At 64.5% G+C, this 57,671-nt stretch carries 49 protein-coding genes and 1 tRNA gene (2 of these 50 only partly in view); 27 read left to right on the top strand and 23 right to left on the bottom strand.

The genetic code is table 11. The features are described from left to right. Positions 1-282 carry the start of a diguanylate cyclase domain-containing protein gene (locus BLR25_RS08200; RefSeq protein WP_091936407.1) on the bottom strand. Its footprint begins 1,536 nt before the window's first position, so 282 of the gene's 1,818 nt are visible here — the first part of the coding sequence; its start codon is at positions 280-282; the stop codon falls past the left edge of the window. 222 nt (positions 283-504) lie between these two features. On the opposite strand from BLR25_RS08200, the gene rpsF reads away from it, so the two are divergent. The 5 genes from rpsF to dnaB all read left to right on the top strand — a co-directional run bounded on the left by rpsF (position 505) and on the right by dnaB (position 3,476). After that, complete coding sequence (gene rpsF, locus BLR25_RS08205; RefSeq protein ID WP_091936410.1) at positions 505-891, top strand: 30S ribosomal protein S6; 387 nt, start codon at positions 505-507, stop codon at positions 889-891. 14 nt (positions 892-905) lie between these two features. Continuing rightward, on the top strand, positions 906-1,235 hold the full coding sequence (priB, locus tag BLR25_RS08210) for a primosomal replication protein N (RefSeq protein WP_091936412.1): 330 nt from the start codon (positions 906-908) through the stop codon (positions 1,233-1,235). Further along, entirely contained in the window at positions 1,207-1,482 is a 276-nt protein-coding gene (rpsR, locus tag BLR25_RS08215; protein WP_091936415.1) for a 30S ribosomal protein S18, read from the top strand. Before priB ends, rpsR begins: the two co-directional genes overlap by 29 nt. Before the next feature lie 14 nt (positions 1,483-1,496). Next, the gene (rplI, locus tag BLR25_RS08220; RefSeq protein WP_091936417.1) at positions 1,497-1,946 is read left to right on the top strand and encodes a 50S ribosomal protein L9; all 450 of its coding nucleotides are present in this window, start codon (positions 1,497-1,499) and stop codon (positions 1,944-1,946) included. A gap of 120 nt (positions 1,947-2,066) precedes the next feature. Continuing rightward, positions 2,067-3,476: a replicative DNA helicase gene (gene dnaB, locus BLR25_RS08225; RefSeq protein WP_091936419.1), complete on the top strand. Its 1,410-nt coding sequence runs from the start codon at positions 2,067-2,069 to the stop codon at positions 3,474-3,476. A 58-nt stretch (positions 3,477-3,534) separates the two neighbouring features. On the opposite strand, the gene BLR25_RS08230 is transcribed toward dnaB, so the two are convergent. The 4 genes from BLR25_RS08230 to BLR25_RS08245 form a co-directional block, all read right to left on the bottom strand. Continuing rightward, positions 3,535-4,767, bottom strand: coding sequence for a transglutaminase-like domain-containing protein (locus BLR25_RS08230; RefSeq protein WP_143009804.1), 1,233 nt, complete (start codon positions 4,765-4,767; stop codon positions 3,535-3,537). Between the two features lie 100 nt (positions 4,768-4,867). Then, positions 4,868-6,298: a PhoH family protein gene (locus BLR25_RS08235; protein ID WP_091936424.1), complete on the bottom strand. Its 1,431-nt coding sequence runs from the start codon at positions 6,296-6,298 to the stop codon at positions 4,868-4,870. 36 nt (positions 6,299-6,334) lie between these two features. Beyond that, positions 6,335-6,790 (bottom strand): peroxiredoxin, encoded by a 456-nt coding sequence (locus BLR25_RS08240; RefSeq protein ID WP_091936426.1) that lies wholly within the window; start codon positions 6,788-6,790, stop codon positions 6,335-6,337. 13 nt (positions 6,791-6,803) lie between these two features. After that, positions 6,804-8,432 (bottom strand): methyl-accepting chemotaxis protein, encoded by a 1,629-nt coding sequence (locus BLR25_RS08245; RefSeq protein ID WP_091936428.1) that lies wholly within the window; start codon positions 8,430-8,432, stop codon positions 6,804-6,806. A 233-nt stretch (positions 8,433-8,665) separates the two neighbouring features. On the opposite strand from BLR25_RS08245, the gene upp reads away from it, so the two are divergent. The 6 genes from upp (at position 8,666) to yoaA (ending at position 15,179) form a co-directional block, all read left to right on the top strand. Next, the gene (gene upp / locus BLR25_RS08250; RefSeq protein ID WP_091936430.1) at positions 8,666-9,292 is read left to right on the top strand and encodes a uracil phosphoribosyltransferase; all 627 of its coding nucleotides are present in this window, start codon (positions 8,666-8,668) and stop codon (positions 9,290-9,292) included. Between the two features lie 12 nt (positions 9,293-9,304). Next, on the top strand, positions 9,305-10,561 hold the full coding sequence (locus tag BLR25_RS08255; RefSeq protein ID WP_091936433.1) for a uracil-xanthine permease family protein: 1,257 nt from the start codon (positions 9,305-9,307) through the stop codon (positions 10,559-10,561). 38 nt (positions 10,562-10,599) lie between these two features. Then, positions 10,600-11,400, top strand: coding sequence for an amino acid ABC transporter substrate-binding protein (locus tag BLR25_RS08260; protein ID WP_091936435.1), 801 nt, complete (start codon positions 10,600-10,602; stop codon positions 11,398-11,400). Between the two features lie 265 nt (positions 11,401-11,665). Further along, complete coding sequence (locus tag BLR25_RS08265; RefSeq protein ID WP_091936438.1) at positions 11,666-12,319, top strand: amino acid ABC transporter permease; 654 nt, start codon at positions 11,666-11,668, stop codon at positions 12,317-12,319. Continuing rightward, on the top strand, positions 12,300-13,094 hold the full coding sequence (locus BLR25_RS08270) for an amino acid ABC transporter ATP-binding protein (RefSeq protein WP_425438686.1): 795 nt from the start codon (positions 12,300-12,302) through the stop codon (positions 13,092-13,094). The genes BLR25_RS08265 and BLR25_RS08270 overlap by 20 nt, the downstream gene beginning before the upstream one ends. Positions 13,095-13,244: 150 nt before the next feature. Beyond that, a complete protein-coding gene (gene yoaA, locus BLR25_RS08275; protein WP_091936580.1) occupies positions 13,245-15,179 on the top strand; it encodes a DNA repair helicase YoaA in 1,935 nt (644 codons plus the stop codon). Between the two features lie 76 nt (positions 15,180-15,255). On the opposite strand, the gene BLR25_RS08280 is transcribed toward yoaA, so the two are convergent. Next, positions 15,256-16,560, bottom strand: coding sequence for a dicarboxylate/amino acid:cation symporter (locus tag BLR25_RS08280; RefSeq protein WP_091936440.1), 1,305 nt, complete (start codon positions 16,558-16,560; stop codon positions 15,256-15,258). Between the two features lie 277 nt (positions 16,561-16,837). Between BLR25_RS08280 and BLR25_RS08285 the strand changes: the two genes are divergently transcribed. Continuing rightward, positions 16,838-18,127 carry a hypothetical protein gene (locus BLR25_RS08285; protein WP_091936442.1) on the top strand — a complete coding sequence of 430 codons (1,290 nt, stop codon included), beginning with the start codon at positions 16,838-16,840 and terminating at the stop codon, positions 18,125-18,127. Positions 18,128-18,322: 195 nt separating this feature from the next. On the opposite strand, the gene BLR25_RS08290 is transcribed toward BLR25_RS08285, so the two are convergent. Further along, positions 18,323-18,583, bottom strand: a complete 261-nt coding sequence (locus BLR25_RS08290) for a hypothetical protein (RefSeq protein WP_143009805.1) — start codon at positions 18,581-18,583, stop codon at positions 18,323-18,325. Positions 18,584-19,155: 572 nt separating this feature from the next. On the opposite strand from BLR25_RS08290, the gene BLR25_RS08295 reads away from it, so the two are divergent. After that, positions 19,156-20,022 (top strand): alpha/beta hydrolase family protein, encoded by an 867-nt coding sequence (locus tag BLR25_RS08295; RefSeq protein ID WP_218122671.1) that lies wholly within the window; start codon positions 19,156-19,158, stop codon positions 20,020-20,022. A gap of 13 nt (positions 20,023-20,035) precedes the next feature. Here BLR25_RS08295 and BLR25_RS08300 read toward each other — a convergent pair whose 3' ends face one another. From BLR25_RS08300 to BLR25_RS08315, 4 genes are read right to left on the bottom strand one after another with little or no spacing between them, the layout of a single operon-like run. Beyond that, on the bottom strand, positions 20,036-20,839 hold the full coding sequence (locus BLR25_RS08300) for a histidinol-phosphatase HisJ family protein (RefSeq protein ID WP_091936446.1): 804 nt from the start codon (positions 20,837-20,839) through the stop codon (positions 20,036-20,038). A 17-nt stretch (positions 20,840-20,856) separates the two neighbouring features. Next, a complete protein-coding gene (locus tag BLR25_RS08305) occupies positions 20,857-21,906 on the bottom strand; it encodes an ABC transporter ATP-binding protein (RefSeq protein ID WP_091936448.1) in 1,050 nt (349 codons plus the stop codon). Positions 21,907-21,915: 9 nt separating this feature from the next. Beyond that, complete coding sequence (locus tag BLR25_RS08310) at positions 21,916-24,123, bottom strand: ABC transporter permease (RefSeq protein ID WP_091936450.1); 2,208 nt, start codon at positions 24,121-24,123, stop codon at positions 21,916-21,918. 7 nt (positions 24,124-24,130) lie between these two features. Further along, positions 24,131-25,153 (bottom strand): ABC transporter substrate-binding protein, encoded by a 1,023-nt coding sequence (locus tag BLR25_RS08315; RefSeq protein WP_091936452.1) that lies wholly within the window; start codon positions 25,151-25,153, stop codon positions 24,131-24,133. Between the two features lie 194 nt (positions 25,154-25,347). On the opposite strand from BLR25_RS08315, the gene clpB reads away from it, so the two are divergent. From clpB to BLR25_RS20945, 4 genes are all read left to right on the top strand, one after another. Continuing rightward, a complete protein-coding gene (clpB, locus tag BLR25_RS08320) occupies positions 25,348-27,933 on the top strand; it encodes an ATP-dependent chaperone ClpB (RefSeq protein WP_091936454.1) in 2,586 nt (861 codons plus the stop codon). 229 nt (positions 27,934-28,162) lie between these two features. Beyond that, complete coding sequence (ygfM, locus tag BLR25_RS08325) at positions 28,163-28,957, top strand: molybdopterin-dependent oxidoreductase FAD-binding subunit (RefSeq protein WP_091936456.1); 795 nt, start codon at positions 28,163-28,165, stop codon at positions 28,955-28,957. Between the two features lies 1 nt (position 28,958). Further along, positions 28,959-31,835: a molybdopterin-dependent oxidoreductase Mo/Fe-S-binding subunit gene (locus BLR25_RS08330; protein WP_091936458.1), complete on the top strand. Its 2,877-nt coding sequence runs from the start codon at positions 28,959-28,961 to the stop codon at positions 31,833-31,835. Positions 31,836-32,135: 300 nt separating this feature from the next. Continuing rightward, a complete protein-coding gene (locus BLR25_RS20945) occupies positions 32,136-32,402 on the top strand; it encodes a hypothetical protein (RefSeq protein ID WP_143009806.1) in 267 nt (88 codons plus the stop codon). A 114-nt stretch (positions 32,403-32,516) separates the two neighbouring features. On the opposite strand, the gene BLR25_RS08335 is transcribed toward BLR25_RS20945, so the two are convergent. Together BLR25_RS08335 and nhaR are read right to left on the bottom strand one after the other, a co-directional pair. Next, the gene (locus BLR25_RS08335; RefSeq protein WP_091936460.1) at positions 32,517-33,872 is read right to left on the bottom strand and encodes an SLC13 family permease; all 1,356 of its coding nucleotides are present in this window, start codon (positions 33,870-33,872) and stop codon (positions 32,517-32,519) included. 186 nt (positions 33,873-34,058) lie between these two features. After that, entirely contained in the window at positions 34,059-34,958 is a 900-nt protein-coding gene (nhaR, locus tag BLR25_RS08340) for a transcriptional activator NhaR (protein ID WP_091936462.1), read from the bottom strand. A gap of 149 nt (positions 34,959-35,107) precedes the next feature. Between nhaR and BLR25_RS08345 the strand changes: the two genes are divergently transcribed. The 6 genes from BLR25_RS08345 to BLR25_RS08370 all read left to right on the top strand — a co-directional run bounded on the left by BLR25_RS08345 (position 35,108) and on the right by BLR25_RS08370 (position 41,748). Continuing rightward, on the top strand, positions 35,108-35,977 hold the full coding sequence (locus BLR25_RS08345; protein ID WP_091936464.1) for a Tim44 domain-containing protein: 870 nt from the start codon (positions 35,108-35,110) through the stop codon (positions 35,975-35,977). 54 nt (positions 35,978-36,031) lie between these two features. Then, positions 36,032-36,463, top strand: coding sequence for a universal stress protein (locus BLR25_RS08350; RefSeq protein ID WP_091936466.1), 432 nt, complete (start codon positions 36,032-36,034; stop codon positions 36,461-36,463). A gap of 75 nt (positions 36,464-36,538) precedes the next feature. After that, complete coding sequence (locus BLR25_RS08355; protein ID WP_091936468.1) at positions 36,539-39,334, top strand: cation-translocating P-type ATPase; 2,796 nt, start codon at positions 36,539-36,541, stop codon at positions 39,332-39,334. 171 nt (positions 39,335-39,505) lie between these two features. Continuing rightward, on the top strand, positions 39,506-39,739 hold the full coding sequence (locus tag BLR25_RS08360; RefSeq protein ID WP_091936470.1) for a DUF3567 family protein: 234 nt from the start codon (positions 39,506-39,508) through the stop codon (positions 39,737-39,739). 13 nt (positions 39,740-39,752) lie between these two features. Next, on the top strand, positions 39,753-39,947 hold the full coding sequence (locus tag BLR25_RS08365) for a DUF3460 family protein (protein WP_091936472.1): 195 nt from the start codon (positions 39,753-39,755) through the stop codon (positions 39,945-39,947). Positions 39,948-40,119: 172 nt separating this feature from the next. After that, positions 40,120-41,748, top strand: a complete 1,629-nt coding sequence (locus BLR25_RS08370) for a methyl-accepting chemotaxis protein (protein ID WP_245715500.1) — start codon at positions 40,120-40,122, stop codon at positions 41,746-41,748. 6 nt (positions 41,749-41,754) lie between these two features. Here the strand turns inward: BLR25_RS08370 and BLR25_RS08375 are convergent, their stop codons facing one another. The 3 genes from BLR25_RS08375 to BLR25_RS08385 form a co-directional block, all read right to left on the bottom strand. Next, on the bottom strand, positions 41,755-44,358 hold the full coding sequence (locus tag BLR25_RS08375; RefSeq protein ID WP_091936477.1) for a bifunctional acetate--CoA ligase family protein/GNAT family N-acetyltransferase: 2,604 nt from the start codon (positions 44,356-44,358) through the stop codon (positions 41,755-41,757). A gap of 140 nt (positions 44,359-44,498) precedes the next feature. Continuing rightward, positions 44,499-45,566: a tRNA 2-selenouridine(34) synthase MnmH gene (gene mnmH / locus BLR25_RS08380; RefSeq protein WP_091936479.1), complete on the bottom strand. Its 1,068-nt coding sequence runs from the start codon at positions 45,564-45,566 to the stop codon at positions 44,499-44,501. A 4-nt stretch (positions 45,567-45,570) separates the two neighbouring features. Continuing rightward, complete coding sequence (locus BLR25_RS08385; RefSeq protein ID WP_091936481.1) at positions 45,571-46,197, bottom strand: arylesterase; 627 nt, start codon at positions 46,195-46,197, stop codon at positions 45,571-45,573. On the opposite strand from BLR25_RS08385, the gene BLR25_RS08390 reads away from it, so the two are divergent. Then, a complete protein-coding gene (locus BLR25_RS08390) occupies positions 46,196-46,897 on the top strand; it encodes an ABC transporter ATP-binding protein (protein ID WP_091936483.1) in 702 nt (233 codons plus the stop codon). The genes BLR25_RS08385 and BLR25_RS08390 overlap by 2 nt on opposite strands. A gap of 103 nt (positions 46,898-47,000) precedes the next feature. Next, positions 47,001-48,599: a flagellar assembly protein A gene (locus tag BLR25_RS08395; RefSeq protein ID WP_091936484.1), complete on the top strand. Its 1,599-nt coding sequence runs from the start codon at positions 47,001-47,003 to the stop codon at positions 48,597-48,599. A gap of 76 nt (positions 48,600-48,675) precedes the next feature. Here BLR25_RS08395 and hpnE read toward each other — a convergent pair whose 3' ends face one another. The 3 genes from hpnE to hpnC are packed head-to-tail and all read right to left on the bottom strand — an operon-like array spanning position 48,676 to position 51,661. Next, the gene (gene hpnE / locus BLR25_RS08400; RefSeq protein ID WP_091936486.1) at positions 48,676-50,004 is read right to left on the bottom strand and encodes a hydroxysqualene dehydroxylase HpnE; all 1,329 of its coding nucleotides are present in this window, start codon (positions 50,002-50,004) and stop codon (positions 48,676-48,678) included. Next, positions 49,989-50,822, bottom strand: coding sequence for a presqualene diphosphate synthase HpnD (hpnD, locus tag BLR25_RS08405; protein ID WP_091936488.1), 834 nt, complete (start codon positions 50,820-50,822; stop codon positions 49,989-49,991). Before hpnD ends, hpnE begins: the two co-directional genes overlap by 16 nt. Before the next feature lie 29 nt (positions 50,823-50,851). Then, entirely contained in the window at positions 50,852-51,661 is an 810-nt protein-coding gene (hpnC, locus tag BLR25_RS08410; RefSeq protein WP_091936489.1) for a squalene synthase HpnC, read from the bottom strand. Between the two features lie 109 nt (positions 51,662-51,770). Here hpnC and BLR25_RS08415 point away from each other — a divergent pair. Then, positions 51,771-51,855 (top strand) — tRNA-Leu (locus BLR25_RS08415). 76 nt (positions 51,856-51,931) lie between these two features. Here BLR25_RS08415 and BLR25_RS08420 read toward each other — a convergent pair. Genes BLR25_RS08420 through BLR25_RS08435 form a run of 4 tightly spaced genes read right to left on the bottom strand, consistent with a single transcriptional unit; the run spans position 51,932 to position 56,672 of the window. Next, positions 51,932-53,497, bottom strand: coding sequence for a DHA2 family efflux MFS transporter permease subunit (locus BLR25_RS08420; protein WP_091936491.1), 1,566 nt, complete (start codon positions 53,495-53,497; stop codon positions 51,932-51,934). A gap of 33 nt (positions 53,498-53,530) precedes the next feature. Further along, entirely contained in the window at positions 53,531-54,778 is a 1,248-nt protein-coding gene (locus BLR25_RS08425) for an HlyD/EmrA/EmrK family protein (protein WP_091936493.1), read from the bottom strand. A gap of 32 nt (positions 54,779-54,810) precedes the next feature. Continuing rightward, the gene (locus BLR25_RS08430) at positions 54,811-56,247 is read right to left on the bottom strand and encodes an efflux transporter outer membrane subunit (RefSeq protein ID WP_091936495.1); all 1,437 of its coding nucleotides are present in this window, start codon (positions 56,245-56,247) and stop codon (positions 54,811-54,813) included. Continuing rightward, a complete protein-coding gene (locus BLR25_RS08435) occupies positions 56,244-56,672 on the bottom strand; it encodes a MarR family winged helix-turn-helix transcriptional regulator (protein WP_176785806.1) in 429 nt (142 codons plus the stop codon). The genes BLR25_RS08430 and BLR25_RS08435 overlap by 4 nt, the downstream gene beginning before the upstream one ends. A gap of 475 nt (positions 56,673-57,147) precedes the next feature. Here BLR25_RS08435 and tig point away from each other — a divergent pair, with 475 nt between their 5' ends. Then, a protein-coding gene (gene tig, locus BLR25_RS08440; protein ID WP_091936499.1) for a trigger factor crosses the window boundary here: on the top strand, positions 57,148-57,671 show its 5' end (the start). The gene runs 805 nt beyond the window's last position; only the first 524 of its 1,329 coding nucleotides appear in the window; its start codon is at positions 57,148-57,150; the stop codon falls past the right edge of the window.

Raw genomic sequence — 57,671 nt, forward strand, 5'->3', positions numbered from 1 at the left:
CTGGACGGGCGTTCCGGTCTTCTTCGACCACAGCATCCAGCTGTCGACGAGGTAGCCCTGGAGCGTGCCCTGGCGGTCGCGGAAAATGTAAGGCGGATAGTTGTCGTCGAGGACGACGGTGATCTCGTTTGGCGTCGTCGGCGAAGCGGACGGTGCGTCGGCGGCGAGGGCGGCCGAGGCGATGACGAGGGCGGCAAAACAGAGACGTCGCAGCGCACGAGCCCAGCCGGCGGCCGGCGTTGGTTTTGCGGTGGCGTGGCGAGCGGGGCGGGACGGTCTCATGGTTGTGCGCGGGTAACGATGCGACGTTGCTTTTCCGGGCTGCAGCCTTGGACGGACCTGGCAATGGCGCCCGGGCCCGCGTTTTTTTCACTTCCGTTGACAAGACATTGCAAAGTGCTCGGAAGTTCATTGATTTTTGTGTCGTTTTTGGCGTATAATCCGCGCCTTTTCCACCTTGCTCCACCGTTGCATGGCGGGGGGCTTCAACCATGAGGAGTGTTCATGCGTCATTACGAGATTGTTTTTATTGTTCATCCGGACCAGAGTGAACAAGTGCCGGCGATGGTCGAGCGCTACAAGGCGCTGGTGACCTCGCGCAACGGTCAGATTCACCGCCTGGAAGACTGGGGCCGCCGTCAACTGGCCTACCCGATCCAGAAGCTGCACAAGGCACACTATGTGCTGATGAACATCGAGTGCGACGGTGAGACCCTGGCCGAGCTCGAGCACGGCTTCAAGTTCAACGACGCCATTCTGCGCCACCTGACCATCAAGATGAAGCGCGCCATCACGACGCCTTCGCCGATGATGAAGGAAGAGAAGTCGAAGTCGATGCTGCCGACCCAAGAAGGCGCGGCTGAGGCGACGACCGAGCAGGCAGCGGTCTGATTGTCGAGACTCAGCTGAATCGCGTCGAACTGACCGGAACCCTGATCGAGCGCCAGTCTGTCCGTTATACCCCGGCCGGTGTGCCAGTGACCGAATGCGTCATTCACCATGTGTCGGAGCAAACGGAAGCAGCAGTCCCGCGCAGGGTCGAGTGTGACATCCAGGCTGTTGGCCTGGGAGACGCCGCCAACTGGTTGCAGGCGGCAGCACCCGGAGCAGAAATTCGCGTGAAGGGCTTCCTGGCGGCGAAAAGCCAGAAGAGCCGGCAGCTGAGATTGCATGTAACGAATATTGAATTTGTTGAAGGAAACCAAAATGGCCAGATTCTTCAAGAAGAAGGATGACAAGAACGTCAAAAAGCGCGGCGGCGGTATGTTCAAGCGTCGCAAGTTCTGCCGCTTCTCGGCGGAAAAGATGGAATACATCGACTACAAGGATGTCGATCTGTTCAAGGAATACATCGCCGAAAACGCCAAGATCATGCCGGCTCGTCTGACCGGTACCAAGGCGGGTTATCAGCGCATGCTGTCGGTCGCGATCAAGCGCGCACGCTTCCTGGCGCTGCTGCCGTACACCGATAACCACCAATAAGCGAGGAGACGACGATGCAAATTATTCTGATGGAAAAGGTCGTCAATCTCGGCAACCTCGGCGACCTCGTCAAGGTCAAGGACGGCTACGCCCGTAACTTCCTGATCCCGCAAGGCAAGGCCAAGCGTGCGACGCCGGCGGCCAAGGCCGAGTTCGAAGCGCGCCGCGCCGATCTCGAGAAGGCTGCTGCCGACAAGCTGGTGGCAGCGCAGGAATTTGCCGCCAAGCTCGAAGGCGTCGATGTGACCGTTGCCCGCAAGGCCGGTGTCGATGGCCGTCTGTTCGGCTCGGTGACCAACTACGACGTCGCCGAAGCGCTGAAGACGGTCGGTTTCGAGGTCGAGAAGTCGTCGATCCGTATGCCGATGGGTCCGCTCAAGGCAGTCGGCGAGACTGTTCTCGAAGTCGCGCTGCACACTGACGTGCTTGCCAACATCAAGGTCCACGTCGTCGGCGAGCAGTAATCGTCGGCCTTTCCGGGCCTGACCGAAAGAGCCTTGCCTTTGGGCAAGGCTTTTTTTTGTCGACACGGCCCGGCAAGAGTAAACTCGCGCTCTTGTTGCCAAAAAAATCTGATTGCGTTTATGGCCAGACCACCTTTCAAAAAATATTCCGATAACGCGCCGCCCAGCGATCCGATGCTGGCGCAGATGCGCATTCCGCCGCATTCGCTCGAGGCCGAACAGTCGGTGATCGGCGGGCTGCTGCTCGATAATGCCGCTTTCGACAAGATCGCCGACCGCATCAGCGAGAGCGATTTCTATCGTGACGAGCACCGGCGGATCTTCCGTCAGATCCAGCGCATGCTGGAACGGGGCAAGCCGGTCGATGCCGTGACCGTGGCCGAGGGGCTCGATATTGCCGGAGAGGCCAGCGAGACCGGCGGCCTCGCTTATCTCGGCGAGCTCGCTTCAAACACGCCGTCGGCGGCGAACATCGTGCGCTATGCCGAAATCGTCCGCGATCGGGCGCTGCTGCGGCAGTTGGTGACGGCCGGCGACGAGATCGCCGACAGCGCCCTGAATCCGGTCGGGCGCGATCCGAAGCAGCTGCTCGACGAGGCCGAGGCCAAGGTCTTTGCCATCGCCGAGGGCGGTTTCCGTCACCAGTCCGGCTTCCAGCACATCAATCCGTTGCTGACCCAGGTCGTCGAGCGGATCCAGGAATTGCACGACCGCGACAACCCGTCCGAAATCACCGGTATTCCGACCGGGTATCACGATCTCGATGCGCGCACTTCAGGGCTGCAGCCGGGCGACCTTTTGATCGTCGCCGGCCGGCCGTCGATGGGCAAGACTTCGTTCGCGCTGAACATGGCCGAACACGTGGCGATCGAGGTCGGTCTGCCGGTGGCGGTGTTCTCGATGGAAATGGGCGGCGCCCAGTTGGCGATGCGTATGCTCTCGTCGGTCGGTCGGCTCGACGCGCACCGTGTGCGGACGGGGCGGCTCAACGACGACGAGTGGGCGCGGCTGTCGTTTGCGCTCGGCAAGATGCACGAGGCGCCGATGTACATCGACGAGACGCCGGCGCTGAATCCGATCGACCTGCGCGCGCGGGCACGCCGTCTGGCCCGCCAGTGCGGCAAGCTCGGCCTGATCGTCATCGACTACCTGCAGCTGATGTCCTCGGCCAACGGTAACGGCGAGAACCGGGCGACCGAAATTTCCGAGATCTCGCGTTCGCTGAAGGGCTTGGCCAAGGAGCTGGGGGTGCCGCTGATCGCGCTGTCGCAGCTCAACCGCTCGCTGGAACAGCGGCCGAACAAGCGGCCGGTGATGTCCGATTTGCGCGAATCCGGCGCTATCGAACAGGATGCCGACGTGATCATGTTCATCTATCGCGACGAAGTCTACCACCCCGATTCGCCAGACAAGGGGTCGGCCGAGATCATCATCGGCAAGCAGCGTAACGGTCCGATCGGCACTGTGCGGCTCGCCTTCCTCGGCGAGTACACGCGCTTCGAGAATTTCGCTGCGCAGGGGTCGTATTAAGCGCCTGTTTCGGTAGGGGGCGTGGGGCGCGTCGGCGGCCGGGCGGAAACGCCCGGCGTCAGGGCGTGTCGATGCGCGTCGCGGTGACGCTGTAGTTCATCCGGCTGGTGTCGAGGCTGCTGTAGCGGCCTTCGCCGGTTTCGACCACCGGCATGATCAGGTTGGGCAAGGTTTCGGCGGCGCCGCCGCGCAGCGTGACGTCCTGGGCGGCGTTGAAGCCGATCCAGTTCATTTCCCAGAAACCGAACAGCAGCTTCTTGAGCACGTTGAGCTTGGGGTCGAAGTTGCTCAGATTTTCTTCGCGAATCGCCTTGCGTACGTCGGCGGGGTCGACGCCGATCCAGCTGTAGCCGGGGATGTAGAGTTCGGCACGGCAGTGTTGCGCGGCGTTGAGCTCGCCGAGGATGCCGAGGCTGCCGAAAAGCCGCGAGGTGCCGTTGCGCAGCCCGAACACCGGTCGTGCCGGAATGCCGACCGAGCGGCAGAGCGCGACGAAGAGCTGAGCGATGTCGGCGCTGCGGCCGCTCAGATTGCCGCTTTCGAGCATCTGCGCGATGTTGGCGTTGCCAAGGCCGGTGCCGTTGCTGTCGAATTCGGTGCGCTCGACAACCCAGTCGTAGAGGGCCTTGCCCATCGCCAGCGGGTCGCGGATGCGGCCGATGGCGCGTTCGGCGGTGCGCCGGACGATACCGTCGATCGGGATCTGGCTGGTCGGCTGCAGGCAGCGGCGCAGAACTTCGGTGCGTTCGGCGATGGCGCCGCGTCGGGTGACGTCGAAGTGGCGGTCCTGGGTCGCGATCTGGCTCGAAAACTGGAGTCGCGGACTGTCGGTGCCTTCGGCCCATTCGGCGACGAAGACTTCCATTTCGGCGACCGGATCGCGGTAGATGCCGGCGCTGGTGAAATTGCCTTCCCAGGTGTGGCCGAGCGAGCGCTGCCACGGGGTGTCCTTGTACTGGGCGAGTGGCAGCCAGAGCTTGGCGGCGCCCTTGACGTGTCGAAGCCCGATCTGCGTCTGCAGGTCGACGGTGCGCCAGCGCGCCGGCGGTTCTTCCGGCAGGCTGATGACGTTATGCGGTTCGTGGATGGCGCTCGCTGCGCCGTTCTCTGGCGTGGCCGCGTGCCGGATGCCGGGCTTGGCGACGGTCTTGCCGGCGGGCTTCGCCCCCGGTTTCGTCGCGGGTTTGGCGGGCGGTTTCTTGGCCGGTGGCGGGTTCTTGACCGCCTGTGCGGCGGGCGAGGCCAACAGCGATAGCACTGCCGAGGCAGCCAGGAAATCCCGTCGTTTCAATCGATTCTCCGGAGCATGTCACAGGCCGAACGAACGCTATCGTTCCGGCGGGCAAAAACGACCGGGCCGCGTCCTGTGACACGGCCCGACAAGGCGCGGATTATAGCACTTCGGCGGCGTAGTCCGCCAAACGCGAGCGCTCGCCGCGCTGCAGCGTGACATGGCCGGAATGCGGCCAGCCCTTGAAGCGGTCGACGACGTAGGTGAGGCCCGAACTGCCTTCGGTCAGGTAGGGCGTGTCGATCTGCGCGATGTTGCCCATGCAGACGACCTTGGTGCCCGGACCGGCGCGCGTGATCAGCGTCTTCATCTGTTTTGGCGTCAGGTTCTGCGCCTCGTCGATGATCAGGAACTTGTTGAGGAAGGTGCGGCCGCGCATGAAATTCAGCGACTTGATCTTGATCCGGTTGCGGATCAGGTCGTGCGTCGCCGCGCGGCCCCATTCGCCGCCCTCGCTTTCCGTGTGGTTGAGCACATCGAGGTTGTCCTCGAGCGCGCCCATCCACGGCCCCATCTTTTCCTCTTCGGTACCGGGCAGGAAGCCGATATCCTCGCCGACCGGCACGGTCACGCGGGTCATGATGATTTCGGCGTAGCGTTTGCTTTCGAGCACCTGGGTGAGGCCGGCGGCGAGCGTCAGCAGGGTCTTGCCGGTGCCGGCCTGGCCGAGCAGCGTGACGAAGTCGATGTCGGGATTCATCAGCAGGTTGAGCGCGAAATTCTGCTCGCGGTTGCGCGCCGAAATGCCCCAGACGGCGTTCTTCGGGTGTGTGTAGTCGGTCAGCGTTTCGAACACCGCGGTCTTGCCGCTGACTTCGCGGACGATCGCGTAAAGCGGCTGCGCGCCTTCGAGGTAGAGAAACTCATTGACGAGCAGCTTCGGGACCAGCGGGCCCTTGATGCGATAGAGCGTACGACCTTCCTGCTTCCACGATTCGAGGCCCTGGCCGTGCTTGTCCCAGAAATCGGCCGGGAGTTCGCGCGTGCCGGTGTAGAGCAGGTCGGTGTCCTCGAGCACCTTGTCGTTGAAGTAGTCCTGTGCCGCGAGGCCCAGCGCCCGCGCCTTGATGCGCATGTTGATGTCCTTGGACACCAGGATGACGGCGCGGTTGGGATTGAGGCGCTGCAGGTGGAGGACGACGGCGAGGATCTGATTGTCCGACTTGGCCGTCGGCAGGCCGCTCGGCAGTTCATGGTTGATCGCTTCGGTCTGCAGCAGCAGGCGTCCGGTCGCGAGCCGGTTCGACAACTGAGTCAGCGGAATGCCGTTCTGGATGCCATCGTCCTGGCTGCTGACGATCTCGTCGAGCGTGCGCGAGACTTGCCGGGCGTTGCGCGAGACGTCGGACAGGCCCTTCTTGTTGTTGTCGAGTTCTTCGAGCGTCTTGATCGGCAGGTAAACATCGTGCTCTTCGAAGCGATAGACGCTGGTAGGGTCATGCAGGAGGACGTTGGTGTCGAGGACGAAGAGTTTGGTCGCCGCGCCTGCGCTCTTGCGGGATTTGCCGTGTTGGGCCACTTGTTTCACCATGAAAGAAGAGTCTCCGATCGTTAGAGTGGGCTGCCGTCAAAGGGTTCTGACAAAATCGAGCACTTCCTGCGCGTGGCCGGGCGCCTTGACGCCGCGCCACTCGCCCCGAAGTGCGCCGTTGGCATCGATGACGAAGGTGCTGCGCTCGATGCCGCGGACGAGCTTGCCGTAGAGTTTTTTCTCCTTGATGACGGCAAAGCGGGTGCACAGGGCTTCGTCGGCGTCGCTGAGCAGCGCGAAGGGCAGTTCCTGCTTGGCCTTGAAGTTCTCGTGCGACTTGATGCTGTCGCGCGAGACGCCGGCGATGATGCAGTTGGCCTCGGCGAAGGCGGCGGCGAGGTCGCGGAATTGCTGCGCTTCGGTCGTGCAGCCGGGCGTGCTGTCCTTCGGGTAGAAGTAGAGCACGATGATCTTGCCGCGCTGTTCGGACAGGCGGAAGGTCTCGCCCCCCGTGGCGGCGACGGCGAAATCGGGGATGGGTGCGGTGTTCATCGCGATGGGGCTCCTAAAGGTGGAAGCGGGAAACGGTCGTCTTGAGCGCGTTGGAGAGTTCGACGAGTTGCTGTACCGTTTGTGCGACCGATTCGACCGCGACGGAATTCTCTTCCGACATCTGGGCGATCGCTTCGACGTTGCGTGCAAGTTCGGTCGAACTGGTCTTCTGTTCGCGCAGCGCGTCGGAGATGCTCTCGATGGCGTGCCGGACGTTATCGGCGGAAGCGCGAATTTCGCCCATCGAGATGCTGGCATCCCTCGCCGTGGTGACGACGTCGGTGACGACGTGGCGGCTTGTCTGCATGCTGTCGACCGCTGCCGTTGCGCCTTCCTGGATGCGTCCGATAACCTCGCTGATCTCCTGGATCGAGGCGGTGGTGCGTTCGGCCAGTTTGCGTACTTCGTCGGCGACGACGGCGAAGCCGCGGCCCTGTTCGCCGGCGCGTGCGGCCTCGATGGCGGCGTTGAGCGCCAGCAGGTTGGTCTGGTCGGCGACTTCGCGGATGACGACGGTGATGCTGCCGATCTGCTGGACTTGCTCCGACAGCGTCTGCAACTGCTGTGCCGTGTGTTCGACGTGCTCGGCAACGTCGCTGATGCGTTGCGCTGCGGTTTCGACGCCGCTGCCGCTTTGCTCGGCCTGGTGCCCGGCGTCGAGCGCGCGTTGGCTGGCGTCGCCGGCACTGTTGCCGATGTGGTCGATGCTGACGGTCATCTCCTCGACCGCGGCCGCTGCCGAGGTGGTCGCGGATGATTGCTGTTCGGTGCTTGAGGCTACCTGCTTGGCCGAGGCCGAGAGTTGGTCGGCGCCATTGGCGACGCTTTCGGCGTTGGCGATGATCTCGCCGATGGTGATGGCGAGATCGTGGCGCATTTTTTCGAGCGAGCCTAACAGGTGCCCGATTTCGTCGTTGCTGGTCCGGTCGGCGGTCGCCCGCGCCCCCAGGTTGCCGTTGGCGATCTGCTCGGCGATGGTGTTCGCTTCAGCCAATCGGGTGTTCATGGAGCGCAGGATAGTGAAGCCGATGCCGCCCAGGATCACCGCGGCGCCGAGCAGGACGAGCAGGGCGGTCAGTGTCGAGGTGCTCTTGGCCGACTGCGCTTCGGCAGCTTCCTTGTTGCCGAGGTCGGTATTGAACTTGACGTGCATGTTGAGTGCGTCGGCAACTTTGCGCGGGGCGTCGCTGGCCTTCTTGACTTCCTCCATGGCCGCGTCGGTCCGGTATTCGCTCGACGCGGCCAGAATCGGTTCGTTGGCGCGTTTGTAGCCGGCCAGGGCGGCGCGGTCGGCCTCGAGCAGTTTGCGGTCCTCGTCGTTGGAGATCAGGGCTTCGTAGTCCTTCAGGGCTTTTTCCGTTTCGACGAAAGCGTCGTCGATTTTCTTCTGGATCTCGGCCTTGATGTCCGGGCTGTCGCTCTGCATGTGGCTCGACAGAATGTGGTACAGCACCTGCACGCGAATCTGGCTGAATCCGGCGATTGCCCGGTGGAGCGTTTCGACGCTGGGGACCGTGTTTTCGTTGCCGTAATTGGCTTTTTCGTAGACCTTGGAAGTCAATACGTAGCCGACGCCGGTGAGGACAGCAAGGCATACCATGGCCGCGGCGATCAGCGCGAGGATGCGTTGCGAGAGGGTCATGGAAGAACTCCCTGTTTATTGTTAGATGGCCGCCAATATAGCATTGGCGCATCTCGCCCGGGGCGGGCGCTTGGCCTATCCCGTCGAGGCGAGTGCCATGGGCGTCGTCATTGTCATTTTTTCGTCGGCTCTTTGCTTGCGGGGCGTCGCCCGGGTGGACTTTTTTCGTGCGTTTTTTCACGTTTTCCGCTAACCTTGGCAGGTTTGTCCTAATCGCGCCCGGAGGCCCCACCATGTCGGTGATCGAAGTCAATCATCCCCTCGTCAAACATAAGATCGGGCTTCTCCGTGAAGTCGATATCAGTACCAAGAAATTCCGCGAGCTCACCGCCGAACTCGCCCGTCTTCTGACCTACGAGGCTTGTCGCGACTTCGAACTCGAGGATTGCACGATCAAGGGCTGGGCTGGCGATGTCTGCATCCAGCAGATCAAGGGCAAGAAAGTGTCGGTGGTGCCGATCCTGCGCGCCGGCCTCGGCATGCTCGACGGCGTGCTCGACCTGATTCCAAGCGCCAAGGTCAGCGTCGTCGGCATCGCCCGCAACCATGAAACGCTGATGCCGGAACCCTATTTCGAGCGTTTCGTCGGCCAGCTCGACGAGCGCATGGCGCTGATCATCGACCCGATGCTGGCGACCGGCGGCTCGCTGATCGCCACCATCGACATGCTCAAGCGCAACGGCTGCAAGCAGGTCCGTGCGATCGTCCTGGTCGCCGCGCCGGAAGGCATCGATGCGCTCAAGGCCGCTCATCCCGATGTTGACGTTTATACCGCGGCGATCGACAGCCATCTCAACGAGGTCGGCTACATCATCCCGGGTCTCGGCGACGCCGGCGACAAGATTTTTGGCACGAAATAAGGAGCGGAATCCATGAATACAAGCACGGGCGCGGCGGACTTGCCGGCCACTGAACCGGTCTGGCGGACGGCGCTGTCGGGCGCGCAGATCCTGTTCGTCGCCTTTGGCGCGACAGTCCTGGTGCCGCTCCTGACCGGGCTCAATCCGAGCCTGGCGCTGCTCGGCGCCGGCATCGGCACGCTGGTCTTCCAGATCTGCACCCGTCGCGAAGTGCCGATCTATCTCGGCTCCAGCTTCGCCTTCATCGCGCCGGTGATCTATTCGGTTCAGACCTGGGGCATGCCGGCGACGCTTGGCGCGCTGGCCTCGGCGAGCTTCTTCTACTACGTCGCCGCCGCGCTCGTGAAGTGGCGCGGCGTCGGCTTCATCCATCACCTGCTGCCGCCGGTCGTCATCGGCCCGGTGGTCATGGTGATCGGTCTCGGTCTCGCCCAGGTGGCGGTGAGCATGGCTACCGGCAAGGCCGGCGACCAGCAGATCATGCCCTATGGCACGGCGCTGTCGGTGGCGACGGTGTCGCTGCTGGCGACGATGCTGACCGCCATCCGCGCGCGTCGCCTGCTCAAGCTGGTGCCGATCCTGATCGGCGTTGCTGTCGGTTACGCCTATTCGCTGTTCCTCGGCATCGTCGATTTTTCCAAGGTGATGAACGCCGCCTGGATCGCCATGCCGGAATTTGGCAAGCCCGAGTTCAACATGGCCGCCATCCTGTTCATGATCCCGGTCGCCATCGCACCGATCGTCGAGCATGTCGGCGGCATCCTGGCGATCGGTTCCGTGACCGGCAAGGACTTCACCGAAACGCCTGGCCTGCACCGGACGCTGCTGGGCGACGGTCTCGCCGTCAACATCGCCGGCCTCTTCGGCGGCCCGCCGGTAACGACCTACGGCGAGGTGACCGGTGCGGTCATGCTGACCAAGAACTTCAACCCGGTGGTGATGACCTGGGCGGCCGGCTTCGCCATCCTGATGGCCTTCGTCGGCAAGTTCGGCGCTTTCCTGCAGACGATTCCGATGCCGGTCATGGGCGGCATCATGGTGCTGCTGTTCGGTTCGATCGCCGGCATCGGCCTGAAAACGATCATGGACGGTCGCGTCGATCTTTCCAGCGCGCGCAATCTCTGTATCGTTTCAGTGACCCTGGTCGTCGGTATCGGCGGACTGGGCGTGACGATCGGCAATTTCTCGCTGCAGGGCATCAGCCTCTGTGGCGTCCTGGCGGTGCTGCTCAACCTGCTGCTGCCCCGCGAACCGGCCCCCGAGGCCTGATACTGAATCACGACAACAACGACTATCGAGGAGTGTTAATGAATAAGATTTCCCTGTTGATGGCGGCGCTGCTGAGCAGTGCCCTGCTGGTTGCCTGTGGCAAGTCGGAGGCGCCGCAGGCAGCGGCACCGGCCGCACCGGCGGCCCCGGCCAGCATCGTCGTCGGTCTCGACGATCACTTCCCGCCGATGGGCTTCCGCGACGACAAGAACGAGATCGTCGGCTTCGACATCGATCTCGCCAAGGAAGTCGCCAAGCGTCTCGGTATGCAGGTGAGCTTCAAGCCGATCGACTGGAGCGCGAAGGAAGCCGAACTCAACGGCAAGCGCATCGACGTGCTGTGGAACGGCCTGACGATCACCGAAGAGCGCAAGGCCAACATCCTGTTCACGACGCCGTATCTGGAAAACCACCAGATCATCGTCGTCACCGACAAGTCGCCGATCAAGGCCAAGGCCGAACTCGCCGGCAAGATCGTCGGCGTGCAGGACGGTAGCAGCGCCGTCGATGCGATCCAGAAGGACGAGAAGGCTGCCAAGTCGATCAAGGAACTCAAGAAGTTCTCCGACAACGTGACTGCGCTGATGGACCTGTCCACCGGCCGTCTCGATGCCATCGTCGTCGATGAGGTCGTCGGTCGCTACTACATCGCCAAGAAGCCGGGCGAGTACCGCGTCCTCGACGAGAACTTCGGCACCGAGGATTACGGCGTCGGCACGCGCAAGGATGACACCGCGCTGATGGGCAAGCTGCAGAAGGCGATGGACGACATGAAGGCCGATGGCACCGCCGCGACGATCTCGACGCGCTGGTTCGGCAAGGACATCGTCAAGAAGTAAGCGTCCGCTTCTTAGAGCCTATTTCGGTAGGGATCGTGTGCCGCGCCGGCGGCCCTCCGGGTTGCCGATACGGGCGGTGTCTGCGGCGTTGCTCTGCTTGCGCATGGAATAACCATGCGCTGCGCCTCGCGCCTTGCATCCATCCGCCCGTATCGACAACGCGGCTCGCGAGCCCTGCCGAAATAGGCTCTTAATCTCCAGCCTGGAAGGCAGTCAAAACGCCTCCCGGCCGGATTTGTTTTTGGCTCATGCGATTCGGAACCTCATGGATTACGTCCTGAACATCCTGCCGCCCCTGATCGAAGGCACCGGGGTGACGCTCCAGGTCTTCGTCATTACGCTCATGTTGTCGGTGCCGCTGGGGCTGGCGCTGGCGCTCCTGCGCCTGTCGCGCATCGCGCCCGTGCGCGCGGCGGTCGGCGGTTATATCTGGCTGATGCGCGGCACACCGCTGATGCTGCAGATGCTGTTCATCTATTTCGCGCTGCCCTTCGTGCCGGTGATCGGCGTGCGGCTGCCGGATTTCCCCGCAGCGATCGTCGCCTTCGTGCTCAATTACGCGGCCTATTTCGCGGAGATCTTCCGCGCCGGCATCCAGTCGATCGAGCGCGGCCAGTACGAGGGCGCGAAGGTGCTCGGCCTCTCGTATGCGCAGACGATGCGGCGCATCGTCCTGCCGCAGGTGATCAAGCGCATCTTGCCGCCCGTCAGCAACGAAACGATCACGCTGATCAAGGACACCTCGCTGATCTACGTGCTGGCGATGAACGATCTCTTGCGCGCGGCGCGCGGCATCGTCCAGCGCGACTTCACGACGAGTCCCTTCGTCGTCGCCGCGGCTTTCTACCTGATCATGACGCTGGTGTTGACCTACGGCTTCCAGCATCTGGAAAAAAAATATGCAGTCTATGACGAATGAGGCGACGCCGGCGCCGACGCCTATGTTGCGCGCCGTCGATCTGCACAAGCGCTTCGGCGCGATCGAAGTGCTCAAGGGCGTGTCGCTCGAGGTCGGCCGGGGCGAGGTGATCGCCATCATCGGGCCGTCCGGGTCGGGCAAGAGCACCTTCCTGCGCTGCCTGATCCATCTCGAAACGGTGCAGCGCGGTTGTATCGAGGTCGAAGGCAGGACGTTGGTCAGCACCGATACCGGCGGCGAGTGCCGCTATGTGGCCGACGCCGAGATCCGCACGATCTGCGGCGCCATGGGCATGGTCTTCCAGCATTTCAACCTGTTCCCGCACCTGACCGTCCTCGAAAATCTGATCGAGGCGCCGATGACGGTCAAGGGCCTGCGCCGCGAGGACGTCGTGCCGAAAGCCGAGGCGCTGCTCGCCAAGGTCGGCCTCGCCGACAAGCGCGACGCCTATCCCTCCCGCTTGTCGGGTGGGCAGAAGCAGCGCGTGGCGATCGCCCGCGCGCTGGCGATGGAACCCGACATCCTGCTCTTCGACGAACCGACTTCCGCACTCGATCCGGAACTCACCGGCGAAGTGCTGCGGACGATGCGCGAACTCGCCGACGAGCATATGACGATGATCGTCGTCACGCACGAAATGGCGTTCGCGCGCGAGGTAGCGAGCCGCGTCATCTTCATGGACGGCGGTCTCGTCGTCGAAGCGCGTCCGGCGCGCGAGCTGTTCGCGTCGCCCGAGCATCCGCGCACGCGGGCCTTCCTGGAGAATATGCTGTAGTGGTATCCGGCCGACCAAGCAACATGAACACCTGTCCTTGTCCTGCCGGCATTGATGCGCATCTTCGCGATCGCTGCGGTTCGTGCCGCGCCGGAAGAATTCATCCGGCATTTTCGTCGTGTTCAGCCATCGACGGGGCGGAGCGCTAGCATGCCGTCGCTTCAGGACGTCTTTTCGCCCGAAGGCCTGCTGGCAAGCAAGATTCCGGGCTATCGGCTGCGGCCGCAACAGCTCGAGATGGCCGAGCGCATCGCCGCGGCGATTGCCGGCAATTCGGTGCTCGTGGCCGAAGCCGGAACCGGTACCGGCAAGACCTTCGCCTATCTCGTCCCGGCACTGCTGTCCGGCGGCAAGGTGATCGTCTCGACCGGGACGAAGAACCTGCAGGACCAGCTGTTCTCGAAGGACATCCCGACCGTGCGCACGGCGCTCGGTTCACCGGTACAGGCTGCGCTGCTCAAGGGACGCGCCAATTACGTCTGTCATTACCACCTCGAACGCGCGCTCGCCGACGGACGCTTCCTGACGCGCGAGGATGCCGCCGACGCGCACCGCGTCGCGCGTTTTGCCCGCATCAGCAAGACCGGCGACAAGAGCGAATGCGCCGATGTCGCCGAGAATTCCGGCGTCTGGCCGCTGGTGACCTCGACGCGGGAGAACTGCCTCGGCCAGGAGTGCCCGTCGCACAAGGACTGCTTCGTGCTGGCCGCGCGGCGCGAGGCGCTGGCCGCCGATCTCGTCGTCGTCAATCATCACCTGTTCTTTGCCGATGTCATGTTGCGCGACGAAGGCACGGCCGAACTTTTGCCCGCCTGCAACACCGTGATCTTCGACGAAGCGCATCAACTGCCGGAGACCGCCAGCCTGTTTTTCGGCGACAACGTGTCGACTTCGCAGGTGCTCGATCTGGCGCGCGACGCGCGCCTTGAAGGCATCGCCTCGGCGAAGGATTGCCTCGACCTGCCCAAGCTCTGCGGCGTCGTCGAGAAGGCGGCCAAGGATTTGCGGCTGACGCTGCCGGTCGAGCCGGCCCGCTTCGCGCTGGCGCAGCTTCAGGAACGCGCCGGTTTCGACAACAACCTCGTCGGGCTGATCCGAGAACTCGACACGCTGGGGGCGCTGCTCGAAACGCAGGCAGCACGCTCGGAAGGCCTTGAATCGTGCTGGCGACGTGCCGGCGAACTCGTCGCCGCCTTGCGCCGCTGGCAGAACGGACGCGCCGACGACGGCGGCACCGATTACGTGCGCTGGGGCGAGACTTACACCCATTCGCTGCAACTCAATGCGACGCCGCTGATCGTTGCCGGCATCATGCAAAAGCAGATGAGCGGCCACCCGCGCGCCTGGATCTTCACTTCGGCGACGCTGGCGGTGCAGCAGAACTTCGATCACTACTGCGGCGAGATGGGGCTGGTCGGCGCCGAATCGGCGTCCTGGGAAAGTCCCTTCGACTACGCGCGTCAGGCCGTGCTCTACGCGCCGCTTGGCATGCCCGAGCCGAACACCTACGCCTACACCGAGGCGGTCGTTCATGCCGCCTTTCCGGTCGTGCAGGCGAGCGGCGGGCGCGCCTTCTTCCTATGCACCTCGCTGCGGGCAATGCGCCGCACACGCGAGTTGCTCGAAGAAGCCCTCGAACGCGCCGGTCTCGAATTCCCGCTGCTGATGCAGGGCGAAGGCAGCAAGAACGAACTGCTCGAACGCTTTCGCCGGCTCGGCAACGCGATCCTCGTCGGCAGCCAGAGTTTCTGGGAGGGCGTCGATGTGCGCGGCGAGGCGCTGTCGCTCGTCGTCATCGACAAGCTGCCCTTCGCGCCGCCGGACGATCCGGTGCTGTCGGCGCGCATCGAGCGGATGAAGCAGGATGGGCTGAATGCCTTCATGGATTACCAGCTGCCGCGTGCCGTCATCAACGTCAAGCAGGGCGCCGGGCGGCTGATCCGTGACGAGACCGATCGCGGCGTGCTGATGATCTGCGACCCCCGCCTGATTGGCAAGCATTATGGCAAACGCATCTGGCGCAGCCTGCCGCCGATGAAGCGGACGCGCGAGCTCGCGGAAGTCCTCGCTTTTTTCAAACCCTGAAAACACACCGGCCCGACCGCGCTGAACGGTCGGGCCGGTGAACGACTGCGGTACGTGACCGCAGTGGTCAAGAGGATCAGGCGCGTGCGGCGCTGGCGATGAGTTCGCCTTCGGACGCGTCGCCGAGGTCGGCGTCGATGGCTTCGCCGGATTCGGCGAGCTGGCCTTCCCAGCGTGCGACGACGGCGGTGGCGATGCTGTTGCCGACGACGTTGATGGCGGTACGGCCCATGTCGAGGAACTGGTCGATCGCCATGATCAGCAGCAGGCCGGACTCAGGCAGATTGAACATCGGCAGCACGGCGGCGACGACAACCAGCGAGGCGCGGGCGACGCCGGCCATGCCCTTGCTCGAGACCATCAGCACGGCGAGCATGACGAGCTGCTGCGAGATCGGCATGTCGATGCCGAAGGCCTGGGCGATGAAGAGGATCGCGAAGGACTGGTAGAGCATCGAGCCGTCGAGGTTGAACGAGTAGCCGAGCGGCAGCACGAAGCTGGTGATGCGGTTGTTGGCGCCGAACTTGGCGAGCTGTTCCATCGTCTTCGGATAAGCGGCTTCGCTGCTCGCCGTCGAGAAGGCCAGCAGCATGACGCTGCGCATCATCTGCATCAGCGTGAACACGCGGCGGCCGAGGAAGAGCCAACCGGCGAAGATGAGCAGGAAGGTCAGGATGACGAGGCCGGCGTAGAAAGCGCCGATCAGCTTGCCGTAGGTGCCGAGCACGCCGAGACCCTGCGTCGCGATCGCGGCGCTCATCGCGGCGAAAACGCCGACCGGTGCGAACTGCATGACGAAGTCGGTGACCTTGATCATGACGTGCACGGCTTCGTCGGTCATCGACTTCAGCGTCTTCGTCTGCGCGTCCGGCAGCGAGGCGAGCGCCAGGCCGAAGAAGATCGAGAAGATCAGGATCTGCAGGATCTGGTTGGTGGCGAAGGCTTCGAAGATGCTCTTCGGGAAGACATTGACGAGGAAGTTGCCGACCGTCAGCGACTTGGTCGCGAGGTTGGTGCTGGCGTGCGCGTCCGGCAGCGCCATGCCGAGGCCGACGCCCGGCTGGAGCACGTTGGCGAGCAGGCAGCCGAGCAGCAGCGAGACGATCGAGGCGCTGATGAACCAGAGCAGCGCCTTGGCGCCGACGCGGCCGACCGATTTGCTGTCGCCCATGTTGGCGATGCCCGAGACGACGGTGCTGAAGACGAGTGGGGCGATGATCATCTTGATCATGCGCAGGAAGATGTCGCTCAGGATCGAGAAGTAGCTGGCGATCTCCTTGGCATGTCCAGGCGAGTTCGCCCATTCGTGGGCGGCGTAGCCGGCGAGGATGCCCAGCACCATGCCAATCATGATGCGCAGGGTCAGTTTGTTTGCATTCATTACCGATTCCAGTTTGATTAAAGGTCTTTCACGGTGTCCGGGCGATTGCCCGGATACGATGTGTCCGCTTCCTTAGCAGGGAGCGTGCCTGTTTTTTTGTGTGTTTAAGTTGCTGATATTTATGTGTTTGTTTTTGATCGTGAAAAAGGCGTTGGTCGGATTGCCGGATGGAAGGCTCTGGCAGCGGTCGGAAACCCGGAAAAAGTGCGGACGACCCGCCGCCCGGATTGGGGGGATTCCCTTTGCAGTCGTTGCGCGATTCGGGTAGCCTCCGCGGATGATCGATTCCCCCTGCGAGAGTGCGTCCGCCGAGACCGTCAGCGAGGACTGGCAGCAGGCGCAGCAATTCAACGAGCATTGCGACTGCGTCGCGCTCGATCGTCCGCGCTTGCGCCGGGCGCTCGAAATGGAAGGCCTGACGCCGTCGGTATTACGCCAGACGCATCCGCACCTGTTTTCGGATGCGCGTGTGTATGTGGCGCATTCCCAACTCGATTTCATGGCGCGCTTGGCCGAGACGGTCGAGCGCATCGTCGCGCTGCCGGCCTGGCAGGAACGCGTGCTTGCCTACGCGCCCGAAAGTGCCCGTCATGTGCCGCAGGCGGCCGGCGTTTTTCTCGGCTACGATTTCCACCTGTGCGGCGGACAGCCTCGGCTGATCGAAATCAACACCAATGCCGGCGGCGGCATGCTCAACGCCAAGCTGCTTGGGGCTCAGCGCAGCGATTGCGCACATGCGGCCTCGTCGCTGCAGTCGCGGGCGTCGGTCGAGGCGGCGTTCGTCGCGATGTTTCGCGAGGAGTGGCGATTGGCGCGCGGTGAACGTCCGCTGCGCCGTATCGCCATCGTCGATACGGCGCCCGAGGCCCAGTTCCTGGCACCCGAATTCGAATTGTTCCGCCGCCTGTTCGAGGCGAACGGCATCGCCGCCGAGATCGTCGATCCGTCGGCGCTACGTTGGGAGGATGGCGTCTTGCGTTGCGGCGAGGCGGTGGTCGACCTCGTCTACAACCGTCTCACCGATTTTTCCCTGGACGAGCCGGCACATGCCGCCTTGCGCGAGGCCTGGCTCGCCGATGCCGTCGTCCTGACGCCGCATCCGCGCGCGCACGCCTGCTACGCTGACAAACGCAACCTGATCGCGCTCAGCGATGACGCGTGGTTACAAGCGATCGGCGTTGGCGAGGACGATCGCGCCCGGTTGCGCGACGGGGTGCCGGCGACGCGCCTGGTCACGGCCGAGAATGCGGACTCCTTCTGGGCGGCGCGGCGGCAGTGGTTCTTCAAGCCGGCCGGCGGTTATGGCGGCAAAGCCGCGTATCGCGGCGACAAGGTGACGCGGCGCGTGTTCGACATGGTTGCACAGGGCGGCTACATCGCACAGGCGCTGGTACCGCCGTCGGAGCGTCGGCTGTGGATCGAGGGGACGCCGCGGCATCTCAAGCTGGATGTCCGCAATTTCGTCTATCGCGGCCGCGTGCAACTGGTATCGGCCCGGCTTTACCAGGGACAGACGACGAATTTTCGCACGCATGGCGGCGGGTTCGCGGCCGTGCAGGCGGTGTAAACGCGGGAAGTAAAACGGAAGGAAGAAGCTGGAACGAAAAACCGGTTCAGTCGGCTACCGCCCAGCGCGGTCAGCAATTGCGACTGAGCCGACCGGAGCAGGGCCGCGACGTTCCGGACAGGCCGGGTGACGACGGGCATTCGCACGCAAGGTGCTGGGCTCCGGTCGGGGGCTGGCCACACATGGTGGTGTGGCTCAGTGGGCGGCGAGGGCGCTGGTGCGGAGCGTCGTCAGGCCGGCGCGGGCAGGCTTGGCAGCACTGTTTGCGGCGTCGTTGACGTTGGCCAGATAGACATGCAGGAACGGCCAGCCGTAGGCGAGCAGACCGCTGACCAGAAGCAGCGGCAGCGAGACGGTGGCGATGCCGGCAATCAGCGTGGCCAGCGAGACGGACGACGACAGCAGACGGTTCGCGGTCAGACGTTCGATCAGCTGGGTGGTAGGACTTGCACTCATGATGATTCCTTTCATAGCAGGTTGATATTTTGCCACATAGTGAAATTAATCACCATCTGACGGAAATCATACTATCGGGAATCGCGGCTGAAGTATGTTCTGATTATTGGCGCCTTTTGTAGCAGCGCGTATCACCATGGAACCATTTTGATGGGAATCGTTCTTAGTACGACGGCCGCAACGCGGCGGCTGCAGCCTGATGCGACAGGGCTGGCCACGTGCACCCGTTGGTGCAGCGCCCGTCGGTTCCCGGGTGGCAGCATGCGACCGCCGCCGCTTCTGTCAGTTCGGCCAGTTGATCTCATCTGCGTTGCGATGGCATGATGGCCGCCATCGGGGCTCTGAGTCCGCCACCGCGCCGGATTCGACAAAAACACACACAGGGTCCGCACAAGAAGCTTCCGCCTCCAGAACGCCTTAACACCGCAACGCGGGCGGTGACAACGCACAAATAACCAAAGCAGCACCTTCGCCGACTGGCGTCCGCGCTTTGCGGCATTTTTTCGTTCAGTCGATTCATCGCAGACGGCTTCCCTTTGTCGTCAATTCGCCATCTTCATGAGGAGAATTCGGTGTTCTGCCGTCCCTGTTTGCAAGTCCTGTCGCTGCTGTCACTGTCCCTGCCGTGTGCGGCGAAGCTCGTCGAGGAAATTCTGGACCTGCCGGTCAGTGCCAAGAATCTCTACGGAAAAACTGTGTCGCAATCGATCAAGGTCACGGTCTTTCGCGACGACGAGAAGGATCGAGCGCCTTTTCTGGTGCTCAGTCACGGCCGCCCGGCCACGACCGCGGAGTTTGCCGCGATGGGGCGGATGCGCTATGCGGCGAATGCGAGTTACTTCGTCGGCAAAGGCTTTGCGGTGCTGGTGCCGACACGCATCGGCTACGGTGTTTCCGGTGGCGAGGACCTCGAATATGCCGGTAACTGCGCCGCCCGGAGCTATCCGGCCTCATTCGGCGCCGCAGCGCAGCAGGTCGTCCAGGTCGTCGAACACGCACGAACCCTGCCGTATGTCGATGCGGCGAAGGGCGTTGTCGTCGGGCAGTCGTATGGAGGGGCGACCTCGATCGCGCTTGCGGCGGAAGGCTTGCCGGGTGTCGTCGCGGCGATCAATTTTTCCGGCGGCGGTGGCGGCGATCCGGTCGGGAGGCCCGGAAGCCCGTGTCGCCCCGATTTGCTCGAAGCCGTGTTCTCGAGCTATGGCCAACGCGCGCGAATTCCGACCTTGTGGCTTTACAGTACGAACGACAAGTATTTCGGCGAGAAATATCCGAAGCAGTGGTTCGATGCGTTTGTCCGCAACGGCGGCCAGGGCGAGTTCGTTCAGTTGCCGCCCCTGTTGCCACCGCTCGGCGAGGATGGGCACGCCACGTTCGTGCGCAATCCCGCAGCCTGGAGGCCGGCGTTCGAAGCCTTCCTGAGACGCGTCGGTTTATAGGGCGCGCCGATCGTCAGTCGATCGGCGCCGCCAGCATCTGCCGACGTTCGAAGCGCACGAGTTCGCGGACGCCGAGCTGCTTCAATCGGGCGAACACGGCGCCGAAATGGCGCCCGACCTGGTCCGGCGCATGTGCGTCAGAACCCAGCGTCAGCGGCACGCCGCGATCGGCCAGCAGGGCGATGACGTCCCAACCCGGCATGACTTCGCCGGCCGGCGCATCGATGCCGGAGGTGTTGATTTCGACGGCAATGTCGTTGGCCAGCAGGTCGGGAATCAGCGGTTCGATGAGGCGCAGCATGCCGCCCGGCAGTCGATGTCCGAGTTTCTTCGGCAGGTCGAGGTGGCCGACGATGTCGCAGAAGCGTTCGCGCACCATGTGGCCGACGGCGTCGAAATACACTTCGCAGATGTCCTCGATCGGCCACATGGCATAGAGTTCGTCGTCCTGCATGTTGCCGAGGCCGACGTGATGGACCGAGCCGATCACGTAGTCCCAGTCATGGCGCGCGATGGCCTCGCGGGCCAGGGCGAGGCGGCTCGGAATGAAATCCATTTCCATGCCGAGACGGATGCGGAAAGGCTGCGCGCCGTCGCGGCGATAGCGCGTCTGCAGGCGCTTTACGTCGGCGATGTAGTGTTCGTGCTCGTGCGCGCGCATCGCATAGCGCGGCCCCTTGGCGTGGAGCATCCAGTGGCTGTGGTCGGAAAAGCCGAATTCCTCGATGTCGTTGGCCAGCGCCGCCTCGACGTAGGCGTCCATGCTGCCGACGGCATGGCAGCAGCGCGTCGTGTGATTGTGCAGGTCGATCCGCATTGTTTTCCTTGTTGTGTTCAGGCGTCGGCGTGGACGACCGAGACGCCGTGATCGGCGAGCATCAAGCCCACTTCGGCGCCGAGATCGAGCGGCCGGGCGAGTTCGGGCGAGACGACGAAGATCGGGCCGAGCGGCGTTGCGAAGGTGTATTCAAAGTAGCTGCCGAGGTAGGCGCGCTTTTGCAGGCGGCCGACGATGCCGCCGCCGTCGCGCCGGATCTGCCAGGCTTCCGGGCGCACCGCGACCTTGACGGCGCCGGCGGCGACCGACTGGCGCGGACGGAAATCGATCGGACCGAGGCGGACGCTGCCGTCGGCGTCGGCGACGCCGGGAAAGAGCATGGCCTCGCCCATGAAACCGGCGACGAATTCGCTGCCGGGACGCTCGTACATCTCCTGCGGCGTGCCGCGCTGCGCGATGCGTCCGTCATTCATGACGATGATCGTGTCGCTGACGGCGAGCGCCTCGCTCTGGTCGTGGGTGACATAGGCGACGGTGAGGCCGAGGCGCTGCTGCAGGCTGCGGATTTCCTCTCGCATCTCTCGCCGCAGGCGGGCGTCGAGATTCGAGAGCGGCTCGTCGAAAAGCAGGATCTTCGGTTCGAGGATCAGCGCCCGCGCCAGGGCGACGCGCTGCTGCTGTCCGCCCGACAATTCGCTCGGCATGCGCGCGTCGTAGCCGACGAGGCCGACGTTCTTGAGCGCCTCGATGGCGCGCGCGGTCGCCGGCGCTTTGGGTACGCCCGAGACGCGCAGTCCGTACATGACATTGTCGACGACGTTCATGTGCGGGAAGAGCGCGTAGCTCTGGAACATCATCGAGACGTTGCGTTCGGCCGGTCCCAGCGTCGTGACTTCACGGCCGCCGATGAAGATCTGGCCGTCGGTCGGCGATTCGAGTCCGGCGATCATGCGCAGCACCGTCGTCTTGCCGCAGCCCGAGGGGCCGAGGATGGTCACCAGCGATCCGGCCTCAATGCCGAAGCTGACCGACTTGACGACGAGCGGCGCGGCCGGGTCGGTGCCGTAGCGCTTGCTGATGTTCCTGAATTCGATGCCGTAATCCATGCGTTTTCCTTACATGCCGGCGGCCAGCGGGGCCGCCGATGATTTGCGCCGCCCGAGCCGGCGTTCGCCGACGAGCCACTGGATGGCGCCGATGATCAGCGACATCAGCAGGATGAGAACTGTGCAGTAGGCGAGCGCGATGCCGTAATCGCCGTTGCCGATGCGGCCGATGATGTAGGTCGTCGCCAGTTCGTTCTCGGCGGTGACGAGAAAGATGACGGCGCTGACGGTTGTCATGGCGCGGGCGAAACTGTAGACGAGTGCCGCGATCAGCGCCGGCTTGAGCAGCGGCAGGACGACGCGTTGCAGCGTCTGCGCGGTGCTGGCGCGCAGCATCAGCGAGGCCTCGTCGAGCGATTTGTCGAGCTGCTTGAAGGCGGCGGTACCGGCCTGGACGCCGACCGGCAGGTTGCGGAAGAGGAAGCAGATGACGATGATCAGCCCGGTGCCGGTGAGTTCCGCCGGCGGCACGTTGAAAGCGAGGATGTAACTGACGCCGAGCACGGTGCCGGGAATGGCGAAGGCGAGCAGGGCGATGAACTCGAAGCCGTCACGGCCGCGGAAGTCGGTGCGCGCGATCAGGTAGGCGATCAGCAGGCCGATGGCGGCGGTCAGCGGCGCTGACAGGCCGGAGAGCGTCAGCGTGGTGAACAGCGAATTCCAGGCGGTGCCCGACCAGACCAGGCCGAAGTCGCTCCATTCGAGGCCGAAGGCGGTCTGGAAATGTGTCAGCGTGAAGGTGTAGTCGCGTCCCCAGGTGCGGACGAAGCCGCCGATGAAGGCGAACAGATAGACGACGAGCGTGAACGCCAGCCAGGGATAGACGACGCCGTTGAGCGTGCGCCGGACCCCGTCGGGCAGCCGCATCGGGATGCCGGCGTCGCCCTTGCCGCTGACCGTCGTGTAGTTCTGCCGGCCGAGCAGGCCGCGCTGCAGCGCGAAGACGCCGAGCGCGAACAGCGTCAGTACCCAGGCGAGCGCGGCGGCGCGTCCCTGGTCGAACTGGGCGCCGACGATGGCGAAGAAGATGTCGGTCGACAGCACCGAGTACTGGCCGCCGACGACGATCGGGTTGCCGAAGTCGGCAATGCTCTCGATGAAGCCGACGAGGAAGGCGTTGGCGAGTCCCGGCTTCATCAGCGGCAGCGTCACGGTGAAGAAGGTCTGCCGGCGGTCGGCGTGCAGGATCTGCGCCGCTTCCTCGAGACTCGGCGCGAGGCCTTGCACGACGCCGCGCATGATCATGAAGGCGATCGGCGTGAACGCGAACATCTGCGCGATCCAGGTGCCGAGGAAACCGTAGAACCAGCGTGTCGGCGTGATGTCGAAGGCATATTCGAGGAACTGGTTGACGATGCCGGCGCGGCCGAAGAGCAGAATCAGCCCGAGGCCGACGACGAAGGGCGGGGTGATGATCGGCAGCAGCGCGATGAGGCGCAGCGGCGTTTGCAGGCGCGGGCCGGCGTTGCGTTCGGCGAGCAGTGCCATCATCGTGCCGAGGACGGTGCTGCCGATGGCGCAGGCCAGGGCGAGGAAGAGCGTGTTCCAGGCGACGCCGCACTGCGTCGATCCGGCCAGGCAGCCGAGGTTCCAGATGCGCGCATCGCCGATGCGTTCGAACAGGGCGCCGAGGCCCCAGTGGCCGGCTTCGTCGATGAAGGCCGCCGACAGCGCCTTGGTCACCGGATAGGCGATGAAGAGCAGCAGCAGCGCGGCGCAGCCGACGACGGCGCCGGCGACGAAGAGGTCGCCCTTGAAGTTGCCGCAGCGGGCGAGGCCGAAGGCGAGCAGCAAGGTCAGCGCGGTGATCGCGACAAAGGCGCCGCCGCCCATGCCGAACTGTTGCGCCTCGAGTTCGCCGAACCACGCGTTGAAGACCTCGAACGACCAGCCGCGTGCGCCGATGGCGAAACCGCCGCCGACGAGCGCGATGAGGCCGAGCAGGGCGCCGGCGATCAGCCAGAGGCCCTGGCGGCGGCCGGGCGGGACGGCCAGCCCGACGGTGGCGAGTGCCAGTCCGGCGAGGCCGCCGAGGAGCCAGGGGCGGCCGTGCGCGAATGCCTGGAACAGGCCGTTGGCGGTTTCGGGGCCGTCGGCGATCTGCGTCAGGACGGCGTACCAGGCGCTGTCCTGGATCGCATACCAGGGCAGCAGGAGGTAAGCGAGCAGACCGGCGAGCAGCCAGGCGACGATCGCCCGGTTCGGATGGCGCGGCATCGTCGGATCAGCGCGGCAGCGAATTGACGTCCTTCTCCCATTTGGCGATCAGCCGCTTGCGCTCGGCGCTGGCGCCGTACTTGGCGTAGTCGTAGTTGATGAACTTGATCTTCTTGAAGTCGGGAACGAGCGGATCAATCTTCGTGGCGACGTTCGACGGCAGTTGGTACTGCTTTGCGGCAGCGCCCATCTCCTGTGCCGAGGGCGTCAGCGCCCACTCGTAGAACTTCTTGGCGGCGGCGAGGTTGCGCGCGCCCTTGATGATGCTCATCGAGCCGATTTCGGCGCCGGTGCCTTCCTTCGGCGTGATCGTTTCGACCGGGAAACCGTGCAGTTTTTCGCCGGGACCGTCATGCACGAAGCTGATCGACACCGCCGTTTCGCCGCGCGCCACGGCCTTGATCGGCCCGGTACCCTGGCGCGTGTATTGGCCGACGTTGCGGTGCAGCGCCTTGAGGTATTCGAAGGCCTTGTCCTCGCCCATCAGTTGGACGAGGGTGGCGATCATCGTGTAGGCGGTGCCGCTTGAGGCCGGGTTGGCGACCTGGATGTCGCCCTTGTATTCGGGCTTGAGCAGGTCGGCCCAGGAACTCGGGACCGGCAGCTTCTTCTTGGCCAGCAGTTCGGTGTTGTAGCCGAAACCGAGCGGTCCCGAGTAGATGCCGACGGTGCGGTAGCCGGATTGCTGTGCCTGCTGCTGCGCCCAGGGATGGAGTTGCGGCAGCGTCGGCGACTTGTATTCGAGCGAGAGGTTCTGTTCGGCCGCCTGCAGGTGCGGATCGCCGGTGCCGCCGAACCAGACGTCGGTCTTGGGGTTTTCCTTCTCGGCGATGATCTGCGCGAGCGCTTCGCCCGAACCCTTCATCGTCACATTGATCTTGGTGCCGGTGGTGCGCGCGTAGACGGTGCTGATCATGTTGCACCAGTCGGCCTGGGCCGAGCAGATGACGTTGACCTGGTCCGCCACGGCGCCCTGCGCCAGGAAGCCGAGTGCGGCCGCGACCAGCGATAAACGGAAATACCGATGCATGCCAATCCCCTTGTCCTTGATGTTGAGATGCGAAAACAGGCGTGTTGCCTTTCGCAGGAATTCTACGCCTTCGGGATATCGTCCGGCCGCCTTCGTGGCGATCGGAAATCGTGTTTGCGGCGACTTCGACTTGAAATACGACAGTGCTCCCCCATCTCGTCGGTATCACTGATAGATACTTTGAGGGAGCAGCGATGCGACTCGACAAACTGACCACCAAATTCCAGCAGGCGCTGGCCGACGCGCAGAGCCTGGCGATCGGCCACGACCATGCGATGATCGCGCCGCAGCATCTGCTGCTTGCCCTGTTGCAGCAGGAAGACGGTTCGACCGCCTCGCTACTGGCCCAGGCCGGCGTCAATGTGCAGGCGCTCAGGACGGCGCTCGACCAGGCGATCGACCGCCTGCCGACGGTCGAGGAGCACGGCGGCGAAGTGCAGATCGGCCGCGACCTGACGAACCTCCTGAATCTCACCGACAAAGCGGCACAGAAGCGCGGCGACCAATTCATCGCCAGCGAAATGTTCCTGCTCGCGCTGTGCGACGACAAGGGCGAAACCGGCCGGCTGGCCAAGCAGCACGGCCTCGAACGCAAAGCGCTGGAAGCAGCGATTGCCGGCGTACGCGGCGGCGAGAGCGTCAATTCGCAGGAAGCCGAAGGGCAGCGCGAGTCGCTCAAGAAATACTGCATCGACCTGACCGAGCGCGCGCAGCAGGGCAAGCTCGACCCGGTCATCGGCCGTGACGACGAAATCCGTCGCACGATCCAGATCCTGCAGCGGCGCACCAAGAACAATCCGGTCCTGATCGGCGAGCCGGGCGTCGGCAAGACGGCCATCGTCGAGGGGCTGGCGCAGCGCATCGTCAATGACGAAGTGCCGGAAACGCTCAAGGGCAAGCGCGTGCTCTCGCTCGACATGGCGGCGCTGCTGGCCGGCGCCAAGTACCGCGGCGAATTCGAGGAACGCCTCAAGGCCGTGCTCAAGGAAATCGCCCTGGACGAAGGTCGCATCATCGTCTTCATCGACGAGCTGCATACCATGGTCGGCGCCGGCAAGGCAGAAGGTGCGATCGATGCCGGCAACATGCTGAAGCCGGCCCTGGCGCGCGGCGAACTGCACTGCGTCGGTGCGACGACGCTCGACGAGTACCGCAAGTACGTCGAGAAGGATGCCGCGCTCGAACGCCGCTTTCAGAAGGTGATGGTCGATGAACCCTCGGTCGAGGCGACGATCGCGATCCTGCGTGGCCTGCAGGAAAAATACGAACTGCATCATGGCGTCGATATCACCGACCCGGCCATCGTCGCCGCGGCGGAACTCTCGCATCGCTACATCAGCGACCGTTTCCTGCCCGACAAGGCGATCGACCTGATCGACGAGGCGGCGGCGCGCATCAAGATGGAAATCGACTCGAAGCCCGAGGTCATGGACAAGCTCGACCGTCGCATGATCCAGCTCAAGATCGAGCGCGAGGCGGTCAAGAAAGAGAAGGACGAGGCCAGCCGCAAGCGTCTGCAGCTGATCGAGGATGAGTTGGCCAAGCTTGAACGCGAGTACAACGATCTCGAGGAAATCTGGAAAGCCGAGAAGGCCAAGGTCCAGGGCAGCGCCTCGATCAAGGAAGAGATTGACCGGCTCAAGGCGCGCATGGCCGAATTACAGCGCAAGGGCCAGTACGACAAGCTCGCCGAGCTCCAGTACGGCCAGTTGCCGCAGCTCGAAGCCCAGCTCAAGGCCGCCGAGAGCGGCAAGGGGACGGGCGAAGCGGCCGCCAACAAGCTGTTGCGCACGCAGGTCGGCGTCGAGGAGATCGCCGAGGTCGTCTCGCGCGCCACCGGCATCCCGGTGTCCAAGATGATGCAGGGCGAGCGCGAAAAACTGCTGGCGATGGAAGACCGGCTGCATCAGCGCGTCGTCGGCCAGGACGAGGCGGTGCGTCTCGTCTCCGATGCGATCCGGCGTTCGCGTGCGGGCCTTTCCGACCCGAACCGGCCCTACGGCTCCTTCCTCTTCCTCGGTCCGACCGGTGTCGGCAAGACCGAGCTGTGCAAGGCGTTGGCGGGCTTCCTTTTCGATTCGGAAGATCACCTGATCCGCATCGACATGAGTGAGTTCATGGAGAAGCATTCGGTCGCCCGCCTGATCGGTGCGCCACCCGGCTATGTCGGTTACGAGGAAGGCGGCTACCTGACCGAGGCGGTGCGACGCAAGCCGTACAGCGTCATCCTGCTCGACGAGATCGAGAAGGCGCATCCGGATGTCTTCAACGTGCTGCTGCAGGTGCTCGACGACGGTCGCATGACCGACGGGCAGGGGCGCACCGTCGACTTCAAGAACACCGTCATCGTCATGACCTCCAATCTCGGTAGCCAGATGATCCAGCAGATGGCCGGCGACGATTACCAACTCGTCAAGCTGGCGGTGATGGGCGAGGTGAAGAGCAGCTTCCGGCCCGAGTTCATCAACCGCATCGACGAGGTGGTGGTGTTCCACGCGCTCGACGAGAAGCACATCCGCTCGATCGCGAAAATCCAGATGGCGTACCTGGAAAAGCGGCTGGCACAGATGGACATGGCGCTCGCCGTCGACGACAGCGCGCTGGCCGAAGTCGCGACCGCCGGTTTCGACCCGGTCTTCGGCGCGCGGCCGCTCAAGCGGGCGATCCAGTCGCAGATCGAGAATCCGCTGGCGCGGGCGATCCTCGAAGGAAAATTCGCCGCCAAGGACACCATTCGCGTGTCCTGCAAGGCCGGCGTGATGCGCTTCGAGAAGGCGTGATCAGCGGTCCGGCGGGATCTCCCGCCGGGTTTTTCGCGTCGGCGCGGGCCGGGCAAATGCCCGGCCCTTTGTCTTGTCGGCGCCGATAATGCCGGTGGCGTCTCAAGGCTCCCCATTCCGCATGAAAAGCGAGTAAAGTGGCCGCCTCGCCGCCGATCGGGGCGGACGAGGGGCGACGACAAGCTTCCGCGCCGGGTTCTGGCGCGGGAAGGCAGAACCGGAGTGGATAATGATCGAACAATTCCTGAAGCCCGCGACAGTGGACGAGGCCGTCCGACTCAAGCGGCAGTACGGCGACAAGGCCGTTTTCATGGCGGGCGGCAGCAAACTGAACGCTGCGCCGACGCGTACCGACAAAAAAGTGGCGATTTCGCTGGCCGGCCTGCGGCTCGATGCCGTCGCGCTCGACAATGGCCAGCTTCGCCTCGGCGCTACCCTGACGCTGCAGCAGTTGATCGACGATTCGCGCGTGCCGGTGGCGCTGCGCGAAGCCGCCGGTTTCGTCTATTCCCGCAACTTGCGCAACCAGTCGACGCTCGGCGGCGAGCTCTGTGCGAAACAGGACGAAGCGGTGCTGACGCCGGTACTGCTCGCGCTCGATGCCGAACTGATCTACGCCGATGGCGCCGTTGTCGCGCTTGAACGCTTTCTTGCCGGCGGCGCCGATTCGGCCGATGCGCTGCTGGTGGCGCTGCGGCTTCCCGATCCCGAACGGCCCTGCGCGACGCGCAAGGTGGCGCGCTCGGTGGCCGGACTGCGCGTGCTGACCGCTGCCGTGGCCTTGAGTTCGGCCGGACCGTGCATCGCCGTCGAAGGCGTGACACCCACGCCGCTGCGCCTGCGCGATATCGAAGCGCGTGCGCTCAACGATGCCGCGCTCGAACAGGCGGTCAGCGCCGCCGTCGCGCCGGAAGACGATCTGCGCGGCAGCGTCGCCTACAAGCGCTATATCGCCGGGATCGTCGTCGCCGATCTGCTGGCCGATCTGTCGTCCGGTACGCCAACGGCGCGGAAGGAGATTTGAGATGACGATCCGTTTTTCGCTCAACGGTTGCGCGCGTGAATTCGTCGGCAAGGCCGGTGAGAATGTGCAGTCGCTGCTCTTCGGCCTTGGTCTGCGTTCAGTGCGCAACAGCGACGATGGCTTTGGCTTTGCCGGGTCGGATTCGATCCGCGTCAATGGCCGCATCGTCAATGCGTCGCTGCTGATCGCCGCGCAACTCGACGGCGCCGTCGTCGAGACGGCCGAGTCGCTCGGGACCTGGAACCAGCTCAGCATCGTCCAGCAGGCGATGATCGACACCGGGGTGGTGCAATCGGGCTACAACGATCCGGCGCTGGCGCTGATCCTGACCGATCTGCTCGAACGCTGTCCGGAACCGACGCGCGAGGAGATCGAAGACGCGCTGTCGGGGCTGTATAACCGCGATGGCGGGTATCAGCAGATCTTCGAAGCGGTCGAACTGGCGCAGCGGCGCCTCGGCGATCCGATGGCCGCGACGACGACAATTCCGGAATTCCGCGACGATCTCGTGCATATCGGCAAGGCCTATCCCAAGCTCGATGCCGCCAAGGTCTTGCAGGCCAAGCCGAGCTTCGTCGAGGACGATATTCCGGCGAACACGGCGATCATCAAGATGTTGCGTTCGCCGTATCCGCATGCGCTGATCAAGCGCCTCGACGTCAGCCGCGCCGAGCAGTTGCCCGGCGTGTTGCTGGTGATCACGCATCAGAACTGTCCCGATGTCGTCTATACGCCCGCCGGACAGACCGCGCCCGAACCGTCGCCGCTCGATCGCCGCATGTTCAGTCGCAAGCTGCGTCACGTCGGCGACCGCGTCGCTGCCGTCGTCGCCGAGACCGAGGCGATCGCGCTGGAAGCGCTCGCCCTGATCGAGGTCGACTACGAGGTGCTGGCGCCGGTGATGTCGATCGACGCGGCGGCAGCGCCCGGCGCCCCTGTTGTTCATGACGAGCGCATCGACTACGTGGCCGGCGCGCCGGCCGATCTCGCCGAGCAGAATGCGAGCGCCGCGCCCCGCGACGAGCGGATGGTCTTCAATTTCCCGATCGGCGCGCGTCCGCGCGAGAACATCGTCGCCCAGGTGCATGGCAAGATCGGCGACCCCGTCGCCGGCTTCGCCGAGGCCGACGCGATCATCGAGCGTACCTATGCCTCGAAGCAGGTACAGCATAGCCCGAACGAACCGCACATCTGCCACACCTACATGGATGGCGACCGGCTTGTCGTGCGCGCCTCGACACAGGTGCCGTGGCACATCCGCCGCCAGGTGTCGCGCATCGTCGGCATGAAACAGAACAAGGTGCATGTGATCAAGCAGCGCGTCGGCGGCGGTTTCGGCTCGAAGCAGGACATGCTGCTCGAGGAAGTCTGCGCCTGGGCGACCTGCGTCACCGGCCGCTCGGTGCTCTTCCGCTATACGCGCGAAGAGGAATTCATCGCGTGTTCGTCACGCCACGTCGCCCAGGTGACGGTGCGCGTCGGCGCGAAAAAGGACGGCCGCATTACCGCCGTCCACATGGATTTCAAGGCCAACACCGGGCCCTACGGCAACCACGCGATGACCGTGCCGTGCAATGGTCCCGGCCTGTCGCTGCCGCTCTATCCCTGCGACAACGTCAGCTTCAAGGTCACCACCTATTACTCGAACATCTGTCCGAATGGCGCCTTCCAGGGCTACGGCGCGCCGAAGGGCAACTTCGCGCTGACCATGGCGATCAGCGAACTTGCCGCCGAACTGGGACTCGACGCGCTCGAGATGATCGAGAAGAACCGCGTGCAGGAAGGCCAGGCGCTCAAGGTCATGAAGGCGGTCAGCGAAGGCAAGGTACCGGCGGCAGTGCCGACGGCGGCGAGCTGCGCGCTGACGCCGATCATCGCCAAGGGGCGCGAACTGATCGAATGGGACAAGCCGCGTCCGCCGCAGGGCGACTGGCGTTTCGGTCGCGGCATGGCGATCATCATGCAGAAGTCCGGCATTCCCGATATCGACCAGGCCAACTGCCTCGTCAAGCTCGAGTCCGACGGCACCTTCATCGTGCTCTCGGGCGGGGCCGATATCGGTACCGGCCTCGATACCGTCGTTGCCAAGCTGACCGCCGAAGTGCTGTGCTGCCCGATCGAGCACGTCACCGTCGTTTCCGGCGACACCGACCACACGCTTTTCGACAAGGGCGCTTACGCGTCGTCCGGCACCTGCTATTCGGGCAATGCCGCCAAGCTGGCGGCCGAGGCCCTGCGCGCCAAGATCCTGTTCCACGGCGCGCAGATGCTCGGCGAAGCCGAAACCGACGTGCAACTCGTCGCGCCGGGCGTCGTGCAGGGCAAGCAGGGCGCCGTCAGTCTGGCGCAGATTGCGCATCGCTCGGAATCGGGTACCGGCTTCGGCGTTCTCGTCGGCACGGCGAGCTTCGTTACGCCGAAGTACTGTTTCCCCTACGGCGCGAATTTCGCCGAGGTCGCGGTCAATGTGCGCAGCGGCGAAATCCGGCTCGAGAAGTTCTATGCCTTGCTCGATTGCGGTACGCCGGTGAATCCGGAACTTGCCCTGGGGCAGATCTACGGCGCCTCGATGCGCGCGATCGGCCATTCGTTGACCGAGGAAATCGTCTATGACGCGAGCGGCGTGCCGCTGACGCGCGATCTGCGCAGCTATGGCGCGCCCAAGATCGGCGATATCCCGAAGGACTTCCGCGCCTTCATGATCGGCAGCGACGACCAGGTCGGTCCGTATGGCGCCAAGTCGATCTCGGAGATCGGTGTCAACGGCGCCGCACCGAGCATCGCGCAGGCGATCCACCACGCCTGCGGCGTCTGGTTGCGCGAATGGCATTTCACGCCGGAGAAGATCCTGAAGGGACTCGGCAAGATTCCGGCATAGCCGATGGCCGATGTGCCGGCGCAAGGCGCCGGTATGGAACGCACGGGAAGCGATCGCGAGATCGCTTCTTTTTTTTGCGCGCAGACACGCGCTCGATCGATCACCTCGGCGGCCGAGTGAGTGTGCGTGTGTCGAGGGCGATGCCGTGCTGCCGAATCCTGGCATGTTCGAATTCGCACGAAAGACCGCCGCGGCTTTTTGCAAAGGCGTAATATGCAAAACGCAATGCATGCGTCATCAATTTTCGCCGGGCGGTCAACTGCCGGCGTGTCACATCAGTCCATTCGGGAAAACAAAACCATGAAACCAGTTCTGCATGCAGTTCCAGTTCTTGTCGCGCTTTTTCTTGCCCACGGTTCGGCTTTTGCCTATAGCGGCTCCGAGTGCGAAGTGAATGATTGTTCGAAGCCGGGGCCGGCCAAGGGCGCCGCGGCGACGAAGGCCACGCCGAAAACGAAAGCCGAGGTGAAGGAGGCGGTGAAGGAAGAGGCCAAGACGCAGGGTAAGGCCAAACTGCTGGAAAACGCGCCGTCCGCGCTGAAGGATGCTGCCGGGTTTTTCAAGTAAGGGTTTTACTGCCGGCAGCGGTCCGTGCTGCGGCGCATTGAAGGCCGGGTTTCGTTGGACGAAAAAAAGCCTGCGGCGGATGCCGCAGGCTTTTTTGCTTGGTTCGGTCGCTGATTAGAAGCCGAGGAAACCGAAGAAGACGAGACAGATGATGCCGCCGACCACCGACATGGAGAGACCCCAGACCAGCAGGTTGCGGAACAGCTTGGCCTTGTCTTCGTGATCGCCGGCGCAGGCGATACAGAGCGCGCCGAGCGTCGAGAGCGGCGAGGTGTCGACGAGGTGGGCACCGACGTTGATCGACGAGATCATCGCGATCGGATCGCCACCGCCCAGTTCCTTGACGAGGCCCGGAACCATCGGCAGGAACATCGGCATGACGACGCCCGAGGAACTCGAGTAGGCCGAGATGATGCCGGTGACGAAGGCCAGCGTGCCGTTGACCGTGGTCGGGTTCGACACGGCTGCGATCAGCGTGACGAAGGCGTTGAGGCCGCCCGACTTGTCCATGACTTCGATCAGCACGGTCATGCCGCAGACCATCATGATCACGCCCCAGGGCACGACCTTGACGGCAGCCTTGCTGTCGCCCGAGCCGGTGAGCATCAGGACGCAGGAGAGCACGAAGGCGATGGTACCGACGTTCGAGATGACGTTGGCGAGCCACGCGTTGGCCTTGAAGAAGGGCTTCAAGGGGCCAAGACCCGGCAGCACGACGAAGACGATCAGCAGCGCGACCATGGCCAGCGTCAGCAGCTGGTGCTTGTTGAAGGGCTCGGGTTTCGGTGCCAGTTCGTCGATGTTGAGGTCGGCGCCCTTTTGACGGCTCATCCAGGCCCAACCGCCGAGGAGGAAGAAGCCGCCGATGTTGGCGATGCCCTGGGCAACGGTCGAGTTGAAGTGGATCTTCCAGGCGAGACCGTTCAGCGCGTCGGGCATGATGCCCAGGCCGCCGGCCATCTTGGCGATGATGCCGTTGGAGATGATGCCGGTCGGGGCGAACGGCGAGAATGCAGCGCCGTTGGCAGCACCGACGACGACGAGCGTCATCAGGAAGGCGGAGAGGCCGACGCGGGTGGCAATCGCCATCGCGACCGGTGCCATCAGCGCGGTACCGGCGATGTTGCCCGGCCCGATGGTCGTGATGAAGGTGGTCAGCAGATAGACGATGATCGGCACCAGCGCGGTGTTACCGCCGCAAGCACGAACCGAATAGGCTGTCAGCTTTTCCATGGTCCCGTTGGTCTGTGCCATGCCGAAGAGGAAGGTCACGCCGACAAGGATCATGAACAGGCTGGTCGGGAAGTAGTTGAGCACTTTCGCGCCCGACACACCGCCCCAGACACCGGCAACGATGATGGCAAAGCCGATGGCCAGGAAGCCAACGTTCAGATCTTCGTTGATACAGCTGATGATCACCACGATCAGCAGCGCAACGATAGATATGATTGCTACTAGGGAAATATCCACTTGCACCTCCTCAGAAAATTAAACAAAACTGCCAAATTTTGAAAACAGCATCCCCTAACGACCGTTCTGCCTGAGGAGACACGGTCGCTATGTTTGCTTGTAGCGGATTTTAGGAACTACGGTAAGACAGGTTGGCCAATATACGCGCTCTGGCGTGCGGATCAATTTCGGTATTCCACATTCGTGTCAGCCGAAGATGTCCTCGCGCGCCGCTTTGCTGATGGCCACAATGGCAGGATGGGTGAGGCGTCGCTCGGTGGTGATCGCGTAGAGCCGTTCGATGACCGTGTCGATGCGACCGATCGCGACGGTTTTGTATTGTTCGCAAACGTGGCTCGCCAGCGTGGTCGGCGCGACGAAGAGTCCGGCGCCGGCTTGTCCGAAAGCTTTCATGAGCGCGCTGTCGTCGAATTCACCGAGGATCTCCGGACGTAGACCATTGGTCTCGAACCACTGGATGAGTTGCGGCCGGATGGCGGCGTCTTCGCCCGGCAACAGGAGCGGGGCGCCGTTCAGGCAGGTCGGGAATTTGCCGCGCAACTGTCCGGCTAGATGCTCGGTGCCGAAAAAGGTGATGCCGCTCTCGCCGAGCAGGTGGCTGTAGCCGCGCACGTTCAGGTTTGCAGGCATCGGGCGGTCGGCGATGATCATGTCGAGATGGTGAATCGCCAGTTCGGCAAGCAGCGCGGCGAGTCGGCCTTCGCGACAGATCAGTCGCACCGGTTCGCTGAGGCGCAGCGCCGGTTCGACAAGGTGATAGGCGATCGATTTCGACACCGAGTCGGCGATGCCGACGCGGAAGGTCAGGCTCTTCCGGCTTTTCTGGACGTGCAGCGCGTCAATGAGTTCGTTGCTGATCGCGAAAATTTCTTCGGCATAACTCAGGATTCTTCGGCCGGCTTCGGTGAGTTCGCGATTGCGCCCGGTGCGGCGGAAAAGTTCGACGCCGAGCCGCTCTTCGAATTCGGTCAGCTGTCCGCTGATCGATTGTGGTGTCAGGTGTAATTGTTCCGAGGCGCGGGCGATGCTGCCGGTCTTGGCGACCGTCCAGAAGTATTTCAGATGCTTGAAATTGAGGTTGTCCATGGCACGCTCCCGGGATTATTAGTAGCAGCGATAGTAATGTCGAAAAACTCGATGCTTTTGCTCATTATATTCGACTTGTTAGATGCTTTTTCATCGCCTAGCATTGATTCAGGAAGTTGTTTTATAGCCCATATTTTTTGGAGATGCGGATGAAAAAAGCTTTTCTGGCGATCTTTGCACTGGTTGTCGCCCTGGGTCTTTCAATCGAGAACGCCGAAGCCGCCCGTTTGGGGGGCGGCAGGTCGGTCGGCATGCAGCGGCAGGCGGTGACGCCGAAGCCGGCGGCGCCGGTGCAACAGGCCGCGCCGACGCGTCCTGCCACGCCGGCCACGGCGCCGGCGCCCGCGGCAACACCGAAGCGCAACTGGCTCGGGCCGATCGCCGGTCTGGCTGCCGGTCTTGGCATCGCCGCGCTGTTGTCGCACTTCGGTTTCGGCGAAGGCTTGGCCAACGTGGTGATGATCGCCTTGCTGGCGATGGCGGCGCTGGTCGTCTTCAGGCTGATCTTCCGGCGCCCGGCGAAAGCGCCGGAAGAACCGTTGCAGTACGCAGGGGCGAATCCGGGTTCAACTCCGGGCGGAGAACCGGCCTACGCCCCGCCGCAAGCCGCCTTCCCCGGCGGCGCGGGGGAAACCTCAGGGTATGTGCCGGCCGATTTTGACGTCGAGGGCTTCCTGCGTGTGGCCAAACTCAATTTCGTCCGTCTGCAGGCGGCGAACGATGCCGGCGACGTCCGCGATCTCGATGAGTTCCTGGTGCCGGCGCTCGGTGCCGAGATTCGCCGACAGATCACCGAACGCGGCGGCGACAAGCAGCAGACCGATGTCGTCACGCTCAATGCCGAGTTGCTCGAAGTGGTTACCGAAGGGGGGCAGCATATCGCCAGCGTTCATTTCAGTGGCATGGTACGCGAACGGCCCGACGCAGCAGCCGAGCCGTTCAGCGAAGTGTGGCATCTCGCCAAACCGACGGATGGCAGCTCGGGATGGCGGGTTGCTGGAATCCAGCAGGTGAGTTGAAGTCCGAGAGTCTTGCTTGCGGGAGGGTTCCGTCATCAACGCAAGGAGGTCGTCATGAAAAGAGTCTTGATTCCCGTCGACGGTTCGGAATGCGCTTTGCGCGCCGTGTCGCTGGTGATCGACAAGCGCTCGCGTTATGCCGATCCGGAGGGCCTGGATATCCACCTGGTGAATGTCCAGCCCCCGCTTTCCCACGATATCAGCCGTTTCGCCTCGCATGAGCAGATCGCCGCCTTTCACCGCGACGAGAGCGAGTCTCAGATGAAAACCGCCCGCGAACTGCTCGACGCGGCGCAGGTGCAATACACATGTCATTGCTCGGTCGGGCATCCCGCCGAGGTCATCTGTGCGCTCGCCGAGCACCTTGCCTGCGATCAGATCGTCATGGGAACGCATGGGCGGACGGCGCTGGTTGAGTTGTTGCTCGGGTCGATTACACTGAAAGTGCTTCATCTCACAAAGATTCCCGTATTGCTCGTCAAGTAGCGAGGGGTCAGGACAGGGGTTTCCGCCACGGCGGAGGCGTCGGGCCGTCCCGACATTCCTGGCGAGGATGATGTCATGCGAACCGAATTCGATCGAAACGCTTACAAAAGGACGATCGACAGCCTGGTCTCCGCTTTCGAGACCGATGCCCAGCGCGGATTGAGCGACGGGGAGGCGAAGGCGCGGCTGGCGCAGTTCGGCAGCAACGAACTACGCCAGCATCCGCGTCCCGGTTTCTGGGCGCTGTTGTGGGATCAGTTCAACAACTATCTGGTGATCATTCTGATTGCCGCCGCACTCATCTCGCTGGCGCTCGGCGAATATGTCGATTCGCTGGCGATCATGATCATCGTCGCGCTCAATGCGGTGATCGGCGTCGTTCAGGAGTCGAAAGCGGAACAGGCGCTCGAAGCACTGCAGAAGATGTCGGCGCCGCATGCCGAGGTCATGCGCGACGGCAGCATCGTCGTCATCCCCGGGCGCGAGATCGTTCCCGGTGACATTGTCATTCTCGAGGCCGGCAACTTCGTGCCGGCTGATTTGCGCCTGATCGAGAGCGTCAATCTGAAGATCGAGGAAGCTTCGCTGACGGGCGAGTCGGTGCCGGTCGAAAAGAATGCGGCGCTGGTGCTCGACGATGAGGTCGCGCTTGGCGATCGTCGCAATCTGGCGTTCATGGGTACGCTCATCACCTACGGCCGTGCCCGCGGCCTCGTCGTGGCAACGGGCATGAACACCGAGATCGGGCTGATCGCCGAGATGATCCAGTCTTTCGAGGCGGAAGAAACGCCGCTGCAGCGGAATCTTGCGCACCTCGGCAGGATTCTCGGTTCGGCCTGTCTCGTCATCTGCGCGCTGGTCTTCCTCTACGGCCTGTTCCGCGATACGCACCTCGCCGTCGCGTTCCAGGGCGACCTGGTCGGCTACTTCCAGAATGAGAAGAAGGACATCATCAACCTCTTCATGACGGCGGTGAGCCTGGCGATTGCCGCCGTGCCCGAGGGCTTGCCGGCGATCGTGACGATCTGCCTGGCGCTCGGCATGCAGCGCATGATCCGGCAGAACGCGCTGATCCGCAAGCTGCCGGCGGTCGAGACCTTGGGATGCGCGACGGTGGTGTGCTCGGACAAGACGGGGACGCTGACGCAGAACGAGATGACGGTGGTCGAGGGGTTTTCCGGCGGGCGACGTTTCCGCATCAGCGGTGAAGGCTATGCGCCGTTCGGTGCATTTTCGAACGATGCCGGCGTGTTCGAGGCAACTGGCGATCCGGATGTCGCCGCCCTGCTGGTCGGTGGGCTGGCATGCAATGATGCGTGGCTGGAAGCGCAGACGGCGCAAGAGAGTTCCGCGGCCTGGCGGATCATTGGCGATCCGACCGAGGGCGCGTTGGTTGTCGCTGCGGCGAAGGCCGGTCATTCGCGTGACGCGGTGGCGGCGCGTTTGCCGCGCGTGCAGGAGATTCCCTTCGATTCCGAACGCAAGCGCATGAGCACGATTCACCGTGTCGCTGCCGCGTCGCCCATGCCTGTGGGCGATGCGCCGTATCTCGCCATCGTCAAGGGGGCGCCGGATGTGGTGCTCGATTTGTGCACGCGCGCGTTGGTCGATGGCGTCGCGGTGCCGCTGACCGAGACCTTGCGCGAAGACATCCGGGCCGGCAACCATGCCATGGCCTGTCGCGCTCTGCGCGTGCTGGCGGTGGCCAGCCGTCCGCTGGCTGAATTGCCGGCGTCGCCGACGCCCGAAACGCTCGAAAACGACCTCGTCTTCATCGGGCTGCTCGGGATGATCGATCCGGCCCGTCCGGAGGTTGTCGAGGCCTTGCAGGTGGCGCATCGCGCCGGTCTCAAGTGCGTGATGGTGACCGGCGATTACAAGGATACGGCCGAGGCGATCGCGCGTGATATCGGCATGCTGACGCCGGGCGGCATCGTGCTGACCGGCGCCGAGATCGAGAAGCTCGACGATGCGACGCTGGCGGCCAAGGCCGCCGATCTGCAGGTATGTTGCCGCGTTTCTCCGCAGCACAAGACGCGCATCGTCGATGCGTTCAAGGCCAACGGTCATGTCGTCGCGATGACCGGCGACGGCGTCAATGATGCGCCGGCGTTGAAGCGCGCCAACATCGGCGTGGCCATGGGCATCACCGGCACCGACGTGGCCAAGCAGACGGCCGACATGGTGCTGACCGACGACAATTTCGCCAGCATCATCGCGGCGATCCGGCAGGGGCGGATCATCTATTCGAATATCCGCAAATTCGTCTATTTCCTGCTGGCCTGCAACATCGGCGAGATCCTGATCATCTTCGGCGCCATGCTTTTCGGCTTGCCGATTCCCTTGCGGCCGGTGCAACTGCTTTGGCTCAACCTAGTCAGCGACGGCGCGCCGGCCCTGGCGCTCGGCATGGAAAAAGGCGACCCGGACATCATGGAGCAGCCGCCGCGTCCGCCGGGCGAGCCGGTGATCAACCGCAACATGGCTTTCGGCATCGCCGTCGTCGGGCTGGTCGATACCATCGCTGTGCTGACGGTCTTCACGCTCGCGCTCGGGCGCTATCCCGATCATCTGGCCGCGGTGCAAACCATCGCCTTTATGACATTGTGCATTTCGGAGTTGTTGCGCGCGCTCACCGCGCGGTCGGAGACGCACAGCATCCTGAGTATCGGCTGGAGCAGCAACCGCTGGATGCTCTGGGCGCTGGCAGGGTCCTTGCTGCTGGTGTTGATCGTGGTGTACGTCCCCTTCCTGCAGCCGGTCTTCGATACGGTGCCGCCGGGGTGGAGCGACTGGCTGCTGATGACGCCGTTTTTCTTCGCTTCGCCGATTGCGATGGAATTGGTGAAGCTGCATTTTCGCCGCGCCTGAGAGAAGGGCTGGCGGCGCCGCGACAGCGCCCGACTGAACTTGTCGGCCGGGTGCCTGTCCGATGCGTTGACGGTGGTACGCGACACCGTCTTGAAATGGCAACAAACGGACGCATCTTCCTTAATGACCCGGTTCGATGTCTGCCGGGATAGAGATCAGAAAGGAATCGTCATGAACATCGTCTACGACAGCGACAACTATGCCATCGTCGCATTTCCGACACGGCAAGCGTTCGAGTTGGTCGATAAGGCATCGAGTCGCAGTCTCTTCGTCCAGGGGTCGATTGCCTTGGGCCTGCGTTCGGCCATCGATAACATTCCCGACGAGGACCGCGATCAGGAATCGATTGATGCGCTGCTCGACGATTTTTGCGCTGGCGTGGCGCGCCCAATCGCCATTCACTGACAGGAGGATAACCGTGGCGGCGCCCTATGAATCCGAGTTCACGCTATTTCTGCGTGACATGAAATCGCGTCATCCCGAGTGGTCCGAGCAGCAGCGAGCCGGTCGTGCCCTCTTGTGGGAGAAGAATGTCGATTTCGACGAGTTGCGTCGCTTCGCCGAAGCCAGCGTGCCGCCCTCGCCATGCCGTTACGATATCCGGCGCACTTGAAAATAGTACCTTTTCATACTCAAGTTTCGTGAGGAGGGCGCCGTTGTCAACGGCGCCCTCCGTTTTTTTACATTGTGGAATCCCACAATGGGAGTGTGTGAATATTCATATATAATTATTACTTTAGTCGTATTGGTATTCTGGCCTGAGGAGTAAGGCAATGATTGATCGGATGAGACTTAAGACAAAGATTGCCCTGCTGGTGTTGGCCGCCCTGGTCGGTTTGTTGGCACTGACGGGTTTGTCGGCGGTGAAAACGCGACAGGATCTGCTCGAGTCCAAGAAGGAAACGATTCAGTCGGTCCTCGAAGGCGTCGAAGCGACGCTGATTGCCTATCAGAGGGAAGAAGCGGCCGGCAAGATGACGCGCGAACAGGCGCAGAAGGCCGCGACCGAGGTGATCTCGATGATCCGCTACGGCGGTCAGGACGGGAAATCCGAATACGTTTATGCCTACACGACCGAGGGCTACGGTGTTTATCACGTTGCCAAGGACCGGATCGGCAAACCCTTGTTCGACACGGTCAAGGACCCCAAGGGCAATTACACGGTGCGCGATATCGTCGCCAAGGCCAAAGGCACGCCGAGCGGCGCCTATCTCTATACGCTGACGGCGCGGCCGGGCGAGAAGGAACCGATCGACAAGCTCGGCTACGTCAAGCTGTTCGAGCCGTGGTCGTGGGTGATCGGCACCGGCGTTTATGTTGATGACATTGAGACGGAGTTCCGGCGGCGCTTGATCTCCGATCTGGCCATCGCCTTTGGTCTGCTGGCGATCATCGCCTGGCTCGGCTTCGTCATCGCGCGCGGCGTCATTCGCCAGGTCGGCGGCGAACCGGCCGATGCCATCCGCTTCATGGCGCGTGTGTCGGACGGCGATCTTTCCGGCGACATGCCGGATGTCATGGCCGGCAGCATGCTCGATTCGATGGGTAACATGGTTCGCTCGCTGCGCAAGATGGTCAGCGAGATCGGCGAGAATTCGCTGCGTTTGTCGAAGGGTTCCGATCACATCAGCACCGCTTCGCGTGAAGTGGCGACGGCCGCGCAGAAGCAGTCGGATGCGACCTCGGCGATGGCCGCAGCCATTGAGGAACTGACTGTCAGCATCAATCACATTTCCGAGAACGCCCGCGATTCGCAGCAGAATTCCGCGCACTCCGTGCAACTCTCCGAGGCCGGGTTCGAGCGCGTGCAGACGGCGAGCGAGGAAATCAACGGCATTGCGTCGGTGGTCAGCGACGCGGCTACCCGCGTGCGCAAGCTCGAAGAACGCGCCAACCAGATTTCGTCGATTGCCGGTGTCATCAAGGAAATCGCCGGGCAGACCAACTTGCTGGCGCTCAATGCCGCCATCGAGGCAGCGCGGGCGGGCGAGCAGGGACGCGGTTTCGCCGTGGTGGCGGACGAGGTGCGCAAACTGGCCGAACGGACCTCCCTGGCAACGGTGGAAATCGAAGAGATGATCGCCGGCATCCAGTCGGATACCGTTCAGGTTGCCGGTGTCATGGATGCGGCACTGCCGCAGGTGGATTCCGGCGTGACGGCGGCGCAGTCGGCCGCCGAGTCCTTGCGCCAGATCAAGGAGTCGTCCGAGCGCACGCTCGAGCGTATCCGCGAAGTCGCCGATTCGACGCAGGAACAAAGCGTCGCCAGCGACAGCATCGCGCAGAAGGTCGAAGAGATTGCCTCGATGGTCGAAGAGACGACGGCGGCAATGTCGGCGAACGCCGAAACGGCGAGCGACATGGAACGGATCGCCGGCGAACTCAACCAGCTGGTCGGCCGCTTCCGCTGCTAACTGTACTTAGACGTCCAGCGCACGGCTGATGCGCTGGATCGTCGAGTCTTCCGGGTCGGGGTGGCTGCTGAAGCCGAGCGCCCCGGCCAGGCGCAGCATCTTTGCGTTCATTGCCAGCACGTCGCCGACCATGCGGCGGATCCCCTTTTCCTGCGCTTCTTCGATCAGTGCCGCCATCAACTGGCGGCCGATACCGCGTTTCTGCCACGCGTCGGCGACGACCAGGGCGAACTCCGCCGTTTCGCCATCGGCGCAGACGACGTAACGGGCGACACCGATCACGCGTTCCGTCTTCCCCTCGGCGATCGTCGCCAGCAGCGCCATTTCCCTGGCATAGTCGATTTGCGTGAAGCGGATGAGGGTCGCCGGCGTCAGTTCACGCAGCGCGTCCATGAAGCGGTAATACTTGCTCTCGTCCGAGAGGTGGCGGACGAATTCCTGCTCGATGTCGGCGTCTTCCGGGGCGATCGGACGCAGGGTGATGCGTTCCCCGTCAGGCAGCACCCAGTCGCGCACCCAGTGCAGCGGGTACGGCGCGATGGCGGGGCGGGGATGCGGCGCCTGCCGCGTCTCGGCGGCGAGCGTGATGTCGATCTCGGCGGCGAGGGCGCCGAGCGCATCGATGCGCAGGCGTCCGATGTCGAGCGCATCGAGCGACGCGTTCTGGCTGCAGAGCAGCGAGACGCCGAGCAGCACCGCTTCGAGCGCCAGCGCGGCGCCGATGGTGAGTGCCGGAAGATGCGCCGATGCGATCAGGTCCTGTGCCTGCAGCCGGTCGAGCGGGAGCAGCGCCAGCGCCTGGGGCGCCCACGGATCGGCGCGTCCGAGCCGCAGCGTCGGGCCGAAATGCGCGTCCTGACGGACGCTGAGCTGCAACATGATGGCCTGCGGTCGGTCGGGATCGGCTTCGACCCAGAGTCCGTCGATCGTGCCTTCCGGCGTCGTCGCGCGTGTTGCGGCAAGCAGCGCGTCGAAGGCTGCTCGCACGGCGCCGACCGAGTCGGCACGGCGTGTCATCGTGGCCGCCGGCGAGGACGGGGCGGCGTCGGCGCGCAGGATGACCGGGAACCCGGCCTGCAGGGCGGCGGCGATCGCCTCGTTCGGTGTCTGCGTCCGTGTGACCACCGGCGTGTCGATGCCGACGCTACGCAGCACGGCATGGCGCTCGCCGCAGCTCAGGCGGGTGCGGCCTTGCTGCCGCGCGGCGTCGATCAGCAGCCGGGCGCCGTCGGCCTCGCGCCATGGCGGCAGGCCGGTCGGCGTTGGAATCCGGCGCAAGCGTGCCTGTTGCCGGAAGTCTTCGGCAAGCAGCGCAAACGCGTCGATGGCGGCTTCCGGCGTCTCGAAGGCGGGGATGCCGTGGCGCCGCAGCAGTTGTCGTCCGGCGACACCGGCCGAACTGCCGGTCCAGCCGGCCAGCATCGGCTTGTCGGTCTTGGCCGCGGCATCGGTCAGGACGCGGCTCAGCTTGTGCGGCGGGGTCGGGGCTTGCGCGGCGAGGACGCTCAGGATGACGTCGACGGCATCGTCGGCGAGCAGCGCCTCGACGGTTTTGCGCAGGGCGTAGGGCGTGTCGTCGCGCGATAGTTGAATCGCGCCCTCGAGCGTTCGCCCGGCACCTTGCGCGGCGGCGAGCGCCTTGCGCGTGCTCGTCGCGAAGGACGCCAGCGCGAGGCCGCGTTCGGCGGCACGGGTGCTTGCCAGCGCTCCGCTGGCCGGGTCGTCGGCGACGATGGCCAGTTGCGTTCCGCCTGTCAGGCGCCCGCGTACGAGGATCGTCGCGGCGTCGAGCCATTCGCCGAGGCTGCGTACGCGCACCGCGCCGGCGCGCCGCAGTGCGGCCTCGAGGACGGCGTCATCGATCGGGGCGTTCGCGTCGGTCGTTCGCAAGGCGACGACCGGCTTGGTTCGCGTCGTCGCGCGCAGGGCGCTCATGAAGGCGCGCGCGTCGTCGATGCGGTCGAGATGCAGCAGGATGCCGAGCGTCAGCGGATCGCTGGCGAGATAGTCGAGTATTTCGGGCGTCGCGATGTCCTTGGCCGCGCCGGTCACGATGACGCTGGAAAATCCGGTTTCGGCCTTGGCGGCGTGGTCAAGCATGGCGCTGCACAGGGCCGGCGACGAGGTGACGAGGGCGAGGCGGCCGGCTTTGACGGCCGGGCCGGCGGTCGCCGCGTGCAGGCCGATGTCGGGTCGCAGGATGCCGGCGTTGTCCGGGCCGAGGACGCGGATGCCGAGTCCGCGGGCGATTTTCAGGGTGCGTCGTTCGAGCCGCGTTCCGGTTTCGGCCAGTCCGGCATAGGGCGTGACGAGGATGACGCCGGCGATGCCGCATTTGCCGCACTGCTTGAGGATGTCTGGGATCGTCGCCGCTGCCGTGCAAATGACGGCTACATCGATCGGCGCACCGATTTCGCCGAGCGTCTTGTAGGCGGGAACGCCGAAAATGGCGTCATGGCGTGGATTGACCGGATACAGGCGCCCGGCGTAACCGGCGTTCTGGAGATTGCGGAAGACGACCATGCCGATCGCGTGCTCACGCTCGGAGGCGCCGACGACGGCCACCGAGTTCGCTGCGAACAGGCGGGTGAGAGGATGTCGATCCTGCATTGCGCTCCGGACTCCTGCAAACGACGAAGATGACAAGAGAATGCTGCGGACGGGGACTGCGGGAGGATGCCACTGCCAGTGTTCGGGCAAAGTAGCACAGAAGCCTGCGGCTGTCTTGCAGTGCGCTGCCTGCCGGCGTCTTAAGCGGCCGGCGGGAGCACGTCGGCGTCGTCGATGATATGGGCAGCCAGCGCGTCGATGCTGGCGGCGTCGAGATCGGCGGGGGTATAGGTTTTCGGCGTGCCGAATCCGGAGAAGTTGCGCTCCTGCGAGCGCTGGTAGAGCGGGTCGTAGTGGCGTTGCAGCAGTTCGGCGACGAGCGTGCGCCAGTGCCCGGCGTGCGCGTAGGCTTTCCACTGCGCCAGCGTTTCGCGGCTGTGCAGATCGCGCAGGGCGTCGAGACGCGCGTCGAGGGCGGCCGGGTCGGCGACGAAATAGTCGTAGTCCCGCAGCAGGAATTCGACGCGGGCGTCGAAGGGCGCGTCGATGCGGACGCAGGCGCTTGCCCGGATGCGTTCGAGCAGGGGCGTCGGCAGGAAGACCTGGCCGATCTTGCGGCTCTCGGCTTCGACATAGACGGGGCGGGCCGGATCGAAGGGTGCCAGCGTCGCCAGCAACAGCGTCTCGAACCGTTTTTGCGAAGGTTGCGGGGTGTCGGGCAGCACGCCGAGGACCGAGCCCTTGTGGCAGGCCAGCGCCTCGAGATCGAGCACCTGCTGGCCTTGCCGCGCCAGCGCCTGGAGCAGGCGGCTCTTGGCATTGCCGGTGGCGCCGCCGATGACGGTGAAGCCGAACTGTGCCGGCAGCGTCTCGAGCTGATCGATGACGTGCCGGCGGTAGGCCTTGTAACCGCCGTCGAGTTGGGCCGCGTTCCAGCCGACGCGGCGCAGCACGTGCGTCATCGCGCCGCTGCGTTCGCCGCCGCGCCAACACATGATCAGCGGGCGCCACTGGCGTGGCCGCGTCAGGAAGCTTTCGCGCAGGTGGCGGGCAATACTCTCCGCGATGTAGGCGGCGCCGAGCTTCTTGGCTTCGAAGGGCGACAGTTGCTTGTACATCGTGCCGATCTCGATGCGTTGATCGTTGTCGAGCACGGGGTAGTTGATCGCGCCGGGAATATGGTCCTCGGCGAATTCCGCCGGGGTGCGCACGTCGATGATGTCGTCGAAGGCATCGCGTTCGTCGATGCCGGCAATGCCGTTTTTCATCGCTCTATTTTAACAGGGGTTCGAGCCGCTTCCAGACGCTTTCCATCAGGATCGGCTGGGCTTCGGCGGTCGGGTGCAGCGCGTCGGCCTGGAACAGCTCACGGCGCGTGGCGATCCCTTCGAGCAGGAAATCGACGGCGGCAAGGCGGCGCTGTTTGGCGATGTCGGTGAAGGTCTGCGCGAACTCGTCGGCATAGCGGCCGTAATTGGGCGGCAGGCGCTGACCGACGAGCAGCACGCGGGCTTTGGCTTTCTGCGCCGCATCGATCATCGCCAGCAGGTTGTCGCGCAAGGTCGCGAGAGGCAGTCCGCGCAGGCCGTCGTTGCTGCCGAGCGCGATGATGACGATCGCCGGTCCATGACGTTCGAGTGCGGCCGGCAGGCGCGAGCGGCCGCCGCTGGAAGTCTCGCCCGAGATGCTGGCGTTGACGACGGTATAATCGGGGTGCTTTTCCTGCAGGCGCTTGGCAAGCAGCGATGGCCAGGCGGCTTCCTGGCGGATGCCGTACCCCGCCGAGAGCGAGTCGCCGAAGACGAGGATGGTGCGTGCGGCCCAGGCGGCCAGGGGCTGGCCGAGGATGAACAGGACGAGAAGGCAGCGGAGCAGACGGAGCGAGGACGGTCTGAGCATGGACAAAACGGAGGGCAGGGTGATCGGGAATCCGGTGATTGAAGTCTTCGGCGTGAGCAAGCACGTCGATAACGGCGGCGAAGCGCTGGTCATTCTGCACGAGAATTCTTTCGCTGTGGGCACCGGCGAGAGCGTGGCGATCGTCGGTGCGTCGGGCTCGGGCAAGTCGACGCTGCTCGGCTTGCTGGCCGGGCTCGATCTGCCGAGCGCCGGCCGCATCGTGCTGGCGGGACAGGATCTGGCGCGCCTCGACGAAGACGCGCGCGCCGTGTTGCGCGGGCGGGTGCTTGGTTTCGTCTTCCAGTCGTTCCAGTTGCTGCCGTCGCTGACGGCGCTTGAAAACGTCATGCTGCCGCTGGAACTGGCCGGCGTCGTGGCGGCGCGGTCGACGGCCCTGGCGTGGCTCGAACGCGTCGGGCTGTCGCATCGCCTGAATCATTATCCGAAACACCTTTCCGGCGGCGAGCAGCAGCGGGTGGCACTGGCCCGTGCCTTCGCGCCGCAGCCGCTGCTGATCCTCGCCGACGAACCGACCGGCAATCTCGATGCGGCGACGGGACACCAGATCATTGAACTGATGTTTGAAATCAATGCCGAACGGCAGACGACGCTGATTCTCGTGACTCATGACGAAGAAATAGCCGCGCGTTGCGAACGGCGGCTGCGCATGCATGGCGGTAGCATTGCCGAGCTTGCGTGAGTATGACTTTGGTAATAGAGGTGGCGACCTTCCGATGGGCCGGTTAGAATGAGGTGACAGGCCGCCTGTCGATCGGTAGCGCGGTGGACGTTTCGGAGGGCGTATGGCGGGGTATCCCGGCTTGACCTTGTCGGAAGATGGTTCGCGTCTCATCGCGAGCGTAGTGCCGGTGGCGGAGCGGCCGGCGCTGGATGCGGATGCCTTGCGGGCGTTGATCCTTGGCGCGGGCTATGCCGATTGGTTTCTCTTGGATGCGGCGCTGGTGTCGCTGTTGCTCGCTTGCCAGCAAGGGCGCGAATGCCGTGATCTGGCGATCGGAGAGCGGCGCGATGGGAGCTTCACGCTTGAGGTCGCGCCCGATGCCACGCATGTCTGGTTGAAGATCGAGCCGGCCTGTGGTGGCAAGCGCATCGATTCGGACGAAGTCTTTATCGCTCTCGGGGCGGCCGGCGTCACCTTCGGCATCGACGCGCCGGCGATAACCGCGGCATGTGCGGCCAACCTCGCCGGACGCTTCGAGGTGGCCAGGGCGGTCCCCGCCATCGACGGCGAGGACGGCAGTTTCGAGCTTCTGGTCAGCGATGCGCGCAATCGTTCGCCGCAGGTCAATGACAAGGGACTGATCGATTTTCGCGACCTCGGCGATATTCCAACCGTGACGGCCGACCAGCCGCTGATGCGACGGCGTCCGCCGACGCGCGGCAAGCCGGGTTGCAACGTGCGCGGCGGCGCCATTCTGGCGCGCGACGGTGCCAGCGTCGCTTTCGCCGATCATCTCGAAGGCGCTTATGTCGATCCCGCCGATCCCGATCTTCTGCGCGCCACCTACAGCGGCCAGCCGGTCTGCGGTGAAAAAGGCGTCAGCGTCGAGAACGTGCTGCGTGTGCGCAACGTCAACATGGCGACCGGCAACATCGGCTTCGACGGCACGGTCGTCGTCGAGGGCGAAGTGCTGCCGGGGATGAAGGTTAACGCGACCGGCGACATCATTGTCGCATCGGTCGTCGACGGCGCCATGCTCAATGCCGGCGGCGACATTAGCATCGGCGGCGGCGCCATTGCCAAGGCCAACATCCGGGCCGGCGGTGCCGTGACGGTACGCTTTGTCGAGAGCGCCGAGATCTATGCCGGCACGACGCTGGCGGTCGAGGATTCGGCGTTGCAGGCCGATCTGCAGGCCAACAACCAGATCCTCGTCGGTGTCAAGAATCCGCGCGGCAAGCTGTCCGGCGGATCGGCGCGGGCGATGCTGTTGATCCAGGCGCCGGTACTCGGCGCCGCGACCGGTGGCGTGACGCAGCTCGTGCTCGGCGTCAATCCGGTGCTCGATGCGGAGTACAAGGCGCTGCTTCAGTCGATCGAGACGCGCAAGGAAGAGGAAGACAAACTCGACAAGCTGGCCAAACACCTCGTCAAGCAGGGCGACAAGAGCGGCATGCTCGAACGGGTCAATGCCTCGCGCCAGTCGGTGATCCAGGCCTGGGGTAAGCTGTTGCCGGAGCGCGAGGCGCTCGAGAAACAACTCGCGCAGATTGCCGACGCGCAGGTTCAGATCGGCGTCGAAGTGGCCGGCGCGGTCGATCTCGGTTTCGGCAAGAAGCAGTTGCGTCTACGCCGCAGTCTGCCGGCCGGGACGGTGTCGCTGCAGGGCGACCAGTTCATCTTCACCGATCCGGGCGGGACGGAAACGCCGCTCGTTTGAGGCAGTGCGCCGGGTTGGGGTCCTGTAGCCTGTTTCGATAGGGATCGTGTGGCTCGCGAGCCCTGCCGAAATAGGATCAGCCGGATGCCAGGATACCGCGCGCGGCAGCGATGCCGCTGCGCACCGCGCCTTCGAGCGTGCCGGGGTAATCGGCATAGACGTAGTCGCCGGCGAGCCACAGGCCGGGCAGCGCCGTCTGCGGCGTCGGTCGTGGCAGGCCCGGGCGGCACGAGAAAGTGGCGCGGCGTTCGCGCAACACGCGATGCCAGCGCGGCGACGGCAGATCGTGTCCAAGGGCCGCTTCGAGTTCGCCGTGCAGTGCTCGGCAGAGTTCATCGTCATCGAGGCGGTCCCACGCCCCTTCGGCGCTGAGGACGAAACTGACGAGTCCGCGCGGGCCGCCGAGCGTGCCGCGGTCGAAGGCCCACTGGCCGAGGCGCTCGTGTCTGCTGCTTTCGAGGCCGAGCATCGGCTCGGGCAGCGTGATGTCGTCGGGATAGCCGAGGTAGGCGCAGCCGATCGGTTCGTGCGCATACGCCGAAAGCATGGCGGCGGTCGCCGCCGTTTCCGCCTGTCCGGCGAGCAGTTGCGCGGCATGGCGCGGCGCCGTGGCGATCACGATGTGCGCGAACGGCTCGCCGTCGATGGCCAGCGGCGGCTCGATCGCGCGCACGCGTGTGCCGAGGCGGATCTCGGCGCCTCGGGCGTTGAGGCAGCGGGCGGCGGCGTCGGGAAACACCTGGCCGAGGTCGGTCGTCGGCAGCAGCAAGTCGGTCGCCTCGGCGCTGCCGCCGAGACTGTCGCGCAGGACATTGGCAAAGACCTGCGCCGAGGCGATCTCCGGCGCCGTGTTGAGCGCGGCCAGGCACAACGGTTCCCACATCAGCCGGCGCAGGACGCCGCGCTGGCCGTGTCGGTCGAGCAGTTCAGCAACGCTGATGTCCTGATCGAGGCGGTAGGCGCGGGCCTCCAGCACACGCATGAAACGCACGGCGGCGAGCTTCTCGCCCAGGCCGCAGCCGCGCGCGCCGGCGAGGCCCAGAGCGAGGTGCCAGGGTGCCGGCAGGCGCGGCAGGCGCAGCCGGAAACCGTCGCGTGGCTGTGTCAGCGACAGCGGCAATCGGCGCAGGCAGGTTTCGGGCGCGGCGCCGACGGTGCGCATCAGGCGCAGCGTCTCGCGGTAGGCGCCGAGCAGGATATGCTGACCGTTGTCGAGCGGCAGGTCGTTGATGACGACCCGGCGAGCGCGGCCGCCGAGCTGACGCGCCGATTCGAACAGCGTCACGCCAGCGCCGGCGGTGGCGAGTTCGATGGCGGCGGCAAGACCGGCCCAGCCGCCGCCGACGACGGCGATGCGCGCGGTGCCGGTCGTCGTGGAGGGGGGCGGAGTCAGCGGCTGCGCCATGTGCGCCAGGCGATCCAGAGTTTGCGCAGCGGTGACAGCGAGGTGCGCTCGCTCAGCACGCGTTCGCCATCGCGCTTGATTTCGTCGAGCGTGGCCCGATAGATTTCCGCCATGATGAGGCCCGGGCGTTGCGCCTGGCGGTCCTCCTCGGGCAGCTGGCGCAGCGCCTCCGCGTAATAGGATTCGGCGCGCTCGATCTGGAAGGTGATCAGCTGGCGGAAGGCCTCGCTGCGCCGCCCGTCGAGGAGGTCGGCCTCGCTCACGCCGAAGCGCTCGAGTTCGTCCTGCGGCAGGTAGATGCGGCCGCGGCGCGCGTCCTCGCCGACGTCGCGGATGATGTTGGTCAGTTGCAGTGCGATGCCAAGGTCATGGGCGTAGCGCAGCGTGCGACGGTTTTCGTAGCCGAAGATTTCGGCGGCGAGCAGGCCGACGACACTGGCGACGCGGTAGCAGTAGAGCGAGAGCGACTTGAAATCGGGGTAGCGCGTCTGCTGCAGATCCATTTCCATGCCGTCGATGATTTCGAGCAGCAGTTCCTGCGGCAGCGAAAAATGCGGCAGGACCGCTTGCAGCGCCTGTGTCACCGGGTGTTGCGGCTGGCCGGCGTAGAGGCGGTCGAGCTCGTCGCGCCAGTCGGCGAGTTGGGCGGCGGCGAGTGCCGCGTCGGGCGTTTCATCAACGACATCGTCCACTTCGCGGCAGAAGGCGTAGAGCGCCGTGATCGCGCGTCGCCGCTCGGGCGTCAGGAAGCGGAAGCTGGCGTAGAAACTGGAGCCGCTGGCGGCGGCTTTTTGCTGGCAGTAATCGTCGGGCGTCATGGTCATTCCTTGCTTCACGGGGCGGCGCCTCAGAGGGCGAGGCTGCGCAGGGCCATGAGCGCCCAGTCCCAGGCCCCGAGTTTCGGGCGGTGGCGGAAGACGTCGCCGCGCGTCTGGCCGATGCGTTCGAGGATGCGCAGTCCGCCCTGTGCCGTCAGGCGAATTTCCCAGCCCATGCGGCCAGGGAGTTGGCGCACCAGCGGCAGGCCTTCGAGCATCAGGGCACGGGTACGGGCGAGTTCCAAGTCGATGAGCTCGGCCCAGTGCGGCGTCCAGCGAGCAGCGTCGATCTGGGCTTCGTCGATGCCGAAACGGGCGAGGTCGTCTTGCGGGAGATAGATGCGCTGCTTGTCCCAGTCGATGGCGATGTCCTGCCAGAAGTTGGCGAGCTGCAGCGCCGTGCAGATGCAGTCGGAGCGGTGCAGGTTGTCGGCATCGGCGCGGTCGACGAGATACAGCAGCAGGCGGCCGACCGGGTTGGCCGAGCGGCGGCAGTAGTCGAGCAGTTCGGGATAGTCGGCGTAGCGTTTCTTGACGACGTCCTGGGCGAAGGCATCGAGCAGGTCGCGGAAGGGGGTCAGTGGCAGCTTCCAGGCGGCGATGACGCCGGCGAGATCGCGGAAGATCGGTGAATCGCCGGGGGTGCCGCGCTCGATTGCGTCGAGTTCCGCCTGGTAGACGGCCAGCGCCTGCAGGCGGGTATCGGCGTCGGCATCGCCTTCGTCGGCGATGTCGTCGGCACTGCGGGCGAAGCGATAGATCGCTTCGATCGGCTGGCGGAGCGTCTTGGGCAGGAGCAGCGAAGCAACCGGGAAATTTTCGTAGTGGTCGACGGGCATGGTGAAACCGGCGTGCGTGATGGCCGGGACGGCTGGCGGCAAAGCCGCGCGCTGCGGTCGCGGCGGGCTGACAGTATAGAGGGTTCTCGGGTAGAATGCGCGGCCGGACGCGAGAGTGGCGAAATTGGTAGACGCACTGGATTTAGGTTCCAGCGGAGCAATCCGTGGGGGTTCGAGTCCCCCCTTTCGCACCAGGCAGCATTAGCTTCAAAAAAACCGGCTGAAATCGGATCAGCCGGTTTTTTTATGGATCGGCGTCGAATCCGCCGTTCAGTGCGCGCCGCCGGCGTCGGCCGCGGCGCCATGTACCGGTCGCGCCCACCAGACGATCGGGATCAGCAGTAGGAACAGCACGGCGGAGGCCGCGAAGACCTCGTTGGCGCTGAGCATGAAGGCCTGTTGATCGACCATGCGGTTGATATAACCGAGACTTTGCTCCGGGCTCATGCCGAGTGCGCCGAGCCCGTTGATCGCCTGCTGCGTCGGGAAACTCGATCGGGTGATCGATTCGACGAGTTGCGCGTGGTGTTCGGTGGCGTGGTGTTCCCACAGCGTCGTCGCGATCGAGGTGCCGAAGGCGCCGGCGGTGATGCGGGCGAAGTTGGACAGGCCCGAGGCCGCCGGGATCATCTGCGGGGCGAGACCGGAGAGCGTCAGCGTCACCAGCGGGATGAAGAAGAAGGCCATGGCGATGCCCTGGACCACCGTCGGGATGAGCAGCGTTTCGACATCGACGCTGGTGTTGAAGCGCGAGCGCAGCCAGAGGACGAGCGCGAAGGTGACGAAGGCGACCGTCGCGTAGCGGCGCGGGTCGTTGTGCTGGATGGTCTTGCCGACGATCGGCGTGATCAGGATGGCGAGCAGGCCGACCGGCGCCATGATGAAGCCGGCCCAGGTGGCGGTGTAGCCCATGTGTTGCTGCAGCCACAGCGGCAGCAGGACGACGTTGCCGAAGAAGGCGCCGTAGCCGAGCGAGAGCGCCAGCGTGCCGACCCAGAAGTTGCGCCGGGCGAAGAGGTGCAGGTCGACGACGGGGTGCGCCTCGTTGAGTTCCCAGATCAGGAAGAAGAGGAAGCCGACCAGCGCGATCAGGGCGAGCACGGTGATCTCGGTCGAGGCGAACCAGTCGAGGTCCTTGCCCTTGTCGAGCATGATCTGCAGCGCGCCAACCCAGACGACGAGCGCGGCGAGGCCGACGCTGTCGATCGGCAGCTTGCGCGTCGGCGTTTCGCGCGAGCGGTAGATGCTCCAGGTGAGCGCCGTCGACACGAGTCCGACCGGGATGTTGATGTAGAAGATCCACGGCCAGCTCATGTTGTCGGTGATCCAGCCGCCGAGCAGCGGTCCCATCACCGGGGCCACCAGCGTCGTCATCGACCACAGGGCGAGGGCGATGCCGGCCTTGGTGCGCGGATAGCTCTGCAGCAGCAGGGCCTGCGACAGCGGGATCATCGGTCCGGCGACGAGGCCCTGCAGGATGCGGAAGAAGATCAGCAGGCCGAGGCTCGGCGCCAGGCCGCAGAGGAAGGAGGCGAGGACGAACAGGGCGGTGCTCAGCGTGAACAGCCGCACCATGCCGAAGCGCTGTGTCAGCCAGCCGGTCAGCGGCACGGCGATGGCGTTCGAAACCGCGAAACTGGTGATCACCCAGGTGCCCTGGTTGGGGCTGACGCCGAAATCGCCGGCGATGGCCGGGATCGAGACGTTGGCGATCGACGAGTCGAGCACGTTCATGAAGGTGGCCAGCGACAGCGCCACCGTGCCGAGAATGAGCTGTCCGCCGCTCAGCGGTTGCGGCTGGGCGGGCGGCGCAGAAGGGGTTGGACGTTCGCTCACGACGGGATTCCTGTGCTGTCGTCAGTGCGCATCTCAGCCGGCCCGCTGCAGCTTGACCGCGTGGCCGAGGTGCTCGGAAACGATCTTGTTGACGCGGGCGTCGGCCGCCTTGTCGAGATCGTCGAAGACCTGGGTGGTGGCGGCCGGCGCCGTCTTGCCGGCTTCGGCGACGGAATGGCCGCTCTTGTCATGGACGTCCACGGTGACATTCATCGACAGCCCGACGCGCAGCGGATGCTCGGCCAGTTGCGCCGGGTCGAGCTGGATGCGGACCGGCACGCGCTGGACGATCTTGATCCAGTTGCCGGTGGCGTTCTGGGCGGGCAGCAGCGAGAAGGCCGCGCCGGTACCGGCGGCGAGACCGGCGACGGTGCCGCGATACTTGAGGCTTTGGCCGTAGCTGTCGGCGGTCAGTTCGACCGGCTGGCCGATGCGCAGGTCTTCGAGTTGCGACTCCTTGAAGTTCGCATCGACCCACAGTTGGTTGAGCGGCACCACGGCCATCAGCGGCGTGCCGCCGGCGACGCGCTGTCCGACCTGGACGCTGCGCTTGGCGACCATGCCGGCGATCGGTGCGACGATGCCGAGGCGCTGGTTGGCGAGCCAGGCGTCGCGCACCTTGGCGGCAGCGGCGAGCACGCGCGGATGCGTTTCCGGCGTGGTGTTCTCGGTCAGGCTCTGGTTCTTCGCCAGTTGCTCGCGTGCTTCGGCGAGATTGGCGGCGGCGGCGCTTTCGGCCGACTTGGCGTTGTCGACGGCCGTCTGCAGGTGCAGCACTTCCTCGCGCGATACCGCGCCGCCGTCGACCAGCGGCTTGCGCCGGGCCAGGTCGTCGGACAGGCGGGCGAGCTCGGTCTGCGTGCGGGCGAGGTCGGATTTGCGGCTGTCGACGCCGGCGGCGAGCGCGGCGTTGGCGGTGAACAGGCTGCGCACTTCGCGTACCGTCTCGGCCAATTGCGCCTCAGCCTGGTCGAGCGCGATGCGCGCATCGGCGGGGTCGAGGCGGATCAGGCGCTGGCCGGCCTTCACCATGTCGGTGTCATCGGCTTCGACGGCGATGACGGTGCCGCCGATCTGGGGCGTGATCTGGACGATGTTGCCCTGCACATAGGCGTTGTCGGTATCGACCTGGTAGCGCGCCACCAGCAGCCAGTAGGCGCTATAGGCGGCGATGGCGACGCAGCAGCCGGTCGCCAGCAGAAGCAACTGGCGCTTGCGCTTGATGTCGGCGGACGAAGGGGCGAGCGTGGGGGCGGAGGTGGGCGTGTTGTCGTTGCTCATGGCGATTCTCTGTAGTGATCGGCTCGTCAGCGTTACTGGCGGGCAAGGGCGGCGGCGGGGGCGTCGGAAAATCCGCCGCCGAGTGCGTGGATCAGGCGGATGCGGGTGTCGAGCCGGCGCGCCTGCAGGTCGATGGCGGCACGTCGCTGATTGATCAGGCCGGCTTCGGCGTTGAGTACGCTCAGGCGGTCGGCGATGTCGGCGCGGTAACGCTGGTCGGCGAGCCGGAAATTGCGCTCGGCGCTTTGCAGCGTCGCCTGTTGGTGCGCGATCTGGTGGTCGAGCGCGGCCAGCGTCGTCAGTTGGTCGGCGACATCGCGCAGGGCTTCGAGCAGCGTGCCGTTATAGGCGGCGACCGCTTCGTCGAGGTTGGCCGTCGAGACGCGGTAGAGGCTGCGCAGGCGGCCCGCGTCGAAAACCGGCAAACTGAGCGCGAGGCCGATGCCCGACTGGCGGTTGGCGGTGTCCAGCCACTGGTCGAGACCGATCGCAGAGAAGCCGGTGAAGCCGCGCAGATTGACGTTCGGGTAGAACATCGCCTTGGTCGCGTCGGTCGTGTTCAGTGCCGCTTCGACCCGTCGGCGGGCGGCGGTGACGTCGGCGCGGTGTGCCAGCAGACCGGCCGGCAGCGTTTCCGGGAGGTCGATGGCGATGTTCTCGGGCAAGGTCGGGGCCAGACTGTCGATGGCCTCGGGCGTCTTGCCCGCCAGGGCGGCGAGCAGGTGCCGCGCGCTGCCGATCTGTTCCTCGAAGGCGGCGATGTCGCGGGCGTTTTCCGGGATGGCGCCGGTTGCCGCCTCAAGCGCGATGCCGGTGTCGATGCCGGCGGCGAAGCGGCGCTGGACGAGTTCAGCAAATTCGCTGCGCTGGCGCTGGCGTTCGCCGGCGAGATCGCGCTGGGCGATCAGGCGAGCGAGGTTGAGGTAGCCGCGGGCAATGTTGGCGGCGAGCAGGTGGCGGGCCGCCTGCCGGTCGGCCGCCGCCGCGGCGGCTTCACCGAGCGCGGCGCGGAGCGTCGCGCGGTTCTTGCCGAAGAAATCGATTTCCCATTGGCCGAGCAGCTGCAGTTCGTTGATGCTGCGCGTCGTGCCGGCGTAGGGCGGCGGGATCATGCCGTGCTCGCTGAAGCGTTCGCGCGTGTTCGAGGTCGAGGCGCCGAGGCTCGGCCAGAGCGCGCTCTCGGCGTTGCCGGCGAGCGCTTCGGCGCGCCGCACGCGGGCCGAGGCGGCCTGCAGGCCGGGATTGTCGGCCAGCGCCGTGTCGATCAGCGCGGCCAGTTGCGGGTCGTTCAGGCGGTGCCACCAGCCTTCTTCGGGCCAGGCGTCGAAGCCGCGCGTGGCGTTGGCGACGAGCTCGTCGAGTTGGCGGACTTCCGGCACGATCCCGGCATAGTTGGCGCAGCCGCCGAGGGCCAGCAGGGCAGCCAGCAGGACAGCCAGGGCGGGCGGACGATAGGCGGTGGGTCTCATGGCGCGGCGCTTTCCTTGCTGATGGATTGGATGTTGCCGAGCATGCGCTTCAGCAACGCGCTGACCAGCGCGAATTCCTCGGTGGAGAAGCCGGTCAGCATCAGGTTCAGGACTTCGCTCAGGATGACCGGCACTTCGGCCGAAATCTTCTCGCCTTCCGGCGTCAGTTCGAGCTTGATGACGCGGCGATCCGATTCGGAGCGAATCCGTTGCACCAGGCCCTTGGCTTCCAGCCGGTCGAGCACGCGCGTCACGGCACCGGTGTCGTGGCAGGCGTGACGGGCGATGTCGGCAGCGGTGATGCAGGTGCCCTGGCGCAGCAGCAGCAGAGGCTTCCACTGCGCGTCGGTGAGGCCGATCGCGCTCATGCGGCGGTCGAGTTCGAGCGCCAGCGCGTGGGCCAGGCGATTGATCGTGTAGCCCACGCTGTTTCCGGGTCGAACGGCGTCAGCCTGATAAAAGTCCGGGGTGTCTGTCATGGTTTGCTGTTTGTGCGGTTACTGTCGTGGCAGCAATATAGCTGTCGTGACAGTAAGCGTCAATGCAGCAATTGTAACGGGCTGTGCCTGCGTCGCCTCAGCCGGGCGGGAATGCGGGGGATCTGTGTCGGGCGAACGATTAACGGAGAAGCTTCATCTGATATAATCACTGGTTTGTTGGAAGCAACGCATGGGCCGTTGAGGCGGCGTCATCGACAGGGGGTTGCGATAGTAGGGATGACGATGGTTTTGCCCGGGGGATGCGGGTTGGCACCACGGTGTCGATTTTTTCGGGTGGGGGCGTCGTTGCAAGTCGCGCGGGAGATTTTCCCGCTCTTGCACCACGAATAGAGCGATCAGTCAGGTTTGTTTTTATAAAACAATTTTTCAGTACTGCATTTCAAGACTTCAAGGAATTTTAATGGACACGAACGCCACTCAATCCAGCACCGAAACCGCCCAGCAGCCGAGCGCCCTAGAGCGTCGCCTGGACCTGTCGGTGGTGATTGCCGACCTCGACAAGGACGTCGAAGCGCGCCTGCGCAAGATCGGGAAGACCGTGAAGATGCCGGGCTTCCGTCCGGGCAAGGTGCCGGCCGCGATCATCAAGCAGCAGTACGGTCATGAAGCGCAGAGCGAAGCGATCGGCGAAGCCCTCGAGAAGGCCTTCGGCGAAGCGGTGCGCAGCCAGAAGCTGCGCGTGGCGGGTCAGCCGCGCATCGAGCCGAAGACCGGCGAGAGCACGACGCACATGGAATTCACGGCGATCTTCGAAGTGTTTCCCGAGATCACGCTGGGCGACCTCAGCAGCGTCGAGATCAAGCGCTCGACCCTGGAAGTCGGCGATGCCGAACTCGACAACACCATCGCCGTGTTGCGCAAGCAGCGCACGCAGTATGAGCCGGTCGATCGCGTTGCCGCCAAGGGCGACCGCGTCACCATCGA

Origin of the sequence: Propionivibrio dicarboxylicus (genome assembly GCF_900099695.1) — a bacterium.
Lineage (GTDB): Bacteria > Pseudomonadota > Gammaproteobacteria > Burkholderiales > Rhodocyclaceae > Propionivibrio > Propionivibrio dicarboxylicus.

Coding starts and splice junctions, on each gene's coding strand:
- BLR25_RS08375 (WP_091936477.1), bottom strand. CDS start 44,358: ATGCAGGATCGACATCCTCTCACCCGCCTGTTCGCAGCGAACTCGGTG.
- BLR25_RS08315 (WP_091936452.1), bottom strand. CDS start 25,153: ATGCATCGGTATTTCCGTTTATCGCTGGTCGCGGCCGCACTCGGCTTC.
- BLR25_RS08290 (WP_143009805.1), bottom strand. CDS start 18,583: ATGAGTGCAAGTCCTACCACCCAGCTGATCGAACGTCTGACCGCGAAC.
- hpnD (WP_091936488.1), bottom strand. CDS start 50,822: ATGACGCCCGACGATTACTGCCAGCAAAAAGCCGCCGCCAGCGGCTCC.
- yoaA (WP_091936580.1), top strand. CDS start 13,245: ATGCCGTCGCTTCAGGACGTCTTTTCGCCCGAAGGCCTGCTGGCAAGC.
- ygfM (WP_091936456.1), top strand. CDS start 28,163: ATGATCGAACAATTCCTGAAGCCCGCGACAGTGGACGAGGCCGTCCGA.
- hpnE (WP_091936486.1), bottom strand. CDS start 50,004: ATGGCGCAGCCGCTGACTCCGCCCCCCTCCACGACGACCGGCACCGCG.
- BLR25_RS08355 (WP_091936468.1), top strand. CDS start 36,539: ATGCGAACCGAATTCGATCGAAACGCTTACAAAAGGACGATCGACAGC.
- BLR25_RS08240 (WP_091936426.1), bottom strand. CDS start 6,790: ATGAACACCGCACCCATCCCCGATTTCGCCGTCGCCGCCACGGGGGGC.
- BLR25_RS08300 (WP_091936446.1), bottom strand. CDS start 20,839: ATGCGGATCGACCTGCACAATCACACGACGCGCTGCTGCCATGCCGTC.
- BLR25_RS08330 (WP_091936458.1), top strand. CDS start 28,959: ATGACGATCCGTTTTTCGCTCAACGGTTGCGCGCGTGAATTCGTCGGC.
- BLR25_RS08235 (WP_091936424.1), bottom strand. CDS start 6,298: ATGGTGAAACAAGTGGCCCAACACGGCAAATCCCGCAAGAGCGCAGGC.
- clpB (WP_091936454.1), top strand. CDS start 25,348: ATGCGACTCGACAAACTGACCACCAAATTCCAGCAGGCGCTGGCCGAC.
- BLR25_RS20945 (WP_143009806.1), top strand. CDS start 32,136: ATGAAACCAGTTCTGCATGCAGTTCCAGTTCTTGTCGCGCTTTTTCTT.
- BLR25_RS08280 (WP_091936440.1), bottom strand. CDS start 16,560: ATGAATGCAAACAAACTGACCCTGCGCATCATGATTGGCATGGTGCTG.
- mnmH (WP_091936479.1), bottom strand. CDS start 45,566: ATGAAAAACGGCATTGCCGGCATCGACGAACGCGATGCCTTCGACGAC.
- BLR25_RS08350 (WP_091936466.1), top strand. CDS start 36,032: ATGAAAAGAGTCTTGATTCCCGTCGACGGTTCGGAATGCGCTTTGCGC.
- rplI (WP_091936417.1), top strand. CDS start 1,497: ATGCAAATTATTCTGATGGAAAAGGTCGTCAATCTCGGCAACCTCGGC.
- BLR25_RS08390 (WP_091936483.1), top strand. CDS start 46,196: ATGGACAAAACGGAGGGCAGGGTGATCGGGAATCCGGTGATTGAAGTC.
- rpsF (WP_091936410.1), top strand. CDS start 505: ATGCGTCATTACGAGATTGTTTTTATTGTTCATCCGGACCAGAGTGAA.
- BLR25_RS08260 (WP_091936435.1), top strand. CDS start 10,600: ATGAATAAGATTTCCCTGTTGATGGCGGCGCTGCTGAGCAGTGCCCTG.
- upp (WP_091936430.1), top strand. CDS start 8,666: ATGTCGGTGATCGAAGTCAATCATCCCCTCGTCAAACATAAGATCGGG.
- BLR25_RS08245 (WP_091936428.1), bottom strand. CDS start 8,432: ATGACCCTCTCGCAACGCATCCTCGCGCTGATCGCCGCGGCCATGGTA.
- BLR25_RS08255 (WP_091936433.1), top strand. CDS start 9,305: ATGAATACAAGCACGGGCGCGGCGGACTTGCCGGCCACTGAACCGGTC.
- BLR25_RS08345 (WP_091936464.1), top strand. CDS start 35,108: ATGAAAAAAGCTTTTCTGGCGATCTTTGCACTGGTTGTCGCCCTGGGT.
- rpsR (WP_091936415.1), top strand. CDS start 1,207: ATGGCCAGATTCTTCAAGAAGAAGGATGACAAGAACGTCAAAAAGCGC.
- BLR25_RS08395 (WP_091936484.1), top strand. CDS start 47,001: ATGGCGGGGTATCCCGGCTTGACCTTGTCGGAAGATGGTTCGCGTCTC.
- BLR25_RS08370 (WP_245715500.1), top strand. CDS start 40,120: ATGAGACTTAAGACAAAGATTGCCCTGCTGGTGTTGGCCGCCCTGGTC.
- BLR25_RS08285 (WP_091936442.1), top strand. CDS start 16,838: ATGATCGATTCCCCCTGCGAGAGTGCGTCCGCCGAGACCGTCAGCGAG.
- BLR25_RS08430 (WP_091936495.1), bottom strand. CDS start 56,247: ATGAGACCCACCGCCTATCGTCCGCCCGCCCTGGCTGTCCTGCTGGCT.
- BLR25_RS08425 (WP_091936493.1), bottom strand. CDS start 54,778: ATGAGCAACGACAACACGCCCACCTCCGCCCCCACGCTCGCCCCTTCG.
- BLR25_RS08305 (WP_091936448.1), bottom strand. CDS start 21,906: ATGGATTACGGCATCGAATTCAGGAACATCAGCAAGCGCTACGGCACC.
- nhaR (WP_091936462.1), bottom strand. CDS start 34,958: ATGGACAACCTCAATTTCAAGCATCTGAAATACTTCTGGACGGTCGCC.
- BLR25_RS08360 (WP_091936470.1), top strand. CDS start 39,506: ATGAACATCGTCTACGACAGCGACAACTATGCCATCGTCGCATTTCCG.
- dnaB (WP_091936419.1), top strand. CDS start 2,067: ATGGCCAGACCACCTTTCAAAAAATATTCCGATAACGCGCCGCCCAGC.
- BLR25_RS08385 (WP_091936481.1), bottom strand. CDS start 46,197: ATGCTCAGACCGTCCTCGCTCCGTCTGCTCCGCTGCCTTCTCGTCCTG.
- BLR25_RS08265 (WP_091936438.1), top strand. CDS start 11,666: ATGGATTACGTCCTGAACATCCTGCCGCCCCTGATCGAAGGCACCGGG.
- hpnC (WP_091936489.1), bottom strand. CDS start 51,661: ATGCCCGTCGACCACTACGAAAATTTCCCGGTTGCTTCGCTGCTCCTG.
- BLR25_RS08310 (WP_091936450.1), bottom strand. CDS start 24,123: ATGCCGCGCCATCCGAACCGGGCGATCGTCGCCTGGCTGCTCGCCGGT.
- BLR25_RS08270 (WP_425438686.1), top strand. CDS start 12,300: ATGCAGTCTATGACGAATGAGGCGACGCCGGCGCCGACGCCTATGTTG.